The sequence below is a fragment of the Streptomyces spinoverrucosus genome (assembly GCF_015712165.1).
Taxonomy (GTDB): Bacteria; Actinomycetota; Actinomycetes; order Streptomycetales; family Streptomycetaceae; genus Streptomyces; species Streptomyces spinoverrucosus_A.
This window is the reverse complement of sequence record NZ_JADPZX010000001.1, coordinates 7,714,729-7,772,399: the sequence shown is the minus strand read 5'-3', so window position 1 is coordinate 7,772,399 and position 57,671 is coordinate 7,714,729. Positions and strand designations below refer to the sequence as shown.

Annotated in this window: 33 protein-coding genes and 3 pseudogenes (2 of these 36 only partly in view); 17 read left to right on the top strand and 19 right to left on the bottom strand. The window is 70.8% G+C overall.

Annotated features, from left to right (window positions below):
• Positions 1 to 325: the 5' end (the start) of an exonuclease SbcCD subunit D gene (locus I2W78_RS35230; protein WP_196464285.1), read on the bottom strand. The gene continues 839 nt to the left of window position 1, outside the view; only the first 325 of its 1,164 coding nucleotides appear in the window; its start codon is at positions 323 to 325; its stop codon lies off the left edge, out of view.
• Between the two features lie 312 nt (positions 326 to 637).
• Between I2W78_RS35230 and I2W78_RS35225 the strand changes: the two genes are divergently transcribed.
• From I2W78_RS35225 to I2W78_RS35200, 6 genes are all read left to right on the top strand, one after another.
• Positions 638 to 1,315 carry a ScbR family autoregulator-binding transcription factor gene (locus I2W78_RS35225; RefSeq protein WP_196464284.1) on the top strand — a complete coding sequence of 226 codons (678 nt, stop codon included), beginning with the start codon at positions 638 to 640 and terminating at the stop codon, positions 1,313 to 1,315.
• Between the two features lie 100 nt (positions 1,316 to 1,415).
• Positions 1,416 to 2,210: a thioesterase II family protein gene (locus tag I2W78_RS35220; protein ID WP_196464283.1), complete on the top strand. Its 795-nt coding sequence runs from the start codon at positions 1,416 to 1,418 to the stop codon at positions 2,208 to 2,210.
• A gap of 210 nt (positions 2,211 to 2,420) precedes the next feature.
• Positions 2,421 to 4,625, top strand: a complete 2,205-nt coding sequence (locus I2W78_RS35215) for a BTAD domain-containing putative transcriptional regulator (RefSeq protein WP_230885693.1) — start codon at positions 2,421 to 2,423, stop codon at positions 4,623 to 4,625.
• A 166-nt stretch (positions 4,626 to 4,791) separates the two neighbouring features.
• The gene (locus tag I2W78_RS35210) at positions 4,792 to 6,381 is read left to right on the top strand and encodes an aspartate aminotransferase family protein (RefSeq protein WP_196464830.1); all 1,590 of its coding nucleotides are present in this window, start codon (positions 4,792 to 4,794) and stop codon (positions 6,379 to 6,381) included.
• Between the two features lie 209 nt (positions 6,382 to 6,590).
• Entirely contained in the window at positions 6,591 to 20,447 is a 13,857-nt protein-coding gene (locus tag I2W78_RS35205; protein WP_445330158.1) for a type I polyketide synthase, read from the top strand.
• Positions 20,448 to 20,544: 97 nt separating this feature from the next.
• On the top strand, positions 20,545 to 21,165 hold the full coding sequence (locus I2W78_RS35200) for a TetR/AcrR family transcriptional regulator (RefSeq protein ID WP_307783924.1): 621 nt from the start codon (positions 20,545 to 20,547) through the stop codon (positions 21,163 to 21,165).
• Between the two features lie 233 nt (positions 21,166 to 21,398).
• Here I2W78_RS35200 and I2W78_RS35195 read toward each other — a convergent pair whose 3' ends face one another.
• The 9 genes and pseudogenes from I2W78_RS35195 to I2W78_RS35160 all read right to left on the bottom strand — a co-directional run bounded on the left by I2W78_RS35195 (position 21,399) and on the right by I2W78_RS35160 (position 30,619).
• Entirely contained in the window at positions 21,399 to 22,352 is a 954-nt protein-coding gene (locus I2W78_RS35195; protein ID WP_196464281.1) for a Gfo/Idh/MocA family protein, read from the bottom strand.
• A complete protein-coding gene (locus tag I2W78_RS35190) occupies positions 22,352 to 23,737 on the bottom strand; it encodes an NDP-hexose 2,3-dehydratase family protein (protein ID WP_307783923.1) in 1,386 nt (461 codons plus the stop codon). Before I2W78_RS35190 ends, I2W78_RS35195 begins: the two co-directional genes overlap by 1 nt.
• Positions 23,734 to 25,038, bottom strand: coding sequence for a lipopolysaccharide biosynthesis protein RfbH (gene rfbH, locus I2W78_RS35185; RefSeq protein ID WP_196464280.1), 1,305 nt, complete (start codon positions 25,036 to 25,038; stop codon positions 23,734 to 23,736). Before rfbH ends, I2W78_RS35190 begins: the two co-directional genes overlap by 4 nt.
• Positions 25,031 to 26,026, bottom strand: coding sequence for a dTDP-glucose 4,6-dehydratase (gene rfbB, locus I2W78_RS35180; protein ID WP_196464279.1), 996 nt, complete (start codon positions 26,024 to 26,026; stop codon positions 25,031 to 25,033). The genes rfbH and rfbB overlap by 8 nt, the downstream gene beginning before the upstream one ends.
• Positions 26,023 to 27,090, bottom strand: coding sequence for a glucose-1-phosphate thymidylyltransferase (locus I2W78_RS35175; RefSeq protein WP_196464278.1), 1,068 nt, complete (start codon positions 27,088 to 27,090; stop codon positions 26,023 to 26,025). The genes rfbB and I2W78_RS35175 overlap by 4 nt, the downstream gene beginning before the upstream one ends.
• Positions 27,087 to 27,701, bottom strand: a complete 615-nt coding sequence (locus tag I2W78_RS35170) for a dTDP-4-dehydrorhamnose 3,5-epimerase family protein (RefSeq protein ID WP_196464277.1) — start codon at positions 27,699 to 27,701, stop codon at positions 27,087 to 27,089. The genes I2W78_RS35175 and I2W78_RS35170 overlap by 4 nt, the downstream gene beginning before the upstream one ends.
• 30 nt (positions 27,702 to 27,731) lie before the next feature.
• On the bottom strand, positions 27,732 to 27,962 hold the full coding sequence (locus I2W78_RS41245) for a DegT/DnrJ/EryC1/StrS family aminotransferase (protein WP_307783998.1): 231 nt from the start codon (positions 27,960 to 27,962) through the stop codon (positions 27,732 to 27,734).
• A 140-nt stretch (positions 27,963 to 28,102) separates the two neighbouring features.
• A pseudogene (locus I2W78_RS35165) lies at positions 28,103 to 28,882 on the bottom strand (DegT/DnrJ/EryC1/StrS family aminotransferase); the annotation flags it as partial.
• A 309-nt stretch (positions 28,883 to 29,191) separates the two neighbouring features.
• Positions 29,192 to 30,619 (bottom strand): flavin monoamine oxidase family protein, encoded by a 1,428-nt coding sequence (locus tag I2W78_RS35160; protein ID WP_196464276.1) that lies wholly within the window; start codon positions 30,617 to 30,619, stop codon positions 29,192 to 29,194.
• A 272-nt stretch (positions 30,620 to 30,891) separates the two neighbouring features.
• On the opposite strand from I2W78_RS35160, the gene I2W78_RS35155 reads away from it, so the two are divergent.
• Positions 30,892 to 32,241, top strand: coding sequence for a nucleotide disphospho-sugar-binding domain-containing protein (locus I2W78_RS35155; protein WP_196464275.1), 1,350 nt, complete (start codon positions 30,892 to 30,894; stop codon positions 32,239 to 32,241).
• 167 nt (positions 32,242 to 32,408) lie between these two features.
• Positions 32,409 to 33,284, top strand: a complete 876-nt coding sequence (locus I2W78_RS35150; protein ID WP_196464274.1) for an NAD(P)-dependent oxidoreductase — start codon at positions 32,409 to 32,411, stop codon at positions 33,282 to 33,284.
• Positions 33,285 to 33,511: 227 nt separating this feature from the next.
• Here I2W78_RS35150 and I2W78_RS35145 read toward each other — a convergent pair whose 3' ends face one another.
• The 5 genes from I2W78_RS35145 to I2W78_RS35125 all read right to left on the bottom strand — a co-directional run bounded on the left by I2W78_RS35145 (position 33,512) and on the right by I2W78_RS35125 (position 37,437).
• Positions 33,512 to 33,742, bottom strand: a complete 231-nt coding sequence (locus tag I2W78_RS35145) for a ferredoxin (RefSeq protein ID WP_196464273.1) — start codon at positions 33,740 to 33,742, stop codon at positions 33,512 to 33,514.
• A gap of 25 nt (positions 33,743 to 33,767) precedes the next feature.
• Entirely contained in the window at positions 33,768 to 34,985 is a 1,218-nt protein-coding gene (locus I2W78_RS35140; protein WP_196464272.1) for a cytochrome P450 family protein, read from the bottom strand.
• 34 nt (positions 34,986 to 35,019) lie between these two features.
• Entirely contained in the window at positions 35,020 to 36,135 is a 1,116-nt protein-coding gene (locus I2W78_RS35135; protein WP_307783921.1) for an acyl-CoA dehydrogenase family protein, read from the bottom strand.
• A 253-nt stretch (positions 36,136 to 36,388) separates the two neighbouring features.
• A complete protein-coding gene (locus tag I2W78_RS35130; protein WP_196464270.1) occupies positions 36,389 to 36,805 on the bottom strand; it encodes a YybH family protein in 417 nt (138 codons plus the stop codon).
• Between the two features lie 254 nt (positions 36,806 to 37,059).
• Positions 37,060 to 37,437 (bottom strand): YybH family protein, encoded by a 378-nt coding sequence (locus I2W78_RS35125; protein ID WP_196464269.1) that lies wholly within the window; start codon positions 37,435 to 37,437, stop codon positions 37,060 to 37,062.
• Between the two features lie 255 nt (positions 37,438 to 37,692).
• On the opposite strand from I2W78_RS35125, the pseudogene I2W78_RS41885 reads away from it, so the two are divergent.
• The 6 genes and pseudogenes from I2W78_RS41885 to I2W78_RS35100 form a co-directional block, all read left to right on the top strand.
• Positions 37,693 to 40,709: pseudogene (locus tag I2W78_RS41885) on the top strand (type I polyketide synthase); the annotation flags it as partial.
• A gap of 288 nt (positions 40,710 to 40,997) precedes the next feature.
• Entirely contained in the window at positions 40,998 to 43,115 is a 2,118-nt protein-coding gene (locus I2W78_RS41880) for a type I polyketide synthase (protein WP_445330157.1), read from the top strand.
• A 44-nt stretch (positions 43,116 to 43,159) separates the two neighbouring features.
• Positions 43,160 to 49,635, top strand: a pseudogene (locus tag I2W78_RS35115) (type I polyketide synthase); the annotation flags it as partial.
• A complete protein-coding gene (locus I2W78_RS35110; RefSeq protein WP_196464268.1) occupies positions 49,632 to 50,165 on the top strand; it encodes a flavin reductase family protein in 534 nt (177 codons plus the stop codon). The pseudogene I2W78_RS35115 and the gene I2W78_RS35110, both read left to right, overlap by 4 nt.
• A gap of 11 nt (positions 50,166 to 50,176) precedes the next feature.
• Complete coding sequence (locus I2W78_RS35105) at positions 50,177 to 50,692, top strand: hypothetical protein (protein ID WP_196464267.1); 516 nt, start codon at positions 50,177 to 50,179, stop codon at positions 50,690 to 50,692.
• Positions 50,693 to 50,781: 89 nt separating this feature from the next.
• Positions 50,782 to 51,546, top strand: coding sequence for an SDR family NAD(P)-dependent oxidoreductase (locus I2W78_RS35100; RefSeq protein WP_196464266.1), 765 nt, complete (start codon positions 50,782 to 50,784; stop codon positions 51,544 to 51,546).
• A gap of 97 nt (positions 51,547 to 51,643) precedes the next feature.
• Here I2W78_RS35100 and I2W78_RS35095 read toward each other — a convergent pair whose 3' ends face one another.
• Positions 51,644 to 52,702 carry a ScbA/BarX family gamma-butyrolactone biosynthesis protein gene (locus tag I2W78_RS35095; protein ID WP_269066944.1) on the bottom strand — a complete coding sequence of 353 codons (1,059 nt, stop codon included), beginning with the start codon at positions 52,700 to 52,702 and terminating at the stop codon, positions 51,644 to 51,646.
• Between the two features lie 10 nt (positions 52,703 to 52,712).
• Between I2W78_RS35095 and I2W78_RS35090 the strand changes: the two genes are divergently transcribed.
• The 3 genes from I2W78_RS35090 to I2W78_RS35080 all read left to right on the top strand — a co-directional run bounded on the left by I2W78_RS35090 (position 52,713) and on the right by I2W78_RS35080 (position 55,691).
• Positions 52,713 to 53,381, top strand: a complete 669-nt coding sequence (locus tag I2W78_RS35090) for a ScbR family autoregulator-binding transcription factor (protein ID WP_196464264.1) — start codon at positions 52,713 to 52,715, stop codon at positions 53,379 to 53,381.
• A 143-nt stretch (positions 53,382 to 53,524) separates the two neighbouring features.
• Entirely contained in the window at positions 53,525 to 54,727 is a 1,203-nt protein-coding gene (locus I2W78_RS35085) for an IS701 family transposase (protein ID WP_307783919.1), read from the top strand.
• A 109-nt stretch (positions 54,728 to 54,836) separates the two neighbouring features.
• A complete protein-coding gene (locus I2W78_RS35080; RefSeq protein WP_196464263.1) occupies positions 54,837 to 55,691 on the top strand; it encodes an AfsR/SARP family transcriptional regulator in 855 nt (284 codons plus the stop codon).
• Positions 55,692 to 55,772: 81 nt separating this feature from the next.
• Here I2W78_RS35080 and I2W78_RS35075 read toward each other — a convergent pair whose 3' ends face one another.
• From I2W78_RS35075 to I2W78_RS35065, 3 genes are all read right to left on the bottom strand, one after another.
• Positions 55,773 to 56,399, bottom strand: coding sequence for a YigZ family protein (locus tag I2W78_RS35075; protein WP_196464262.1), 627 nt, complete (start codon positions 56,397 to 56,399; stop codon positions 55,773 to 55,775).
• A gap of 78 nt (positions 56,400 to 56,477) precedes the next feature.
• Positions 56,478 to 57,020 (bottom strand): SixA phosphatase family protein, encoded by a 543-nt coding sequence (locus I2W78_RS35070; protein ID WP_196464261.1) that lies wholly within the window; start codon positions 57,018 to 57,020, stop codon positions 56,478 to 56,480.
• Positions 57,017 to 57,671: the 3' portion of a hypothetical protein gene (locus tag I2W78_RS35065; protein ID WP_196464260.1), read on the bottom strand. 59 nt of this gene lie beyond the right edge of the window; only the last 655 of its 714 coding nucleotides appear in the window; its start codon lies beyond the right edge, outside the window; the stop codon is at positions 57,017 to 57,019. The genes I2W78_RS35070 and I2W78_RS35065 overlap by 4 nt, the downstream gene beginning before the upstream one ends.

Here is a 57,671-nt window from a genome sequence, read left to right as displayed (position 1 = left end):
ACGGCTCGGTGCGCAGATGGATGCCCGCCCGCCCGATCAGCCCGGCGCCGACCCCGAGACGGCGGGCCGAGTCGTGGTTCCCGGAGATCATCACCGTCGGCACCCCGAGGTCGGCGAGCCGGTGCAGGGCGTCGTCGAACAGCTCCACCGCGGCCAGCGGCGGCACTGCCCGGTCGTAGACGTCTCCCGACACGACCACCGCGTCGATGTCGCGCTCGCGCACGGTTGTGACGAGGTGGCCGATGAACTCGGCCTGGGCGCCAAGCATGCTCACCCGGTGGAACGCCCGGCCGAGGTGCCAGTCGGAAGTGTGCAGCAACCTCATGAGATCGCTCTGACCCGCACGTTTACCCCTACCACGCCACTAAGAACCGGCACGAACCAGCACAGGCTCGTCGTCAACGCCCACCACGCTAACGCCTGTCATCCCCTGAGCCATCACTGGCCTTGGACCAATCCCGGCAAAGGACAACAATTCACCACACCCCGACGGGTTGTCTCACCGGCGGCATAGGGACGGTCAACATCCAGTCAACTCGACACCAATCGAACTCCTGATATGAGCGCTCTCACAGGCGCCTGTGGCATCTTGGCGGACGCATGACTTGTCGCTCAACGTCCCCGATCGGAGCGCCACATGGCCCAGCAGTACCGTGCTCAGCGCACCCGTCAGGAACTGATCCGCGCCGCCGCGGAAGTCTTCGAGAGCGCGGGGTTCGCGGAAGCCTCGATCGCCTCGATCAGTTCCCGTGCAGGCGTGAGCAACGGTGCCTTGCACTTCCACTTCCCGAACAAGCGGGCACTGGGAGAGGCCGTCGAACAAGCCGCCGCTCAGACGTTGTTGCACATCACCGGGCCCGTGCCGCTGCGCCACCCCGCTCCGCTGCAGCTGGTCGTCGAGACCTCCCAGGCGCTGGCCCGGCAGTTCCTGGACGACCCGGTACTGCGGGCCGGGTTCTGTCTGGGCAGTGACGGGGCCTGGGAATGCGGTCTGAACCTGTGGGAGCAGTGGCACGACTGGGTCCAGCTGATGCTCACCGTCGCTCGCGACCGGGGCAGCCTGGCCGCGGACGTCGAGATCGAGGACACCGTGTCCGCCATCACCGCGGTCGTGGCCGGGCTCCAGGTGCTGGCCCGCAGGGACGCCAGATGGTGTTCCACCGGAACCGTCACGGCCTTCTGGCGGCTGGTCCTGCCCCAGCTGTCCCATGCCGGGGCGGACCAGCCGGGTCCTGACGGGACCGCCGCCGCGGCCTGGCCCACCGACTCCGCCTGCGATTCGTGGGAGATGGACGAGACCTGCGGCGCGGCATGACCGCCATGGTTGTGCGCCTTTTGTGCGTCCTTTGAACGTCGGCCCACACCATGGTGCCGAGGCACCACATCGGTGAGGAACGACGACAAGGAGATCCCGCGTGGGCAGCGAGTGGCTTCGCAGGTTCGCCCCGTCGGCCGCTGAGCAGCGCGCCGCCGACGATGCGCCGCAGTTGATCTGCTTTCCGCACGCCGGTGGTGCGGCCAGTGCCTACCTGCCGCTGGCCCGCGCACTCGGTCCGACCCTCGACGTACTGGCGGCCCAGTACCCAGGACGCCAGGACCGGCGGCGCGAACGGCCCGTCGAGGACCTGACACGCCTCGCCGACGCGCTCACCGAGCAGGTGCGACGGACGGCGACAGGGCCGTACGCCCTCTTCGGCCACAGCATGGGAGCCGTCCTCGCCTACGAGGTCGCCCGCAGGCTCGCCGACCATCGCTCCGCCGGGCCTGTAGCGCTGATCCTCTCCGGACGGGGTGCGCCCGGCCCGGTACCCCATCCCCACGACCGGCTGGCGACGGACGAGGAGATCCTGCGGGCCGTACGCCGGCTGGGCAGCTCGGCGGGGGCGGTGCTGGACGACCCGGAACTCAGGGAGCTGGCCATGCCGGCGCTCCGCGCGGACTACGCGGCGCTCGGCTCCTACGTGTGGACGCCGGGGCCGCAACTGACCGTGCCCGTCACCGTACTGGTCGGCGACAGCGACCCCGTGGTCGACGTCGCCCAGGCGGAGGCGTGGTCCCACTTCACCACGGCCTCGACCCGAACGCTGGTGTTCGCAGGCGGTCACTTCTTCCTCGACCAGCACCTGCCCCAAGTGGCCGAGGCCGTCGTCTCGGCGTTCGGCCTCGGCGCGCGTGACCAGGCTGCGCTCGGCGCAGACCTCGGACACTGACACCTATCACTGCGTCCGCCGTGCCCGGTTGCCTGAGGTACCGATGTCTTGTTCGAGGTTTGTGTGCGCTTGGACCACCGGGTTGCACGATGGTGGCTGGTTCTGGGCCGGTACGGAAGGCGCCATGGGAACGTCGCTCACGCGGCGCCGGGGCCGGCCGTAGTACGGAGAGCGACTGGGGGATCGATGCAGTTCCGTGTGCTGGGGCCGATGGAAATCCTTGACGACGACACCCCGCTCATACTGGGCGGGATCAAGCAGCGCGCCACACTCGGCTACCTGCTGCTGCATGCCAACAAGGTCGTGGCGACCAGCCAGCTGCTGAACGCGCTGTGGGGCATCGACGACGCCCCCGCCACCGCTCGCAAGATCCTGCAGAACGCCGTGTACGGCCTGCGGGGACTGCTCTCCTCCCGGCGCTCCGAGCCGCCGGGCGCCGACGCCCCGCAGGGCGGCACGATGCTGCTGACCCAGCCGCCCGGCTACGTGCTGCGCGTCGACCCCGAGCAGCTGGATCTGCACCGGTTCCACACCTGGGTCAGCCACGGGCGGGCCAGGCAGGCACAGGGTGCGCCGGAGGCGGCGGCGACGCTGCTGCGGGACGCCCTCAACCTGTGGCGCGGACCGGCTCTGGCCGACCTCGTGGAAGCCGGCATCGAATGGCCCGACCTGGTCGCTCTGCAGAACACCCGGCTCGACGTGATGGAGGACTACTTCGACGCGCAGCTGGCCTGCGGACGGCATCACGCGGTGCTCACGGAGCTGCAGATGATGGTGCAGGCCGAGCCGCTCAGGGAGCGGTCGTGCGGTCAGCTGATGCTGGCCCTGTACCGCTGCGGCCGGCAGGCCGACGCGCTCAGCCTCTACGGCCGGGTGCGGTCGGTGCTGGTGGAGGACCTGGGGCTGGAACCGGGCCATGGACTGCAAAGCCTTCAGCAGGCGATCCTGACCCAGGACCCCGCGCTCACGCCGGGCAGGCCGGGGACCGGCGTACCGACCGCCGGGGACCACGCCCGGGAGAACATTCGGTTGTCCGCGCCGACCCGCTCGGACGAGGTCGGCGGCACCGGCGCACAGCCGGAGACGCCGCAGCGCGCCGACGCCCCGGAGGCCGAACAGCGGGCGGCCGACGCCGCGCGGCACCGGGTCGGCGTCCTGTCGATCCGCACCCGGCTAGCCCCCTCCCCGGACCGACGTCACCAACACGACGTCGATGAACTCCTGGACGGGACCACGCTGGTGGTCAGGGAGGAGATCGAGCGGTTCGGCGGCACGGTCACCGCCTCCATCGGGTCGGTCACCCTGGCGCTGTTCGGCCTGCAGGGCGCCGGCGACGACGACGCGCACCGGGCGGTACTGGCCGCACTGGCCATCCGGGACGTCATCGGTGAGTGCGCCGAGGCGGGGGCGGCGCACCTCACCGTCCACGCCTCGGTCACGATGGGCGAGATACTGCTGCGCCACCACACGCAGGCTGCCGCGGCGACGGTGGTCGGCACGGTGCTCGACGAGTCGCAGGCGCTGCTGCGTGACGTACCGCCGGGAGAGGTGCGCGTCAGCGACGACGTACGCCGGGCCACCGAGCATGCCGTGTCCTACCGCGGCGGAGGCGCCTCGTTCCGCGGATGGCAGGTGCTCGAAGTCCACCAGGGGCACGGCGGCCGGGACGCGGAGGCCTCCGAGCCCGCCTACGAACTCGACGTGCTGCGGGGACTGGCCAAGCGCACCTGGCATCGTTCGGTGCCCCATCTGGTCACCGTGCTCGGCGATTCCGGGACCGGGAGGACCAGGCTGGTCGAGCGCTTCGGCGGCTGGCTCGCCGAGCAGCCCGCCGGCGCCGTCCTCCTGACCGGCCGTACCCCGGCGGCTCCCGACGACAGTCCCCTCAAGGCCCACGCCGAGATCCTCGCCGCGTACTGCGGTGTCGGCATCGGCGCCGGGCCCGCGGAGGCGCACGCCGCGATGGCCCGCGAGGTGCAGTCGTTGTTCCCGTCCGGACAACGGGCGGCGTGGGTGCTGTCCCGGCTCGGCACGCTGGTCGACGTCTTCGCGCTGCCGGGCACCGGCATGGGCGGTGATGCCACGCCGCAGGGCGAGGCGCTGGAGGCGTGGCGGGAATTCTTCCAGGAGGCGGCGCGGCGCCGACCGGTCGTCCTGTGCATCGACGATCTGCACCGAGCCGAGGAGAACGTGCTCGACGCCGTCGAGGAGCTCGCCGGGTCGACGAGGCTCGTGCCGCTGTTCGTGGTCGCGACCGCCGGACCGGAACTCCTGCTGCGGCGCCCTGGCTGGTCGGGGGGCAAGAGCCATGTCACCACCGTCACGCTGGAGGGCTCGGAGACGGCCCACGAGCGCCTGGTCGAACTCCTGTTGTCATCCGCACGCGACGTCCCGTCGCACAGCCTCCGCGGATAGTCGACAGGGCCGAGCCGGGCGGCGGCTTCCCGGCTCGGCCCGGCCGTCGCCCTTTCCACATCCGGGTAATCGGGCAGCCACGCACTCCACCGTTCCGCTGAGTTACTTCGCCATGACCGACAGCTGGAACAGGCCGGAACAGGATGGCGGGGTGACTAGGAGCGGGATGAATACTCAGACCACCACGGCCGAGCTCGCCGAGCCCAATCTGCGCCGGCTGCTTTCGACGGCCGGCCTGGATGTCGAATACACCCGGGCGGACGGGAACATCATCTATCGCCGGGGCGAGGACGGCGGCGAAATACCGGTGCTCGACTACGCGGGCGGTTACGGGTCGCTGATCTTCGGACACAACCACCCCGAGATCGTGGCGTGCGCGCGTGAGCTCCTGGACGAGGGGACAGCCGTGCACGCGCAGTTCTCCTCCCATCCGTACGCCAACCAGCTGGCCGCCGAACTGAACCGGATCATCCAACGCGAACTCGGCACCGACGAGCCCTACTACGCGACCTTCGCGAACAGCGGGGCGGAGGCCGTCGAGGCGGCGGTCAAGCACGCCGAGATGGACCGTGTGATGCGGCTGTCGAAGGTGCTGGCGGAGATCGAGGCGGGCGCCGAGAGCGTCCGCGCCGCGGTGAAGCAGGGCCTGGCGACCGTGCCGGACGAGGTCTACGCACGTCTGGCACTGTCCCGCGCGGGCTCGGACGAGGAAGGCCTGGAACTCGTCATCACCGAGATCACCCGCCGGAACGCGGCGGAAGCCGGTAAGGCGCCGGTGTTCGTGGCGCTGGAGGCGGGCTTCCACGGCAAATTGGTGGGCAGTGTGCAGCTGACGCACAACGAGGCCTATCGGAACCCCTTTACCGCGCTCGGCACGCGGACCAGGTTCCTGCCCAGGGACCGTCCGGATGTCCTGTGGCGCCTGCTGGAGGAGGAGCGGGGTGTTCTGCTGCGGCTCGCGCTCGAGGACGGCCGGGTGCGCCTCGTGGACGAAGACCACCATCCTTTCTGCGCCTTTCTGCTGGAGCCGATTCAGGGCGAGGGCGGGATTCATGTGCTGACCACCGAGTTCGCCCGTGCGATCCAGGAGTTCAGCCGGGCATCGGGCTGTCCCGTGGTGGTCGACGAGATCCAGAGCGGTACGGGCCGCACGGGCGCGTTGCTGGCCAGCTCGGCCATCGGGCTGCGCGGCGACTACTACGTGCTCGCCAAGTCCCTGGGCGGTGGCATCGCGAAGATGTCGGTGATGCTGGTGCGCGAGGACGTGTATCGCGAGGACTTCGAGCTCGTGCACAGCTCGACCTTCGCCAAGGACAGCTTCTCCTGCCACATCGCGCTCAAGGTGCTGGAACTGCTGGAGGCGGACGGCGGGCGGGCCTACCGTCAGGCCGCCGAGCGCGGTGCCGCCCTGCGAGCCATGCTCGACAGGGTGCGTTCGGAATTTCCCGATGTCGTCAAAGAGGTGCGGGGCCGCGGGCTGATGCTCGGTTTGGAGTTCCACGACCAGTCGGACTCCGAGGACCAGGTGTTCCGGAATGCCGCCCAGTCCCACATGTTCGGTTACGTGATCGCCGGGCACCTCCTGCACGGTCACCGGATCCGGACTTTCCCCACCGCGAGCGCCGTGAACACCCTGCGCTTCGAACCCTCCCTGCTGCTGACGGACGGGGAGATCGACCTCCTGGAGCGGGCTCTGACGGACGTGTGCGCCATTCTGCGAGAGCGCGCCTCACACCGGCTGGCCATTCCCGCCTGAGCCTCCGTCGTCCGGTCCGCACCCTGCGGACCGGACGACTGCGTGTTTCTCGTCTTCCCGTACCGAATTCCCATTGCTTCCCGCACCTGATTCCCTCTGCCCGGCGATTGCTGATTACTGAGGCGATTACTGCCGCATGGCCCGGCATTGGAGGAGCTGCCGTTCCATTGGCCCGGAGTGATCCAGTGATGAAAGGTCAGCCGAAGTCCATGATGAGTGAGCGCACTCAGGCATCAGTCGACGGTCGCGTCCAGCGGAGTGAGCCGGTGGCCGTCGTCGGGATCTCCTGCCGCCTTCCCGGGGCCGACGGGCCCACGGCCTTCTGGAAACTGCTGAGCGAGGGCACCTGCGCCATCGCCGAGGTGCCCCCCGGCCGGTGGGACGACGACGCGCCCGCGGCGGTGAGCCGCGGCGGATTCCTCAACGGGGTCGGCGACTTCGACGCCGCCTTCTTCTCCGTCTCGCCACGCGAGGCCGCTGCCATGGATCCCCAGCAGCGCCTTGTTCTGGAGCTGGCCTGGGAGGCTTTGGAGGACGCCGGCATCGTCCCGGCCTCGCTCCGCGGCAGCCGGACCGCCGTGTTCGTGGGCACCCTCCGTGACGACTACGCCAGCCTGCTGTATCAGCGTGGCACCGAGGCGCTCACCCAGCACACCATGACCGGGGTGAACCGCGGTGTGATCGCCAACCGCGTCTCGCACCTGCTGGGGCTGCGCGGCCCGAGCCTGACCGTGGACTCCGCCCAGTCCTCCTCACTCGTCGCCGTGCATCTGGCCTGCGAGAGTCTGCGCAGTGGCGAGTCCACCGCCGCCGTCGCCGCCGGTGTGAACCTCAACCTCCTCCCGGAGCACACCGTCACGGAGGCGCGCTTCGGCGCGCTGTCCCCCGACGGCGTGACCTACACCTTCGACGCGCGGGCCAACGGCTTCGTCCCCGGCGAGGGGGCCGGTGTCGTCGTCCTGAAGACGCTGCGGCAGGCCCGCGCCGACGGGGACCGGATCTACGGCGTCATCCGCGGCAGCGCGGTGAACAACGACGGCGCCACCGACGGCCTGACCGTCCCCAGCAGGCAGGCGCAGGAGCAGGTGCTGCGGTCCGCCCGCGAGCAGGCGGGCCTGGGACCGGAGGAGGTGCAGTACGTCGAACTGCACGGCACGGGTACGCCCGTGGGCGACCCCATCGAGGCCGCCGCACTCGGCGGCGCCCTGGGCGCCGAGCGCCCGGGAGGCGAGCCGCTGCGCGTCGGATCGGTCAAGACCAACATCGGTCACCTGGAAGGCGCGGCGGGCGTCGCCGGGTTGATCAAGGTGCTGCTCAGCCTGCACCACCGGCAGCTGCCGCCGAGCCTGAACTTCGCCGTGCCCCACCCCGACATCCCCCTGGAGGAGTTGGGGCTGGCCGTGCAGCGGGAGCTGACGCCATGGCCACACCCGAACCGGCCGTTGGTGGCGGGCGTCAGCTCATTCGGCATGGGTGGCACCAACTGCCATGTCGTGCTCACTGAGGGCCCGCGGCCCGCCGAAGCCGAGGACGCACCCTCCCGGTCGGCGCCGACCGCCCTGCCGTGGGTCGTCACCGGGGCCGGGCAGAGCGCCCTGCGGGCCCAGGCACAGCGCCTGCACGCCCACGCGGCCGCCCCGGACCAGCCGTCGGCGCTCGACACGGGCTGGTCCCTGGCCACCACTCGAACGGTCTTTCGCCACCGGGCCGTCGTCGTGGCCGCCGACGCACCAGGGCTCGTGGACGGCATCGAGGCACTGGCGGTCGGCCGCCCGGCGCCCGGCGTGGTGACGGGCGTGGCCGGACCCGGCCGGACGGCGTTCCTGTTCACCGGACAAGGAGCCCAACGTATCGGTATGGGGCAGGAGTTGTACGCGGCCTACCCGGCGTACGCCGCCGCGTTCGATGCCGTGGCCGCCGCGTTGGACCCCCATCTTGAGCGACCGCTGGCGGAGATCATCCGTACCGGGCACGGCCTGGACGAGACCGTGCACACCCAACCCGCCCTGTTCGCGGTGGAGGTGGCTGTCTACCGGCTGCTGGAGTCGTTCGGGCTGCGCCCCGACTTCGTCACCGGACACTCCATCGGCGAACTGGCCGCCGCCCATGTGGCCGGGGTGCTGGACCTGCACGACGCGGCGGCGCTCGTGGCGGCCAGGGCCCGGCTGATGCAGTCCGCTCCCCGCGGCGGCGTCATGGTCGCCGTGCGAGCGGCGGAGGACGAGGTCACGGCCCTGCTCGAAGGGCGCGCGCACCAGGTGGCCGTCGCCGCGGTCAACGCGCCGGACGCCACGGTGATCTCCGGCGACCCCGACGCGGTCGAGGCGGTCGCCGGGGAACTGGCGCGTCGGGGCCGCAGGACCCGGCGGCTGACCGTCAGCCATGCCTTCCACTCCCCGCACATGGAGGCGATCCTCGACGAGTTCCGCGAGGCGGCGGATCGGCTGACCTACCACGCGCCCGAGGTGCCCGTCGTCTCCACCTTGACGGGGCGGATCGCCACCGGCGAGGAGTTGCGCAGCGCCGGCTACTGGACCGACCAGCTGCGCGGGACGGTCCGATTCGCCGACGCGGTGCGGACGCTGACCGGGCACGGCGTGACAACGTTTGTCGAAGTGGGGCCCGACAGCGTCCTCGCCCCGCTCGCCGCGGAGACGAGCCAGACGCGGTCACCGCGGGAGGAGTCCGTCCCCGCGGTGTCGGCGGTGTCCGCGCTGCGCCCCGACCGCTCCGAGCCACAGACACTTCTGACCGCGTTGGCCACCGCGTTCGTGCGAGGTGCCGAGGTCGATTGGGCCGCCGTGTACCAGGGCCTCGGCACCCGACGGGTCCCGCTGCCCACGTACGCCTTCCAGCGCAAGCGGTACTGGCTGGACGGCCCGGTGCGTCAGCCCCGCCCCCTTTCCCCGGCGGCCCCGGCAGCGCCGGCCTCCGCGCAGGAGGACGGGACCGGCGGTCTGCCGTACGGCGACGGCGACGAGGCCGCCGATCCGCGCGGTAAGCTCGGCCGCCGCCTGGCCGGGCTCTCCGCCCCCGAGCGGCGGCGGGTGGTCACCGAACTCGTCAACGAACACATCGCCGCCGTCCTCGCGTACTCGGGCGACGAGCGCGCCGAGGCACACCTGCCCTTCCGGGAGCTGGGCTTCAGCTCGCTGATGACCACGGAGCTGCGCACCTCCCTGGCCTCGGCCACAGGGCTGGCGCTGCCCACCGGGCTGCTGTTCGACCACCCCACACCGCAGGCGCTGGCCGAGTTCATCCAGACCGAGCTGCTGGGCGGTGCCGGGGCGGACGAGGAGGGTGCCGCCCGGGCCGCCGAGGAAGGCGAGCCGATCGCCATCATCGGCATGGCCTGCCGCTACCCCGGCGGAGTCGCCACTCCGGAGGACCTCTGGCGGCTCGTGCGGGACGAAGTCGACGCCGTCTCCGCCTTCCCCGACAACCGCGGCTGGGACGAGGACCTGTACGACCCGGATCCCGCCCAGCAGGGCAAGAGCTCAGTGCGCAGGGGTGGTTTCCTGCACGACGCGGGCGACTTCGACGCCGCGTTCTTCGGGCTCTCGCCACGCGAGGCGCTCGGCATGGATCCGCAGCAGCGGCTGCTGCTGGAGACCGCTTGGGAAGCCGTCGAGCGGGCCGGGGTGCGCCCCGGCACGCTGCGCGGCAGCCGCACCGGCGTTTTCGTGGGCGCGACGTCACTGGAGTACGGCCCGCGCCTGCAGGACGCGCCGCCGAGCGTGCAGGGCAACCTGCTGACCGGCAGCACGGCCAGCGTCATGTCGGGCCGTATCGCCTACCAGCTCGGGCTGCTCGGACCCGCCGTCACCACCGACACGGCCTGCTCGTCCTCGTTGGTCGCGCTGCACCTGGCGATCCGTTCCCTGCGGTGCGGGGAGACCAGCCTCGCACTGGTCGGCGGCGCGGCCGTGATGTCCTCGCCGGGCATGTTCGTGGAGTTCTCCAGGCAACGGGGACTGGCGTCCGACGGGCGCTGCAAGTCGTTCGCCGCGGCGGCCGACGGTACCGGCTGGGGCGAGGGCGTGGGCATGCTGCTGGTCGAGCGGCTGTCCGACGCTCGCCGCAACGGCCGTCGGGTTCTGGCGGTGATCCGCGGCTCCGCCGTCAACCAGGACGGTGCCAGCAACGGCCTGACCGCGCCGAGCGGCCTCGCCCAGCAGCGCGTCATCCGCCAAGCCCTGGCCGACGCCCGGCTGACGACCGCGGACGTGGACGCGGTGGAGGCGCACGGGACCGGCACCACACTCGGCGACCCGATCGAGGCGGAGGCGCTTCTCGCCACGTACGGCAGCGGCCGGCAGGGGCATGAGCCGGTGTACCTGGGCTCGCTGAAGTCCAACATCGGCCATGCCCAGGCGGCGGCCGGCGTGGGTGGGCTGATCAAGATGGTGCAGGCCATGCGTCACGGCGTCCTGCCCAGGACCCTGCACGTCGACGAGCCCACACCGCACGTGGACTGGTCCGCCGGCGCGGTGGAGCTGTTGACCGAGGCTCGGGCGTGGCCCGGTCACGGGACGGTCCGGCGCGCCGCTGTCTCCTCGTTCGGCATCAGCGGCACCAACGCTCACGTCGTCCTCGAATTCGATCCCGCCACCGGCGCGGAACCGAACGGCCTCGGCCCCGCCACCGGGAGGCAGCCGGACGACACTCCTCCGCCACAGGACGTGCCGGACGTTCCGGCGCCGTGGCTGCTGTACGCCCGCGACGAACGGGCCCTGCGCGGTCAGGCGGCCAAACTGCGCGCGCATCTGGACGAAGACGCCGACACGGGATCGGTCGGCTGGACCCTGGCCGCCACCCGGACGGCGTTCGAGGCACGGGCGGCGATCTTCGGGGACAGTGTCGCGGACCGGCTCGACGCGCTCGACGCACTGGCCGAGGGCACCGCCGCCGGACGTCCGGACGTGGTCACGGGCACCGCCACGACGGGCCGTACCGCCTTCCTCTTCACCGGCCAGGGCGCGCAGCGCCTGGGCATGGGCCGGGAACTGTACGCGGCGCACCCGGTGTTCGCGACGGCGCTCGACGAGGTGCTCGCCGCGTTCGACGGCCGTCTGGAGCGTCCGCTGCGGGACGTGCTGTTCGCCGAGGAGGGCAGCACGGACGCGGCGCTGCTGGACGAGACGAGCTACACCCAACCCGCGCTCTTCGCGGTGGAGGTCGCGCTGTTCCGGATGCTCACGCATCACGGGATGACTCCGGACATCCTGGCCGGGCACTCCATCGGCGAACTGGCCGCGGCTCATGCCGCCGGAGTGCTCTCGCTGCGTGACGCCGCGATCCTGGTGGCCGCGCGGGCGCGCCTGATGCAGGCCGCCCCGCCCGGCGGTGCCATGGTCTCCGTCCAGGCCACCGAGGAAGAGGTGCTGGCCTCGCTGGTCGGCCGGGACCGGGAGATGAGCATTGCCGCTGTCAACGGCCCCCGTTCGGTGGTCGTCTCCGGTGATGCCTCGGCGGTCGAGGAAGTCGCCGCCACCTGGCGGGCCCGGGGACGCAGAACCACCGCGCTCAAGGTGAGTCACGCCTTCCACTCGCCCCACATGGACGCCGTCCTGGCGGAGTTCCACGAGATCGCCGCCGGGCTGGAGTTCCGTCCGCCCGGGATACCGATCGTCTCCACGGTGACCGGTGAGTCGGCCACGGCCGAGCAGCTCATGTCGCCCGGCTACTGGAGCGGACAGATCCGGTCGACCGTACGGTTCCTGGACGCCGCCCGGGAGCTGTTGCGCCAGGGCGTCACGGTCTTCGTCGAGACCGGCCCCGACGCCGTCCTGAGCGCGTTGGTGCGAAGCGCCGCCGAGGACGCCCCGGTCACCGCCGTACCGCTGATGCGCCCGGGCCACCCGGAAGCCCTCGGCGTGGCGCTCGGCCTCGCGCGCGCCCACGTCGCCGGAGCCCCGCTGGAGGGAGCGACCTTCTTCCCCGGCGCGGCCCCGGCGGACCTGCCCACGTACGCCTTCCAGCGGGAGCGGTTCTGGCTCGCCCCGCAGCCGCCCGCCGATGCGCGCAGTCTGGGCCTGGACCCGGCCGGACATCCGCTGCTGAGCACGTCCCTCGACCTCGCGGAGCGCGAGGACGCCGTCCTGGCCGGCCGTATCTCCCTGGGTGGCCAACCCTGGTTGGCCGACCACGCCATCGCCGGCACCGTGCTGCTGCCCGCCACCGCGTTCCTCGAACTCGCCATGGCCGCGGGGGACCACCTGGGAGTGCCACACATCGAGGACCTGACGTTGGAGGCGCCCTTGCCGCTGGACCGGGGCGAGGCCACGCGCGTGCAGGTGAGCGTGGCCGCTCCGGACGCCGACGGGCGGCGCGCCTTCACCGTCCACGCCGGTCCGGACTCCGGCGACGCACCCGCGCGACACTGGACCCGGCACGCCTCCGGCACGCTGACGCGTCAGCAGCCGGAACCTGGCGAAGGGCCGGCGCAGTGGCCGCCCGCCGACGCCGTGCCCGAACCGCTCGACGACGTCTACGCCAGGCTCGCCGCACTCGGCTACGACTACGGTCCGGCGTTCCGGGGCCTGGTGGCGGTCTGGCGCGACGAGCGGGACGTCTACGCCGAGGTACGACTACCCGCAGACCCGGCCGACGGAGCCGACCGCTTCGGCCTGCACCCGGCGCTGCTGGACGCCGTACTGCACCCGCTGGTGCTGCACGCCGCGTCCGACGACCCGTCCGGCCGCATCCGGCTGCCCTTCGCGTGGTCGGGTGTCGCGCTGCACGCCACCGGTGCCACGACGCTGCGGGCACGGATCCGCCCGCAGGGCACCGACACCGTGAGTCTGCTGCTCGCCGATGCCACCGGCGCGCCCGTCGCCGAGGTGGACTCCCTCACACTGCGGCCCATCGCCACGGACCGGCTGAGCGTGCCCACGCGTACCGCGGGTTCCCTGTACGAGCTCCACTGGCCGGTCGTCGAGGTGGCGGCCGAGCGGCCACGGCCGACCTGGGTGTCGGCCGATGAGGGACTCGCCGCTGTGGAGCCGGCCGAGGTGGTCGTCGCCCGGGTGCCGGGCGGAGCCGGCACGGGACGCGAGGCCGTGCGGCGCACCCTGGGCCTGCTGCAGGAGTTCCTGGCGGACGAGCGGTTCGCCGATGCGCGGCTGGCCGTGGTGACCTCCGGGGCGGTGGGCGTACTGCCCGGCGAGGACGTCACCGACCTTGCCGCAGCCCCGGTGTGGGGGCTGGTCCGCTCGGCGCAGTCGGAGCACCCGGACCGTCTGGTGCTGATCGACCTCGATCCGGCCGACCCGGGCCCGGCCGAGAAACCGTTGGCCGCCGCCCTCGCCTCCGGTGAGCCGCAGACGGCCGTCCGGGCCGGGCGATTGAGGGTGCCGCGGCTCACCGCCACCACCGGCGCGGACGCCGAGCCACGTCGGCTCGGCGGTGACGGCACGGTTCTGATCACCGGTGGCACCGGAGGCCTCGGCGCGCTGTTCGCGCGCCATCTGGTCGCCGAGCACGGGGTGCGGAATCTGCTGCTCACCAGCCGCCGAGGACCGGACGCCCCCGGAGCCCGGGAACTCGCCGCGGAACTGGGCGAGGCCGGCGCCTCCGTGCGGCTGGCGGCCGCCGACGTGGCCGACCGGGCGGCGCTCGCCGCGCTGCTGGCGTCGGTTCCGCAGGACCGTCCGCTGACCGCGATCGTGCACACCGCCGGTGTACTGGACGACGCGACCGCCCTGTCCCTCACTCCGGAGCAGTTCGAGACCGTACTGGCGCCCAAGGCGGACGGCGCCCGGCACCTGCACGAACTGACCAGGGGCATGGATCTGGAGGCCTTCGTCCTCTTCTCCTCGGTCTCCGGGCTCACCGGTACCGCCGGACAGGCCAACTACGCGGCGGCCAACAGCTACCTGGACGCGCTGGCGCACCACCGCCGCGCCCATGGCCTGCCCGCGGTCTCGCTGGCCTGGGGCCTGTGGGACGCCCGCCACGGCATGGGCGGCACGCTCACCGAGGCCGACATCGCCCGCTGGGAGCGGGCCGGCCTGCCGCCGCTGACCCCGGAGGCGGGACTGGCCCTGTTCGACGCCGCACTGTCCACCGACACTCCGCTGCTGGCACCCGTGCCGCTGCGGCTGGACCGTATCGCCGCCGGCGAGCCGCACGCCCTCTTCCGCGACCTGCTGCCGGTTCGGCCACGCCGCACCACGCGGAGTCGCCCGGACGGTGCGGCCGGACCGGACTGGGCGCGGCAGATCGCCGCCCTGCCGGAGGACAGGCGGCAGGAGGCGGTGCTCGACCTGGTGCGGACCAAGGTCGCCGCCGTGCTCGGCCACTCCGGACCCTCCGCAGTCGCCGCCGACCGTTCCTTCAGTGACCTCGGCTTCGACTCGATGGCCGGTGTGGAGCTGCGCAACCAGCTCTCCGCGGCCACCGGACTCCGGCTGCCCACCACCCTGGTCTTCGACCACCCGGCGCCGGACGCCGTGGCCGCGCATCTGCTGGCCGGCGCCGTGACTGCCAAGGCATCGGCGGTCGGCGGACGGACCCGGGCGACGGGCACGTCCGACGAGCCGATCGCCATCGTGGGGATGGCCTGCCGTTACCCGGGCGGGGTGGCGTCGCCGCAGGACCTGTGGCGGCTGGTCGCCGACGGGGCGGACGCAATCAGCGAGTTCCCGGTCAACCGCGGCTGGGACGTGGACGGTCTGTACGACCCGGATCCGGAGAAGCCGGGCACGAGTTACACCCGGCACGGCGGCTTTCTGCACGAGGCCGACCTGTTCGACCCGGAGTTCTTCGGTATGTCGCCCCGGGAGGCGACGGCCACCGACCCGCAGCAGCGGCTGCTGCTGGAGACCGCCTGGGAGACCTTCGAGAGCGCCGGCATCGACCCGGCCACCGTACGCGGCAGCGCCACCGGCGTCTTCACCGGAGCGATGTACGACGACTACGCGGCCCGCGTGGCCGCCGCGCCGGGCGAGTTCGAGGGCTTTTTGCTGGCGGGCAACCTGTCCAGCGTGCTGTCCGGCCGGGTCGCCTACACCTACGGCCTGCAGGGTCCGGCGGTGACGGTGGACACCGCGTGCTCGTCGTCGCTGGTGGCCCTGCATCTGGCGGTGAACGCGCTGCGCGGCGGGGAGTGCGACCTGGCGCTGGCCGGCGGCGTGACCGTGATGGCGCAGCCGACGACGTTCGTGGAGTTCTCGCGGCAGCGGGGCCTGTCCGCCGACGGCCGGTGCAAGGCGTTCGCGGCGTCGGCGGACGGCACCGGCTGGTCGGAGGGTGTGGGGCTGCTGCTGGTGGAACGGCTCTCCGATGCGCGGCGCAACGGCCACCGGGTGCTGGCCCTGGTCCGGGGTACGGCGATCAACCAGGACGGCGCCAGCAACGGGCTGACGGCCCCCAACGGGCCCTCGCAGGAGCGGGTGATCCGCCAGGCCCTGACGGCCGCCGGACTCGGCGCCGCGGACGTGGACGCCGTCGAGGCGCACGGCACCGGCACCACCTTGGGCGATCCGATCGAGGCGCAGGCGCTGCTGAACACCTACGGGCAGGAGCACACGTCCGAACGTCCATTGTGGCTGGGCTCGTTGAAGTCGAACATCGGGCACGCGCAGGCCGCGGCCGGGGTCGGCGGCATCATCAAGATGGTGCAGGCGATGGAGCACGGTGTGCTGCCCAGGACACTGCACGCCGACGAGCCGTCGCGGCACATCGACTGGGAGTCGGGCGCGGTGACGCTGCTGACCGAGGCCCGGCCCTGGCCGGAGACCGGCCGGCCGCGCCGCGCGGGTGTCTCCTCGTTCGGCATCAGCGGCACCAACGCCCATGTGATCATCGAGCGGATGCCGGACCCGGCGGCCGGGGAACGGACCAAGGCTGGGCAGGGAACTCCGACCGCCGAACCGACTGCGGCCGGGGAACGGGCCGCGGCCGAGGACCCCGCCGTGACGCGGGAACGGCCCGCCTCCGAGGCGCAGGTCGTGCCCTGGATCGTGTCCGGCCGCACCGAGGACGCGGTGCGCCGCCAGGCCGCGCGGCTCCTCGTGCATGTCACCGAGCACCCCGAGGCGACACCCGCCGACATCGGCTACTCGCTGGCCACCGACCGCGCGGTGCTCGACCACAGCGCGGCCGTCGTCGCCACCGGCCGGGACGCACTCCTGGACGGGCTGCGGGCGCTGGCCGACGGCGGCTCCTCCCCCGCCGTCGTGTCCGGCCGCCGGGCCCGGCCGGGCCGTACCGCCTTCCTCTTCACCGGCCAGGGCAGCCAGCGCCTCGGCATGGGTCGCGAACTGTACGCCGCGTCACCGGTGTTCGCCCGTGCCCTGGACGAGGCGTGCCACCACCTCGACAAGTCCCTGGCCCGGCCGCTCAAGGAGGTGCTGTTCGCGGCGGAGGGCTCGGTCGAGTCGGCACTGCTGGACCAGACGGTCTTCACCCAGGCCGCGCTGTTCGCGATCGAGGTGGCGCTGTTCCGGTGGTTCGAGCACCACGGCGTGACGCCCGACGTCCTACTCGGTCACTCCGTCGGCGAGGTCGCCGCCGCGCACGTGGCGGGCGTGCTGGACCTGGCGGACGCGGCGAGGCTCGTCGCCGAACGCGGCCGGCTGATGCAGTCCGCGCCGGCGGGTGGCGCGATGGCCTCGATCGAGGCGAGCGAGCAGGAGGTACGGCAGGCCCTCGACGCCCGCGGCGAGGACGGGGTGCTCGTCGTCGCCGCGGTCAACGGGCCGCGGGCCGTCGTGGTAGCCGGGGACGCGTCCGCGGTGGAGGCGTTCGCGTGGTCCTGGCAGCAGCGCGGCGTCCGGGCCACCCGACTGACGGTCAGTCACGCCTTCCACTCCCCCCACATGGACCCGGTGCTCGCGCAGTTCCGCGCCGTGGCCGAGGGACTGGACTTCCGGGCGCCGCGCATCCCGATCGTCTCCAACGTGACCGGCGACCTGGCCACGGACGAGGACCTGACGTCGCCCGACTACTGGGTGCGGCACATCCGTGAGGCGGTCCGCTTCCACGACGGTGTACGCAGCCTTCAGGCCCAGGGGGTGACGCGCTTCCTGGAGCTGGGGCCGGACCGCACCCTGACCACACTGGTGCGCGGCTCGCTCACCGAGGAGTCCGGAGCTCTGGCCTGGGCGCTGCGCCGCAATCGGCCGGAGCCCGAGACCGCGATGGCCGCGCTCGCCTCGCTGCGGATGGCGGACGCCCCCGTCGACTGGGCCGCCGCCCTCCCCGGCGCCCGTACGGTGCCGCTGCCCACGTACGCCTTCGCGCGCCGGCGCTACTGGCTGGACGCTCCGGCCCCGGACGCCGACGCCTCCGGGCTCGGCCTGCGGGCGGTGGAACACCCGCTGATCGGGGCGGCCGTGGGCGTGGCGGGCCGGGACGAGTTCCTGTTCACCGGCCGGCTCTCGGTCCGCAGCCTGCCGTGGCTCGCCGACCACGCCGTCGGCGGGGTCGTGCTGATGCCCGCGACGGGGCTGCTGGAGCTGGCCGCATGCGCGGGCGAGCAACTCGGCGCCGGGCTGGTCGATGACCTCACCCTGGCCGCGCCCCTGGTCCTTTCCGAGCATGCCGCCGTCCGGCTGCAGCTGACGGTGGGCGAGGCCGACGACACCGGACGACGGTCGGTGGAGATCCACTCGCGTACTGACACGGACGAGGAGGACGGGGCATGGACGGTACATGCTCACGGCTTCCTCGCCGCCGCGGACGGCACGCCGGCGCCCGTGGACCGGGGCCTGGTCGTATGGCCTCCGGTGGGGGCGCGCGAGCTGCCGCTGGACGGGGTGTACGAGCGTCTGGCGGAGCAGGGCTACGCGTACGGCGCGGTGTTCCAAGGCCTGCGCCGGATCTGGCGGGGCGAAGGCGAGGGCGAGCTGTTCGCCGAGGTGATGCTGCCCGACGGGGCGCGGGAGCAGGCGGGGCGCTATCTGCTGCACCCCGCGCTGCTCGACGCCGCGCTGCATCCCCTGCTGCCCGGGGTGGCGGAGGAGACCGGGCCGGCGCGGCTGCCGTTCGCCTGGTCGGGTGTGCGGGTGCACGCCGCCGGGGCCACGGCACTGCGGGTGCGGCTGAGCCTGTCGGACGCCGGGGCCGACACGCTGCAGGCGTCGCTGATGGTGGCGGACGGCGCGGGCGTGCCGGTGGCGTCGGTGGAGTCCCTTTCGCTGCGGCCGTGGTCGCGGGACTCGCTGCGGGCGGCGGCGGACACCGGGCCGGACGGGCTCTTCCCGATGACGTGGTCGCCGGTGGCGCCCGTGGAGTCGGTGGACACCTCCGGATGGGCGGCCGTCGGTCCGTCACCGGTCGCCTCGGCGCCGTCGTACGCGACTCTGGAGGAGGTGGCGAGGGCCGGCGCGGACACCGTGCTGTGGTCCCTTGCGGGGTACGGCGCCGACGGCGTCGCGAGCGGGGAGGGCATCGCCGGCCTCGCGCGGGTCGAGCTGGCCCGGGTTCTGGAGCGCGTGCATGCCTTCCTCGCCGATGAGCGTCTGGCCGATGCGCGGCTGGTGCTGGTCACCCGGGGTGCCGTGGCGGCGGCTCCCGCCGAGGACATCACCGACCTGGTGCACGCCGGCGTGTGGGGCCTGATCCGGGCCGCGCAGACCGAGAACCCCGGCCGTGTCGTCCTCGTCGACGTCGACACCCAGGACGCGCCCGGGCTGCCCGCCGCCGTCGCTACGGGCGAGGAGCAGCTGGCCCTGCGCGGCGGTACGGCGTGGGTGCCCCGCCTCGACCGGGCCCGCGCCCAGGAGGCGTACGCCTCGCCCCGCTGGGACGAGGGGACCGTGCTGGTCACAGGCGCCACCGGCACGCTGGGCGGTGTGCTGGCCCGGCATCTGGTCGCCGAGCACGGCGCGCGGCGTCTGCTCCTGCTCAGCCGCCGAGGCGAGGCCGCTCCGGGCGCCGCCGAACTGGCGGCCGAACTGAGGCAGTTGGGCGCCGAGGTCACGTTCGCCGCCTGCGACGCGGCCGACCGTGCGGCGCTGGCCGGTGTGCTGGCGACGGTGCCGGACGAGTTCCCGGTGACCGCCGTGGTGCACACCGCCGGCGTACTGGACGACACCGTCTTCGCCGAACTGACCGCGGAACGGCTGGACGCGGTGGCACGGCCCAAGATCGACGCGGCGTGGAACCTGCACGAGCTGACCCGCGAACTGCCGCTGACGGCGTTCGTGCTGTACTCGTCGGTCGCCGGGCTGATCGGGACCGCGGGGCAGGCCAACTACGCGGCCGGCAACACCTTCCTGGACGCGCTGGCGCACCACCGCCGCGCCCAGGGCCTGCCGGCGACATCGCTGGCGTGGGGCCTGTGGGAGCGGACCAGCACGATCAGCGGCGGACTGAGCGAGACGGACCGGCGTCGGCTGGCCCGGCTGGGACTGCTTCCGCTGCCCTCCGAGGAGGCGATGAGGCTCTTCGACACGGCCCTCACCGGCGACCAGCCGGTGCTGGCGGTGACGGGCCTGGACCGTACGGCGCTGCGCCGTGGGACGGGACCGGTGCCGCCCGTGCTGCGCGGCCTCGCGGCGGTCCCGCCGAGCCGCAGGACACCGGCCGCGACGCAGGACCCCGGTGCGTCGCTGGTGGGGCAGCTGGCCGCTCTGGGCTCGGCCGAACGCCTGGCGGCCCTGGTGGAGCTGGTGCGCGGACAGGCCGCGACCGTCCTCGGACACCCCGACCCGGGTGCCGTGCACGCGGAACGCGCCTTCCAGGACCTGGGCTTCGACTCCCTGACCGCGGTGGAACTGCGCAACCAGCTCAGCCGGGTCACGGGACTGCGGCTCCCCGGCAGCCTCGTCTTCGACCACCCCAACCCCACCGCTCTTTCCCACCATCTGGCGCGGCTGATCGAGGCCGAGACGGGCCCGGCGACGGACCCGGTCCTCGACGGCCTGGAGCGGATGCGGGACGAGATCGGGTCCCTGCCGGACACCGGCACCCGCGACGAAGTCGCGGCCCGCCTACGGGAGTTGTTGCGCCTGGTGGAGGGCATGGGTGCGGACACGGGCGAACGGGGCGCGGCGGGGGCGGATCTGGAGTCGGCGAGTGACGAGGAGTTGTTCGCGCTGATCGACGATCTCGACTGACCTATCGGCCGTGGGGCCGTCCGTCCGGTCCAGGGCGGACGGCCCTCCCTTCTCGGAAGCACTCTAAAATGAGCGCTCTATCTGGTAGTCTCGCGGCGTGAAGAAGACGCCAACGAAGGGCAGGAAGCAGTCGCCGGACGCCTCCGAGCCGACGCTCGGCACCCGCGAGCGCATCGTCCAAGCGGCGTCTCGACTCATGCAGCGGCAAGGTTACGACGGCACGGGCATCAAGCAGGTCGCGCAGGAGGCCGAGGCCACCATGGGCTCGGTGTACCACTTCTTCCCCGGCGGGAAGCAGGAGCTGGCGCTGGCCGCGATCGACCACGGCGACCGGGCGTTCGCCGCGGACCTGCGCGCCGCGCTGGACAGCGACGACGATCCCGCCCAGGTCATCGCCACGTTCACCGCCGACCTCGCCGAGCGGCTGAGCGAATCGGACTGGATCGACGGGTGTCCCATCACGACCACCGCGCTGGGCACGGCCGGCCGTCTGCCGGACATCCAGTCGGCGGCGGCGGGGGCTTTCGCACGGTGGCGGGAGTTGGTCGCGGACCGGCTCCGCGCGTCCGGGATCGACGACGCGACGGCCGAGGAACTGGCGCACACGGTGATCAGCACCCTGGAAGGCGCGGAGCTGGCGGCACAGGTGTCCCGGAGCAAGGAGCCGCTGGAAATCGCCGGCCGGCACTTGGCCCTGCTCATCTCCGCCCACCGCTAGATCGCGCCCGCAACGTCAGGGCGGCGACAGCCGCGGTCGAGCCGGCACAGGCATTCGCCGCGCCGGACACGTCCGTTGATCTGGTCGATCCGCTCCGGGCCTGCCCATCCGCGACGGCGCGAGCAACGGCTCGATCACCGCCCACGACTCATCGGTCAGCTCATCGACACGGCCACGGCGCCGAACGCTCGCCCGCGTCATCAAGAGCGTCCGGCGCCCGCTCCGAGCGCCTGTCAGTGGCGGGCCGCCAGCTCGTCCAGGAGTTCCGCCTGACGCAGCCCGTCCGCACAGGGTGCCGCGCCGCCGCGGACGGCCGCGGCGAAGGCCAGGACGGCATTCGCCACCTGGTCCTCGGGGGCGAGCCGCACCTCCTCCACCTCCCCGCCACGCTCGATACGCAGCACCGGCGTGTGGTCCGCGTTCGGCGTGAAGGCCCGTTCCACGACGAGCCGGCCCTCACTGCCCCAGAACTCGTAGAAGTTCCGGTACCCGTGGTCCAGGCCGTAGGCGAGGTGCACGGCGACTCCGTCGGGCCCGGACAGCAGTGCACTGGCGGCCGTGTCCACCTCGTCGCCCGGGCCCCGCCCGGACACCACACCTATGACCCGCAGCTCGTGACCGAGCATCAGCAGCGCCGCGCGTACGGGATAAACACCCGTGTCCCACAGGGCGCCGCCGCCCAGCTCGGCCTGGTAACGGATGTCGGAAGGCGGGCGTCGGGGGACGGCGAAGGCCGCCTGGAACTGGTGCGGTCGGCCGATCACGCCCGACCGCACCAGCTTCCTCGCCTCCTCGTGCTGGGAGTGATGCACGAACAGCACGTTCTCCATCAGGGCGAGCCCGCGGGAGCGCGCCAGTTCGTGCAGCTCGGCCGTCTCTTCGCCGCGCAGGGCGAGGGGCTTCTCCGCGAGCACGTGCTTGCCGGCGAGGAGTGCCGCCCGCGTCCACTCGGCGTGCAAGGCGGCGGGCAGCGCCACGTAGACGGCCTCGGTCTCGTCGTCCTCGAGCGCGGCCGCGTAGCCGTGCAGCGGGCGGCAGCCGTAGGCGCGGGCCACCGATCGGGCCTTCGCCTCGTCGCGGCTGGCCACGGCGGTCACCGTGGTGCGGGGACAGGCCGCGAACGCCGGCAGCATACGGCGTCTGGCGATGTCCGCGGCCCCCAGCACGGCGATGCGCACGGGCTCCATCAGAGCGTCACCGCACCGGTGTTGAGTGCGGCCAGCAGCGTGCGGGCCTGCACGTTGACATAGTGACCGTGCTGTACCAGGGAGGCGAGCTGGCCGGGCGTGACCCAGGCGTATCCGGGCGGCGGGACATCCAGGTCATCGGTCCCTTCCGCCTCCACGAACAGATAGCGGCTCTCCGCGTTCAGGAAGCGTCCGCCCTCCTCCGAGTGCACCGCCTCGTACGGGATGCGGGAGGGGTCCGCGCTGAGCACGAGGTCGAGGAAGGGAGGACGGTCGCGCCCCGTGTCGTCCGCGTGGTTGCCGGGCGTGCACTGCACGGTCGGTGCCAGTTCGATCGTGTCGAGGAAGCCGCCCTCGAGCTTGGCCTGGACCAGCAGATGCGGTACGCCCGCGAACCGCCGCGTCACGAACGCCGTCACCCCGAGTCCACATGGCTCGAACAGGGGCTGGCTCCAGCCGCGCACCTCCCGGTTGCCGGCCTCCACCGAGACGGCCACGACTTTGAAGTAGCGTCCCTTCACGTGCTCGATCACCGTGTCGCCGCGCACCCAGTCGGCGACGTTCGCGAGCGGTATCCGCTCGATCCGCACCTCATGGGCGGAGCGCTCCGCGGTGATCCACGACCGCACCTGTATGTCGGAACGCAGCGAGCCCGCCTCGGCGTATCGGGTGGGGGCGCACGCCAGGACCGTGCGGGCGTCCATGTTGACCAGGTTGTCCCGCCGCAGGAGTTCGCCGATCTGCCCCAGGGTCAGCCAGCAGAAGTCCTCGTCGAGCGGCACGTCCTCCTCCACCTCGACGATCATGTTGCGGTTGGACTTGCGGAAGAACCAGGAGCCGTGCTCCGACTGCAGCACATCGGCCAGTACCTGGCCGCGGCCGGGCCGTACGAAGTAGTCGATGTACTTCACGTCCGCGCCGCGGTGGACCTTGGTGTAGTTGCTGCGGGTGGCCTGGACCGTCGGGGACATCTGGAGCAAATTGCGGTTCCCCGGTTCCATCTTCGCCTGCATGAGGCAGTGCAGCACTCCGTCGAACTCCCGGACCAGGATCCCCAGAATGCCCACTTCGGCCTGGTTGATGATCGGCTGCTGCCAGTGGGGGGTGGGTCCCGTCGGGGTGGTCACCGACAGGCCCTCGACGGTGAAGAACTTGCCGCTGCGATGGGCCAGGTTTCCGGTTGCGTGCTGGAACGACCAGCCGTCGAGCTGTGCGAAGGGGATGCGGTCCACCTGGAACCGGTGGGCCTGGCGACGCCGTCGAAGCCAGTCGGCGAAGTCGGCGGTGCTCATCTGGGCCCCCGCGTCCCTGGCCCGCACGGAGCGGGCGAACCGCTCGTGCAGTCCGGCGTCCTCGCGGGGTCGCAGTGCGGTGGTCGGGCTCACCTGCGGCCTCCCACGAACTCCCGCACGGTGCCGATCACGTAGTCGAGCATCTCGTCGGTCAGCCCCGGATACACGCCGATCCAGAAGGTCTGCTCGGTGATGACGTCCGAGTTGGCCAGGTCGCCGACGACCCGGTGCGCACGGTCCAGGTAGGCGGGGTGCCGGGTGAGGTTCCCCGCGAACAGGCGCCGCGTGCCGATCTTCCGTTCCTCCAGGTGACCGACCAACTCCGCGCGGCTGAAGGGCGCCTCGGCGTCCACAGTGATCACAAACCCGAACCAGCTGGGGTCGCTGCCGGGGGTGGGCTCGGGAAGCAGCAGATGGGGCAGGCCGTCCAGGCCCTCCCGCAGCCGCCGCCAGTTGCGCTTGCGCGCCTCGATGAACCCGTCGAGCTTGTCCAGCTGGGTCATGCCCAGGGCGGCCTGGAGATCGGTCGCCTTCAGGTTGTAACCGACGTGGGAGAAGATGTACTTGTGGTCGTAGCCCTCGGGGAGGGTGCCCATTTGGTACTGGAAGCGCTTGAGGCAGGTGTTGTTCTTGCCCGGCTCGCACCAGCAGTCCCGCCCCCAGTCGCGCAGCGACTCCACGATGCGGGCGATCTTGAGATCCGAGGTCAGTACGCAGCCGCCTTCGCCCATGGTGAGGTGGTGCGCGGGATAGAAGCTGACGGTGGTGACATCGCCGAAGGTGCCGGTGAGCTGTCCCTGGTAGGTGGACCCCACCCCGTCGCAGTTGTCCTCGACGAAGAAGAGCCCGTGCTCCTGCGCGAGTTGCGCGATCTCCGCGGCCTCGAACGGGTTGCCGAGCGCATGGGCGATCATGATCGCGCGGGTCTTCGGGCCGATGGCCTCGGCCACCCGGTCCGCGGTGGTGTTGTACGTCCCCAGCTCCACGTCGACGAAGACCGGCACCATGCCGTTCTGCACGATCGGGTTGACGGTGGTGGGGAAGCCCGCCGCCACGGTGATCACCTCGTCGCCCGGCCGCAGACGGCGGTCCCCGAGCAGATGCGAGGTGTAGGCGGACAGCGCCAGCAGGTTGGCGGAGGAACCGGAGTTCGTCAGGTGCGCTTTGCGGCGCCGCAGCCGGCGGGCGAAGGCCGACTCGAAGGTGCGGGAACTGGGTCCCGCCGCGATACGCAGCTCCAGTGCCGCCTCGACCAGGGCCGCCCGGTCCTCGGCGTCCAGGACGGCGCCCGAGGGCCAGATCTCGGTGACGCCGGGAATGAATGCCTTGTCCCCTTCGAGATCCAGGTGGTACTTGCGGACCTCGTCCAGGATCAGGGACTTGTGCTCACTCATCTGTCGCTCCTTCGGCACGCGCCTGCTCCTTGGACGCCTTCCACCAGTGCACGTTGTCGCGGTACCAGGCGACGGTGTCGGCCAGGCCCTCTTCGAAATCGATCCGCGGGGCGTATCCCAGTTCCTCGCGGATCTTGGTCTCGTCGAGTGAGTAGCGCAGATCGTGACCCTTGCGATCCGCGACATGGCGGATGGCGGAGTGATCCGCTCCGCACAGCTTCAGCAACCGCTCCGTAACAGCGAGGTTGGTCTGCTCGTTGCCGCCACCCACGTTGTAGATCTCACCTGCCCGGCCGCCGGTCAGCACGAGCTGGATGGCGCGGGAGTGGTCGTCCACGTGCAGCCATTCCCGAACGTTGGAGCCGTCCCCGTACAGCGGGACCTGCGTGCCCTCCAGCAGATTGGTGATGAAGAGCGGGATGAGCTTCTCCGGGTGCTGGTACGGGCCGAAGTTGTTCGAGCAGCGGGTGATCGACACGTTCAGTGCGTGCGTACGCCAGTACGCACGGGCGATCAGATCGCTCGCCGCTTTGGACGCGGCATAGGGGGAGTTGGGGAGCAGGGGCCACTCCTCGGTCCAGGACCCCTTCTCGATGGACCCGTACACCTCGTCGGTGGACACGTGCACCACGCGGGCCACGCCCGCGGCCAGACAGGCATCCAGGAGGATCTGGGTCCCCAGGACGTTGGTCCTGACGAAGGCGTCCGCCGACGCCAGGGAACGGTCGACGTGCGACTCGGCGGCGAAGTGCACCACCGCGTCGTGGCCGGGCAACAGGTCGTGCAGCAGCGCACGGTCGCAGACGTCCCCCTGGACGAGGTCCAGACGCGGATGGCCGACCGGGATGTTGTCGCGGTTGCCGGCATAGGTGAGCTTGTCCAGAACAGTGACGCGGGCCTGCTCGTACCCGGCATAGCCACCGGCCAGCATGGTCCTGACGTAGTGCGATCCGATGAAACCGGCGCCGCCGGTGACCAGGACCCTCATGCCGCCACCTCCACGCGGGTGTGGTCGCCGACCACGAGACGATGGTGTGCCTGCGCGTGATCGCTGGGACCGACCGAGGCCGAGCGGCCGATGAGCGAGCCGTGCAGGCCGGGCACCTGGGTGATGGACGCGCCGGTCATGACGATGGAGTCCGCCAGTTGGGTGGCGCGCAGGACGCAGTCGTCGGCTATGGACACGTCCGGTCCGATCCTGCTGTCCTCCACCACACTGCCGGCGCCGATGACCACCGGACCGACGATACGTGAGCGCAGCACCCGGGCCCCCGCCTCGATGACGACTGGTCCGATGATCTCGCTGGTGCCGTCCACCTCGCCGTCGATGCGAGCGGTCAGCTCGCCCAGCAGACGACGGTTGCACTCCAGCACGTCGTCGGCCTGTCCGGTGTCCTTCCAGTAGCCGTCGTACTCCCCGGCCCGGACGTCGAAACCGTGACTGACCAGCCACTGGATGGCATCGGTGATCTCGAGTTCGCCGCGCGCGCTGGGGTCGATGGCCGCGACGGCCCGGTGGATGGCGGCGGTGAAGAAGTACACGCCGATCAGCGCGAGATCGCTCCGCGGCTGTTGGGGCTTTTCCGTCAGCGCCATCACAGAGCCGTCAGGTGCCAGTTCCGCCACCCCGAACGCGCGGGGGTCGGGGACCTTGGAGACCACGACCTGGGCGTCCGGGCGGCGCGTGCGGAACTGCTCGGCGATGCCCCCGATGCCCTGCGGCAGCATGTTGTCCCCCAGGTACATGACGAAGTCGTCGTCGCCGAGGAAGGGGCGGGCCAGGGCGACGCAGTGGGCCAGGCCCAGTGGCCGTTCCTGGTGGACGTAGGTGATACGGGCACCGAAGCGTGACCCGTCACCGAGGACTTCCGCGATCTGCGGCGCCCAGTCACCGACGATGACGGCGATCTCGGTCACGCCGAGGGCGACGATGTTCTCCAGGGCGTATTCCAGGACGGGCTTGTTGACGATCGGGATGAGTTGTTTGGGCATCGAATAGCTGAAGGGGCGCAGGCGTGTACCCGCCCCGCCCGACAGCACCAGGGCCTTCATGACAGCGCCTTCCTCGCGGCAGTGGTGTGTGCGCACCTGGTCGCCTCCTGCCACGTGGCGAGCATGCCCGCGGATCGTGCCGCGCGGAGGCCGGGTGCTGTCGCGTCCTTACGGGAGATCAGCGGCGGCTCGGTGAAACCCCACGGCAGGGCGAGATCGGGATCCAGGGGATCGATGTCGATCTGAGTGCCGGGCACGTACTCGCTGGACAGGACGTAGCAGATGCAGGTGTCGTCGGTGAGACTCAGAAATCCATGGCCGACGCCCTCGGGAATGTAGACCGAACGACCCGACCCCGCTTCGAGGACGTTGACCTCGTAAGCGCCGAAGGCCGGAGACCCGACCCGAAGATCCACGATGATGTCTCGCAGTGCGCCGCGGACGCAGGTGACGTATTTCGCCTGCCCCGGCGGGATGGTCACACCGTGGATTCCGCGCAGCGTATTGCGACGCGATGCCGAGTAGTTGACTTGCCGTGGCACGAATGGATGGCCGAGGACGGTTTCCAGGAGATCGGCTCTCAGGCCTTCGAAGAAACTGCCCCGCTCATCGGTGTGCTGGTCGGGGGTGACGACATACGCCCCGGGGACCGCGGTTTCGGCGATACGCACGGACAGGGTCCTCTCCTCGTCGGCCTCCGGTCAGGCCCGCGCTTCGGCCGTGCGGTGTTCGACGGCCTTGCGGAACTCGTCGGCGACCGTTCGCACTTCCGCGTCGTCGAGGCCCTGGTGCAGCGGGAGCAGCAGGGTGGAGTCGGAGGCCGTGTCGGTGCCGGGAAGTACCACGCCGTCACCGCCGTACGCGGGCACCTTGTGCAGCGGCGGGTAACGGAAGGTGGTGTAGACCCCCTTCTCCAGGAGGTCCGCGGCCACTCGGTCACGGATCGCCGGGTCCAGCTGGACCCAGTAGAAGTAGTAGGAGGTCGAGTGACCGGCCGGCAGCGCGGGGGCAGCCGGACTCCCTCGACATCGGCGAGCAGCTGGTCGTACCGCTCGGCGATCGCCCGGCGGCGTTCGATGAACTCGGGCAGCCGGCGCAGCTGCACGCTGCCGATCGCCGCCGTGAGGTCGTTGCCGATGATCCGGCGGCCGAAGTCCCGTACGTTCAGCTCCCACCACCGTGCGGAGACCCTGGCGGCGGAGAACCCGCTGGACTGTTCGAGACCGTGGTAGGCGAGCCGACGTGCCGTACGGGCCAGTTCCGGGTCGCGTACGTACAGCATGCCGCCGTCGCCCGTGACGAGGACCTTCATGGAGTCGAAGCTCCACATGGCCACGTCGCCGAAGGTGCCGCACTTCTTTCCGTCCGCGCTCGAGGCGACGGCGCACGCCGCGTCCTCGATCAGCCGTACGCCACGCGCACGACACAGGTCGGCGATGGCGGCGATGTCGCCCGGGTAGCCGCCGTAGTGCAGCAGGAGGACCGCCTTCGTCCGCGGCGTGAGGGCCCGTTCGACGTGCGCGACGGTGGGGTTGAGCGTGTGCGGGTCCACGTCGCAGAAGACCGGGCGGGCGCCGGAGGCGGCCACGGCGTTGCCGGCGGCGACGAAGCTCACCGAGGGGAGGACCACGTCGTCGCCGGCGCGCAGCCCGAGCAGTTCGGTGCTCAGGAACAACCCCGCGGTGGCCGAGTTGATGAAGATCGTGTGTTCCGCGGCCACGCCCAGATGCTCGGCGAAACGGGCCTCGAACTCCTTTGTCCGGGGGCCGTGACCGAGCCAATTGCTCTCGAACACCTCTGAGATCGCGCCGAGTTCCTCCGCTCCCAGGCTGGGCTGGAAGACATTAATCATCGTGATGCTCCGATCGGCGTATTCGGGGGTGGGCCAGCGCGGGGCGATGACGGTTCGACGGAAAAGAGGGCCGCCGGGACCGCACCCAGAAACCTACAGGCCTCGCCGAAAGGGGCAGTAACGCGCCGGTAATCATTCATTCCCCGGGGACGGAGAATCGGGAATTGACCTTTTCTCGGGTCGAGTCGGTGTCCGGTTGATTCAAATCGGGACCGCCGAGGGGTCCGGGAAACACAGCCGGACCTTCGGCGGCCCCTTTCCGGGCGCGGCAGCCCGTCAGCCGAGCAGCCCCGTCACCCGCGCGGGCCGTCAGCCGAGCAGCGTGGTGACCTGGCGGGCCGCCAGCAGCCCCGACTCGATCGCGCCGTCGATGAAGGCGCCGTGCCAGCCGCTGGCGATGTCGCCGCCGGCGAAGACGACGCGCTGGTGCGGCTGCTGGACGGCGGGAAGCTGCCGCAGCAGTTGGCCGGGCCGGCGCATCCCCCAGGCACCGCGCGAGTAGGGGTCACGCCCCCAGTCCTTCACGCGGTAGTCCACCAGTTTCGCCTTGGGCAGGAACGCCCGCAGGGCGGCCTCGACCTGCGCCCGGTCGGACACGTTCAGGGAAGGCCCGCTGAAGCCGATCACCAGTCGGCTGCCGTCGGGGAGTTGCTGCTGCGGCACGATCTGCAGCAGGGCCGCGCGCTCGTCGCCCTGCGCGTAGACCGCGTCGGTGTCGCCGCTGACGCGCATCCATATCTTGGTGCCGTGTGGAACGCCGATCCCCTCCGTCGTGGCGTCCGCGTGCGCCTGGGGCAGCCCCGGCTCGAAGGTGATCGTCTTCCACATGTTGGTGGGGATCGCCACCACGACGACCGGCGCCAGGTAACGCCTGGCGCCCGCCACCTCGACGGTGACCATCCGGGACTGCTGGACGATCCTGGTCACGGGGGAGTTGAGCCGCACCAAGGCCTTCGACTCGTCGAGCATCGCCTGGAGCAGCGCGGTCATGCCCTGGGCGGGTTTGAGGCTCGTGGTCAGCTCGGGGCGACCTGCGGCGAGCCGCTCCCACTGGGCCATGCTGGTGAGCGCTCCGCGGGTGCTCGGTCCGCCCGAGTAGAGAACGGCGCTTCCGTTGAGCCACTGGTAGCGCACGGGGTCGAGGCCGAGTTGGCCGATCCTGTCGGCCATCGACAGCTTGTCCACCTCTTCGAGCAGGTCACGGCGGTACAGCGGCTCCGCGGGGCGCTCGAAGTACTGCTCCGACCCCTCGTACAGGCGCAGGTTGAGGGCGCTCAGCTCGGCACTGGCGGCCGCCGGGTCGACCTCCTCGTAGCCGTTGGCTGTCGGCATGACCATGCGCGTGGCCGCCACGTCCTGGACCGTGGTGAGGCCGTAGCGCCTGAACTCGTTCAGCACATGGTGGTGCTCGGGCCCGAGCCAGCCCCCGCCGATCTCGACGCGCTCGCCGGCGAAGGTGCCCGTCCAGATGCGCCCGCCGATCCGGTTCCGGGCCTCCAGGACCACCGTTCGCATCCCGGCGGCACTGAGCTCACGGGCGACGGTGCCGCCCGCATAGCCCGCTCCGACGATGATCACGTCCACCGGGGCTTCGTCGGCATACGCGGACTTCGCTCCGCCGGCCGCCAGCGGCACACCCAGTGCCATGGCCCCGGCGGCCTTGAGCAGAGACCTTCTGCCCGGACCGGGACCGCGCACCGGCCGCGCGTCGCTGTGTGTAGTGCGCTCGGAACTCATGTGTGACACTCCTCGAGAGCGGGAAGGACGGTTCGGATGAGCCGGCGCGATCAGCGGCCCGGCGAATACCTTTCCTATCTGTCCCGGCGTAATCCCCGAGTAATCACCGGGTCTTACCGAATGCCGGAAAACACCGATTGCGCGGAATCGGGAATTCGCATTACTCCGGGATTACCGGCCGGTGCAGAGCGCCCGGTTAGCTTCGGCGCACACCTGTGTCTCTCACAAGCCGTTCGTTCGGCGTGGATCAGAAGGTCTAGGGGCAGCTGCTGATGCGCATCATGTTCACGATCTGGCCGGGCACGGCCCACCTGTATCCGCTCACTCCACTGGCCTGGGCGCTGCAGAGCGCCGGGCACGAGGTATGCGTGGCCGCGCATCCCAGCATGGCCGACGGCATCGCATCCGTCGGACTCACGCCGGTGCTGCTCGGCGACGAAGGGCTCATGCCCGCGCCGTGGGACGGGGAGAACGCCAAGGACCGCGATGTCGAGGGAGAACTCGACCGGCTCACCGAGGCTTTGGAACTGGCCCCCGAGGACCGCTACCCGTGGGAGAGCCTGCGTACCTTCCTCTTCCCGGTGATGTGGGACTTCCACCCCATGGGCGAGGCCCCGCCGGACAGCTACCCGTGGATCGGGCGGCTGGTGGACGCCGCCCGTGACTGGCGGCCCGACCTGGTCCTCTGGGACCCTTGCTGGCCCTCGTCCGCTGTGGCGGCCCGGGCCGCCGGCGCCGCGCATGCCCGCCTGCTCTGGGGGCTCGACTACTGGGGCTGGACCGTGGACCGGTTCGCCGAGCGCCGGCGCGTGCTCGGATCGGCCCTCGGCACGAATCCGATGGAGGACTCGGTTCAGGCCATCGCCGCGCGCTATGGCTTCGAGGTCGACGAGGAACTGCTGCTCGGCCAGTGGACGGTGGACCCGACGCCGTCGGGAATGCGCCTGCGGACACGGACACGCACCCTGCCGATGCAGTGGATTCCCTACACGGGCGCGGCTCCGCTTCCGACGTGGCTGCAGGCCCCGCCGGAACGCCCCAGGGTGGCCATCTCCCTCGGCATGTCGATGCGTGCCTTCTTCGAGGAGAGCAGGCCCCGGGTCGAAGCCCTGCTGGAGACCGTAGCCGGCATGGACGTCGACGTGGTCGCCACGCTCAACAAGGAGCAACTGCGCGACATTCCGGTGCCGGACAACGTCCGCACCATCGACTATCTGCCCCTCACCCAGCTCCTGCCGTCGAGTTCGGTCTTCATCCACCACGGCGGTACGGGTTCCTTCAACGCCGCGGCGGCCATGGGGGTGCCGCAGCTGATCACCTCCGACCTCAACGACTTCACGACCGTCGACGACGACGGCAACAAGAAGACCTTCACCACGCAGCACATGGACGTACCGCCCACGTCCGCCTACCTGGTCGAGAGCGGTGCCGGGCTGACGCTGAATCACCAGGAGCTGAGCGGGGCGGAGATGCGCGAGCGGCTGGAGCGGGTCCTGCACGATCCGGCCTTCCAGCGAGGAGCCGCCGCGATGAAGGAGGACATCGTCGCGGCACCGAGCCCGACGGAGATCATTCCGATCCTCGAGCGGCTCACCGAGATCCACAAGCCCAAGGGGAAGTGACGAGCCGTCAGCCCACGGCCCGCGCATCCAACTCTCGTGCAGTCACCTCTAGTTAGAGCGTTCCACTCAGTTTGTGTGCTACGTTCTGGGCACGGGCTAAATGGAGCGCTCGTTTTAGTCATCCTCGTTTCAGTCATCTTCGCCGCAGACCCGGAGGTCCATCTCTCATGACCGGCAAGCAGTCCGTCACCGTCATCGGACTCGGCCCCATGGGCCAGGCCATGGTGAACGCCTTCCTCGACAAGGGGCACCAGGTCACCGTCTGGAACCGCACCGCCTCCCGAGCCGACGCGCTGGTCGCCCGCGGTGCGGTCCTGGCCAAGAGCCCCGAGGAGGCCATCAAGGCCAACGAACTGATCATCCTGAGCCTGACCGACTACGAGGCCATGTACTCCGTGCTGGACACGGCTCAGGACTCGCTCGCCGGCCGGGTCCTCGTCAACCTCAGCTCGGACACCCCTGGCAAGACCCGGGCCGGCGCCCACTGGGTGACCGAACGCGGCGGAATCCACATCACTGGTGGCGTCACCGTCCCGCCGTCGGGCATCGGCGACCCGGAGTCCTCGACGTACTACAGCGGTCCGCGTGAGCCCTTCGAGCAGCACAAGTCCACCCTCGAGGCGCTGACCAGCACCGACTACCGGGGCGAGGACCCGGGTCTGGCCGCGCTGGTGTACCAGATCGGCATGGCCATGTTCTGGACGTCGATGCTGGGCTACTGGCAGGCCATCGCCATCGGCGAGGCCAACGGCCTCAAGGCCACGGACGTGCTGCCCAGCGCGGAGGAGACCATGACGGCCATGCCGGGCTTCCTCTCCTTCTACGCGCAGCGCATCGACGCCGGGAACCACGAGGGCGACGTCGACCGTCTCGCCATGGGTCTGGCGAGTGTGGAACACGTTCTGCACACCATCGAGGACGCGGGCGTCGACACCACGCTCCAGGCGGCGGTCGTCGAGCTGTTCCGCCGAGGCGTCAAGGCCGGACACGCGGCCGACAGCTTCTCCAGCCTGCTCGAGCTGATGAAGAAGAAGCCTTCCTGAGCCAAGTCGGCGGTTGGACCGGCCGGAACAGTCCCGAACACAGGACCGGGCACGCTCGTCACACGGGCGGGCCCGGTCCTGTTCTCGCTCGGCACCCCGGTGCGCTCCGGTTCCGTCGCGGCGCAAGTCCCGTACGTCGCATGAGAAAACGTCCGCTCGACGAGCCGTGAGGGCTCTTCGAGCGGACGTTTCGGACAGTCTCCCGCTCCTCGGCGGCCGGGACGTGTTCAGGCGTCGCCGTCGGACTGGGATTCGGCCGAGGCCAGCCGGATGGCCTCGGTGGGGCAGACATCGAGCACGCTGCTCGCCGCCTCGATGGCCTCCGGCTCCACCAACTCGGTCTTCAGCGCCACGGCGTAGCCTTCGGCACTCACCCGGAACAGCTGCGGGTGCATGGCCTCGCAGGTGCCGGCCCCGGTGCACACCGCCGTGTCGATGGACAGGATCTTCTTGCTCATGGGCACCTCCCCTTCTCGATACGGCTCACAGGGCGACGGGAAGCGACGGCAGACTGCGCAGCAGCCAGTTCTCCTCGAAGCGGATCTCCTCGCGGGGAACGGACAGCCTCAGGTTCGGGAAACGCTCGATCAGGGCGGGGACGGCGACGGAGGTCTCCAGGCGGGCCAGGGCCGCCCCCATGCAGTTGTGCAGACCGTGACCCAGGGCCAGGTGGCGCGGCCCTTCACGGGTGATGTCCAGCCGCCGGGGGTCCCGGTACTTCTCCGGGTCGTAGTTGGCCGACTGCAGGCCGGCGACCACGGGGGTGCCGGCGGGGACGGGAACTCCGCCCAGCTCCAGGTCCTCCTTCGCCAGACGGAACAGGCCCACGCAGAACGCGCCGTCGTAGCGCAGGAACTCCTCCACCGCCGTGGCGGTGTGCTCGGGGTGCTCCGCGAGCAGCCTGCGCTGATCCGGGTGGTCGAGCAGGCCGAGCACGGCGGAACCGATCAGGTTCCTGGTGGTGTCGATCCCGGCCATGATCATCAGAGCGACCATGGACACGAGTTCGTCCTCGGTCAGCCGGTCCTCACCGTCGCGCGCCTGGATGAAGACGGACGTCAGGTCGTCGCCCGGGTTGCGCCGCTTCTCGACGATCAGCTCACGGCCGTAGATGACGATCTCCTCGAACGCGGCCGCGACCTCGGCCTCGTTGTCGGGGTTCGACGGATCGGCGTGGAAGGCCCGCTCGATGGCGTGCAGCATGTCCTGGAAGCGGTCCAGCGGGAACCCGAGGATCTCGCCCGTGACATCGGCGGGGATCTTGCTCGCGTAGTCCATCACATCGGGGTTCTCGGACTGTTCGAGGCGGTCCAGCGCCGTGTTCACGATGCGCTCCACCGGCTCTTTCCAGGTGGCCGCGCGGCGCGGTGTGAACGCGCCCATGGCGAGCTTGCGGACCCGGGTGTGGTCGGGCGGGTCGAGTACCGTGAGAATGCGTCCGATCAGGGTGTCGGCGCCGAATATCATCCCCGACTTCTTGAACTCCTCGCTTCCCCAGGCAACCCCGTCGTTGCTGAACCGCTGGTCGCTGAGCAGTGCCTTCACGTCGTCGTACCGGGACACGAAGACCATCGGTACATCGCCGACGGGGAAGCGGAACCGGTGGATGGGATCGTGGACCCGCAGCCAGTCGTACACCGTGTACGGGTCCTGGTAATAGGTGGAGTCGAACAGCACAGGGGCCTGCTGCGCCGTGGTCATGGCGGTCCTCCGAAGCGTCGTCGGATCAGATCGGTCAGATGTAGTCGGTGCCGGGGTCGAGGCCGAGCAGGACGCGGCCATGCGCCTCCAGGGAGCTGACCGGCGTGAGGAGTCCGTGCAGGGCCAGCGCCTCGATGTCGCGGAAGGCCCGCTGGAAGGGGTTGCTGCGCAGGATGGTGGACGCGGAGCTGATGCCGTAGAGCGTCTCCACCGCTTCCTTGGTCGCCTGCACCACGTAGCCGACCTGTCCGCGAACGGTCGCCTTCTCCAGGACCGTCATCTTCTCGCCCCGGTCCGCTCGGTCCTGCATGACCCGGAGCCAGTCCCGGGAGAGCGCCTCACAGGACGCGACCTTGTTCACCGCGTGGGCAAGCTGGATCTGCGTGTGCGGGTGTTCGCGCTGCTCGGTCCAGTTCGTGTACGTGATGGCCTTGCCGGGCAGCCGTTCGACGAACAGTTCCAGCGCCGCCTTGGCGATGCCAAGGTAGACCGGTGCGCACGTCGCCAGCACATAGCTGGTCAGGTTGTAGTTACGGCCCTTCACATCGGCGTTCCAACGATCGCGGGTCGAGGCGTCGAACACAGCGCCGTCCACCACACGGTGGGCGGGTACGAAGACGTCCTTCACCGTCGAGGTCGCGCTGCCCGTGCCGCCGGCGCCGAACACGTCCCAGTCATCGGCGACGGTGATGTCCTCGATCGGAACCAGGGCGAACAGTTCCTCGTGCCGGCCGTCGGGGTGCTCGACGAGCGCCGCGTGCACGTTCCACTGCGCCCCGCGCACGCCCGTGTTGAACCGCCAGCTGCCGTTGAGGATGTAGCCGCCCTCCGTGGGGACAAGCGTGCCCGAGGGGGTGAAGCCGCCGGAGATCCGGACGGAACCGTTCGCGAACACCTCCTCCTGGGCTCGATCCGGGTACAGCGTGGCGATCCAGGCCGTGGACACCCACACCATCGAGACCCAGCCCGTCGAGCCGCAGCCCCGGGCGATCTCGGCGAGAACCGCCGCCTGCTGCTCCACCGGCAGGTCGAGGCCGCCGAAGCGTTCGGGCACCGCGGTGCGGAATACCCCCGCCTTCTCGAGAATGTCGATGTTCTCGTCGACGATCCACCGGGCAATCTCGGTGTCTCCGGCATTCTTGCGCAGCACGGGAACTGCGTCCCTGACCGCGTCAAGAACTTCGATGGCGCGAGTGTCGAGCTGAGCCATTCTTCCTCCGACGTAGTATCCGCTGAACCATGCGCGAGGATTCGGCGGTCCAGTGACCGTGTGCCACAGTAAGGAGGCCGCTCAATTCACCACCCACTTGTCGGCAATGAAGTGTTCATCGGCCGGAAAGACACGTCCCCCCGCGCCGGTTCGAAGGGATCGGCGCGGGGGGACGTGTGGTGGAGTACTCGGCCTATTCCGGCAGCAGCCCCCCGGTCACCGGCCGGTCGATGGCCATGAGCCAACGGCCGTCCGCGCCACGGCGGAGGACGTCCGTGCAGTCGCCCTCGAGGTGCATGGGCTTGCCGTCGGCGTCCGTGCCGTCGATGGTGAACCGGACGCCGATCAGAGCCACGTCACCGGCCACGTAGGAATGCGTGACCTCCGCCTGGAGGACGGGCTTCGTCGCGAGGAACTCCTTGAAGAACGCCAGTCGGGCGGCGCCGGTCAGCGGCTGGCCCGAGAAGTTGGAGATCGAGTCCTCGCGGTACAGCTTGTCGAACAGCTCGCCGTCGCCCGAGTTGAACACCTGAAGAAAGATCTCGTTCTGCAGGTCGGTGTCGTCGGTGAGGTCCGGGTTGTCGAAATCGATGTCGACGGTGATGGCCATGGAAGGAGAACCCCCAGGTCGTGGCAGCAGAGGCTGAGTGCGGTGAGCGAAAGGTGGCCGTCCGCGGGCGCCGGCCGCACGGCCGGCCGCATCCGGATGCCGTCCGCTCGGTGCCCGTGCGGACGAGCGTCTGTGCCCGGGCGGGCTAGCGGCGGCCTGCGAGCCGCCGCACCCGTGCGCGGGCCGTCGTACGGTTGTGCGGTCGTATCCAGGCCGTCGTACGCGTCCCGTCCGTGCTCGGTCGGGCGTACGGCTCACTTACCGCCGTACGGATCGTCGACGGCGTAGCGCCAGTTGCCGTCCGCGCCGAGGCGTAGGACATCGGCGCCGACGCCGGACAGCCGCTCCGGGTTGCCGTCGGCGTCCGTGGTGTCGATGGTCCAGTCGACGATCAGCAGGGCGGTGTCGCCCGTGACGAAGGACTGCCGCGGTACGGCCGTCATCCTGGGGCCGTGGGAGAGGAACTCCCTGACCGCGTCGACCCGGGCCTGTCCGGTGAGGGGAACACCCGGTTCCCAGACGGCGACGGCCTCGTCGGTGTACATCGCGTTGACCGCGTCCGCGTCCCCCGCGTTGAACGCCTCCACGTACAGCGCCGTGTGTTTCTCCACTTCATTCGTGAGCTGCGCCATAAGGACGACTACCCCTTTCCCGCCCGGAAACCGTTGTGGATTATTGTGACGGACTTTTGACGGACCTTCGCAGAGTAATGAGGCGTCAGCAACCAGCCACTCATCGGGAAGTAACGTCACAGCCATCAACCCGGCGGAAATCGGCCGATTACCAGGACATTCCCCGGGATTCCTTACGCTCGGCGAACCGTCCGGCTTTTCTTTGATTCGAACTTCACGGGCCACGAACACATCACACTGGGGGAGCTGAGAACCATGGCGGACGAGGAGAAACTCCGCGACTACCTCAAGCGAGCCATCGCCGATGCCCGTGACGCACGCAATCAGCTGCGCGAGATCGAGGAAAGACAGCGCGAGCCGATAGCGATCGTCGGGATGGCGTGCCGGTTCCCGGGGGGCGTGGCCTCGCCCGAGGACTTGTGGCGGCTGGTGGCCGACGGCGTGGACGCGGTCACTCCGTTTCCCGACAACCGGGGCTGGGACCTGGAACGGCTGTACGACCCGGACCCGGAGCACGTCGGGACCAGTTACGGCCGCGAGGGCGGCTTCCTGCACGACGCCGACCTCTTCGACGCGGCGTTCTTCGAGATGTCACCGCGTGAGGCGCTGACCACGGACCCGCAGCAGCGACTGCTTCTGCAGACGGCGTGGGAGGCCTTCGAACGGGCCGGCGTGGACCCCAGTGCGCTGCGCGGCAGCCGCACAGGGGTGTTCACGGGCGTGATGTACAACGACTACGGCTCGCGTCCCGGCCTGCCCACGGAGAACGCCGAGGGCTATCTCTTCAGTGGCAGTGCGGGCAGCATCGCCTCGGGCCGGCTCTCGTACACGTACGGCCTGGAAGGGCCCGCCGTCACCGTCGACACGGCGTGCTCCTCCTCGCTGGTCGCCCTGCACCTGGCGGCCGGGGCGCTGCGCCGCGGGGAGTGCGACCTGGCGCTGGCCGGCGGTGCGACCGTCATGTCGACGCCGGTGGCGTTCGTGGAGTTCTCCCGTCTGCGGGGGCTGGCGGCGGACGGGCGGGTGAAGTCGTTCGCCGCGGCCGCGGACGGCACCGCCTGGTCGGAAGGCGTGGGACTACTCCTGCTCGAACGACTCTCCGACGCCCGCCGCAACGGCCACCGCGTCCTCGCCCTCGTCCGCGGCTCCGCCGTCAACCAGGACGGCGCCAGCAACGGCCTGACCGCACCCAACGGTCCCTCCCAGGAACGCGTCATCCGCCAGGCACTCACCGACGCAGGCCTCACCGAAACCGACATCGACGCCGTCGAGGCCCACGGCACCGGCACCCGCCTCGGCGACCCCATCGAAGCCCAAGCCCTCCTGAACACCTACGGCCAACGACGCCCCAAGGACCAACCCCTCTACCTCGGCTCCCTGAAATCCAACATCGGACATGCACAGGCCGCGGCCGGGGTGGGCGGTGTCATCAAGATGGTCGAGGCGATGCGGCGCGGGGTGCTGCCCCGGTCCCTGCACATCGACGAGCCCACCCCCATGGTCGACTGGTCCACCGGAGCCGTCGAACTCCTGACCCGACAGCACGACTGGCCGGTAACCGGCCATGCCCGCCGTGCCGGTGTCTCATCCTTCGGCTTCGGCGGGACGAACGCGCACGTGATCCTGGAGCAGGCACCGGAAGAGACCGAGCCCACTACTACACAGCAGAAGCAGCCCCCTCCGCCCTGCCGTGGCTGCTGTCGGCCAAGACCGAACCCGCCCTTCGCGCCCAGGCCCAACGCCTCCTCACCCACCTCCACAACCACCCCACCCAATCCCCCCTCGACCTCGCCCACTCCCTGGCCACCACCCGCACCACCCACCACCACCGAGCCGTCATCACCGCCACCACCACCGACGACCTCCATACGGGACTCCAAGCCCTCACCACCCAAACCCCACACCCCCACCTCACCCAAGCCACCCCCACCCACGGCAAAACAGCCTTCCTGTTCACAGGACAGGGAGCCCAACGCATCGGCATGGGACGCCAGCTCTACGACACCTACCCCGCCTTCGCCACCGCCTTCGACAAAGTCACCGCCGCCCTCGACCCCCACCTCCCCCAACCCCTCACCCACACCATCACCACCGGACACCACCTCCACGACACAGCCCACACCCAACCCGCCCTCTTCGCCATCGAAGTCGCCCTCCACCACCTCCTCACCACCTGGGGCATCCACCCCCACTACCTCACCGGCCACTCCATCGGCGAAATCACCGCCGCCCACCTCGCCGGCATCCTCGACCTCAACGACGCCGCCACCCTCGTCACCACCCGAGCCCGCCTCATGCAAACCACCCCACAAGGCGGCACCATGATCGCCATCCAAGCCACCGAAGACACCATCACCCCCCACCTCACCCCCCACCTCAGCATCGCCGCCATCAACGCACCACAATCCACCGTCATCGCCGGAGACACAGCAGCCGCACACCAACTCGCCCAACACATGCGAGAACAAGGCCACAAAACCACCGAACTCACCGTCAGCCACGCATTCCACTCCCCCCACATGGACCCCATCCTCAACGAACTCCGCCACACCGCCGAACAACTCACCTACCGCGAACCCCACACACCCCTCATCTCCACACTCACCGGCCACACCACCACCCCCGACCAACTACAAAACCCCGACTACTGGGTGCAGCAAATGCGCGGCACCGTCCGCTTCCTGGACGCCGTTCGCACTCTGGAGGCCGAGGGGGTCACCACCTTCCTCGAAGTGGGCCCCGACAGCGTCTGTGCCCCGTTGGCCGCCGCCGGCCTGCGCGAGCCGGACGGCAAGGTGACCGTGTCGACGCTGCGCAAGGGACGTCCGGAGGTGCGGACCCTGCTGGACGCGGTCGCGGCCGTCCACGTCCGGGGAACGGACGTGGACTGGCCGACGTACTTCGCGGACACGTCCGCACGCACCGTCGAGCTGCCCACGTACGCCTTCCAGCAGGAGCGTTACTGGCTGGAGCCGGTGACCGGCAGCTCGCACGGGGCGGCGGGCGGCGGCCACCCGCTGCTGGGGTCCCCCATGGGCCTCGCCGACTCCTCCGAGGCGGTCTTCACCAGCTCGATCTCGCTGCGCACCCATCCCTCGCTCGCGCGGCACACCGTGCGGGGTGTGCCCGTGCTGTCGGCGGCGGTCCTGGTGGAGATGGCGGTCCACGCCGGTGCGGAGATCGGCTGCACCGACCTGGCCGAACTGCGGCTGGAGGCACCGCTCGCGCTGCCCGCCGAGGGCGCCGTGCGGATACAGGTGAGGGCGGGCGCGTACGCCGAGGACGGGCAGCGCCTGGTGGCGGTGTACGCCCGCCCCGACACGACCGCCGACGCCCCCTGGACCCTCCTCGCGCACGGTCGCTGTCTCAGCGACGACTTGGCGGGAGCCGAATCCGGCGCCGAAGCGGGTGCCGAATCCGGCGCGGGCGACAGCTCGGCCGGGGCCGCGGCCGCCGGTGTCGAGGTGGGCCTTGTGGAGGAGTTGGCGCAGGAGGCCGCCCGATACGCCGTTCATCCCGCGCTGTTGGAGGACGTGCTCGGCCCCCGGTCCACCGTGGCCATGGACGGCAGTGTGGCGGTGCCCGGCATCTGGCGCGGGGTGCGAGTCCACGCCACCGGGGCCACCGCCGTACACGCCCGGATCACCGAACTCGACGAGCGGACCATCGCGCTGCGGCTCACCGACGCGCGGGGGCAACTGGTCGCCACGGTCGACGCGATCGAGTTCCGGGACATTCCCGCCGACCGGTTCCGCGCGGCACCGGGCGCGGGCACCGACGGACTCTTCGCCGTCGAGTGGCGTCCGGCGGCCCCGGCGACCGGTGCGCGAGGGTTGCGCTGGGGGGTGCTGCGTACGGCGGGTCCCAGGTCGTGGGCCCCGTTCGGCGACGACATCGTGGAGGAGTACGGGGAGTACGCGGACGTTGCCGCCGCCGCTGCCACCGCCCCGGATGGCCGGGTCGACGCGGTCGTGCTGCCCTGGCCGTCCGGCGCCCCCAGCGAGGCCGACGCCTCCCCGCTCGGCGATATGACGCGGGCCCTGGACGTTCTGCGCGGCTGGCTGGCCGACGACAGGCTGGTGGGGACTCCGCTGGTCGTGCTGACGCGGGGCGCGGTCGCGGCGCTCGACGCGGATGTGCCGGATCCCGCGAGCGCGGCCCTGTGGGGCCTGGTGCGGTCAGTGCAGTCGGAGGCTCCGGACCGGATCGTCCTCGTGGACACCGAGAGGGAGGCGTCCACCGCGTCGCTGTCGGCGGCCCTGGCCACTGGTGAGCCGCAGGCGGCCCTGCGCGGGGGTGAGGTGCTGCTGCCCCGGCTGCGGCGTCTCCCGGCCGCGTCGGGGCACCTGGCCAGGCCGGCCTGGGACCCGGTGGGTACCGTCCTGATCACCGGTGGAACGGGAACGCTGGGCAGCTTGGTCGCCCGGCATCTGGCGGAGAGCCACGGGGTGCGGCACCTGCTCCTGGTCGGCCGGCGCGGGGAACAGGCCGACGGGGCCGCCGAGTTGGCCGCTGACCTCAAGGAGCTGGGGGCCGAGGTCACGATCGCCGCCTGCGACGTCACCGACCGGGCCGCTCTCGCCGAGCTGCTGGCGGACATCCCCGCCGACCATCCGCTGACCGGGGTGGTGCATGCTGCGGGCGTCCTCGACAACAGTCTGTTCGAGTCGATGACGCCGGACCGTCTGGGCGCGGTACTGCGCCCGAAGGCCGAGGGCGCCTGGCACCTGCACGAGTTGACGCGGGGGGCGGACCTCGCCGCGTTCGTCCTGTTCTCCTCCACCGTGGGGGTCTTCGGCGGGCCAGGGCAGGCCAACTACGCGGCGGCCAGTGCCTTCCTGGACGGCCTCGCCCATCACCGGCGGGCACAGGGCCTCCCGGCCGTCGCCGTGGCGTGGGGCATCTGGGAGTCGGGTGGGATCAACGCCCAATTGGCGCAGGCGGACCTCGACCGGTTCGTGCGCGGTGGATTCCGCCCCATGACGCAGGCGGAGGGGCTGGCGCTGTTCGACCGGGCGCTCGCCGCGGAGACCGCCGCACCGGTGGCCACGCCGCTGAGTTCCGCCGAACCGCGTGCCGACGGCCAGGTCCCGCCGCTGTTGCGCACGCTCGTGCGCGGCGGTCCGGCCCGGCGCACGGCACGGTCAACGGCGGACTCCGCACCGTCGCCCGCCGAGTGGCTCACGGGGGCGACGGCAGAGGAGCGCGAGGAGTGGGCACTCTCCCTGGTCCGCACCGAAGTGGCCGCGGTCCTCGGGCACGCGTCCGCCGAGGCCGTGGCGGCCGAGCGCTCCTTCCAGGAGCTGGGCTTCGACTCGATGACCGCGGTGGAGTTGCGCAACCGGCTGGGCGCGGCATCCGGAGTACGGCTCCCGGCGACCATGGTCTTCGACCACCCCACTCCCACCGCACTCGCCGCCGCGCTGCTGGAGCGCGTGGTGCCGGAGGGTGGTACGAGCCGAACCGTCCTGGCCGAACTCGACAAGCTGGAAGCCCTGCTGGTCACCGCACCCGAGGCCGATGAGGAACGCGCCGAGCTCGCCGCGCGTCTGCAGGCGCTCGCGGCCAAGCTGACCCCGGTGGCGGCCGGCTCCGGGACCGCCGAGGCCCTCGAAACCGCCTCAGCCGACGAACTGTTCCGTTTCATCGACTCCCAGCTCGGCCGATCCGCCGACTGACCGTGTCGGCCGAAACCTGTGCTTCGAGGAGAAATCGATCCCGTATGTCCAATGAAGACAAGCTTGTCGAGTACCTCAGGCGGGTCACCGCCGATCTGCACAAGGCTCAGCAGCGGATCGCCGAACTCCAGGCCGCGAGCGGCGAACCCGTGGCGATCGTCGGGATGGCCTGCCGCTTCCCGGGTGGCGTGGCCTCGCCCGAGGATCTGTGGCAGCTGGTGGCCGAGGGCGGGGACGGCATCTCCACGTTTCCGACGGATCGCGGCTGGGACCTCGACCGGCTCTACGACCCGGATCCGAACACGCCCGGCACCTCCTACACCCGCGAGGGCGGCTTCCTGCATGACGCGCCGGTGTTCGACGCCGGCTTCTTCGGCATCTCGCCGCGCGAGGCGCTGGCGATGGATCCCCAGCAGCGGTTGCTGCTCGAGACCGCGTGGGAGACCTTCGAGCACGCACGGATCGACCCCGCCGCCCTGCGGGGCAGCCGCACCGGTGTCTTCGCCGGTGTGGTGGAGCAGAGCTACCTGGGCCTGGAAGGGCCGGAGGAGTTCGAGGGGTACCTGCTGACCAGCAAGCTCAGCAGCGTCGCCTCCGGCCGTGTCGCGTACTCCTTCGGTTTCGAGGGCCCGGCGATCTCGGTCGACACGGCGTGCTCCTCCTCGCTGGTCGCCCTGCACCTGGCGGCCGGGGCGCTGCGCCGCGGGGAGTGCGACCTGGCGCTGGCCGGCGGAGTGACGGTGACGGCCACTCCGAGCGGCTTCGTCGACTTCTCCCGGCAGAACGGGCTGGCGGCTGACGGGCGGGTGAAGTCGTTCGCCGCGGCCGCGGACGGCACCGCCTGGTCGGAAGGCGTGGGACTACTCCTGCTCGAACGACTCTCCGACGCCCGCCGCAACGGCCACCGCGTCCTCGCCCTCGTCCGCGGCTCCGCCGTCAACCAGGACGGCGCCAGCAACGGCCTGACCGCACCCAACGGTCCCTCCCAGGAACGCGTCATCCGCCAGGCACTCACCGACGCAGGCCTCACCGAAACCGACATCGACGCCGTCGAGGCCCACGGCACCGGCACCCGCCTCGGCGACCCCATCGAAGCCCAAGCCCTCCTGAACACCTACGGCCAACGACGCTCCAAGGACCAACCCCTCTACCTCGGCTCCCTGAAATCCAACATCGGGCACACCGTCGCCGCGGCCGGCGTGGGCGGTGTCATCAAGATGGTCGAGGCGATGCGGCGCGGGGTGCTGCCCCGGTCCCTGCACATCGACGAGCCCACCCCCATGGTCGACTGGTCCACCGGAGCCGTCGAACTGCTCACCCGGCAACGTGAGTGGCCGTCGAAGCAGGAGCCGCGCCGAGCCGCGGTGTCCGCGTTCGGTGTGAGCGGGACGAACGCGCACGTGATCCTGGAGCAGGCACCGGAAGAGACCGAGCCCACCACTACAGAGCAGAAGCAGTCCCTCCCGGCCCTGCCGTGGCTGCTGTCGGCCAAGACCGAACCCGCCCTTCGCGCCCAGGCCCAACGCCTCCTCACCCACCTCCACAACCACCCCACCCAATCCCCCCTCGACCTCGCCCACTCCCTGGCCACCACCCGCACCACCCACCACCACCGAGCCGTCATCACCGCCACCACCACCGACGACCTCCACACGGGACTCCAAGCCCTCACCACCCAAACCCCACACCCCCACCTCACCCAAGCCACCCCCACCCACGGCAAAACAGCCTTCCTGTTCACAGGACAGGGAGCCCAACGCATCGGCATGGGACGCCAGCTCTACGACACCTACCCCGCCTTCGCCACCGCCTTCGACAAAGTCACCGCCGCCCTCGACCCCCACCTCCCCCAACCCCTCACCCACACCATCACCACCGGACACCACCTCCACGACACAGCCCACACCCAACCCGCCCTCTTCGCCATCGAAGTCGCCCTCCACCACCTCCTCACCACCTGGGGCATCCACCCCCACTACCTCACCGGCCACTCCATCGGCGAAATCACCGCCGCCCACCTCGCCGGCATCCTCGACCTCAACGACGCCGCCACCCTCGTCACCACCCGAGCCCGCCTCATGCAAACCGCCCCACAAGGCGGCACCATGATCGCCATCCAAGCCACCGAAGACACCATCACCCCCACCTCACCCCCCACCTCAGCATCGCCGCCATCAACGCACCACAATCCACCGTCATCGCCGGAGACACAGCAGCCGCACACCAACTCGCCCAACACATGCGAGAACAAGGCCACAAAACCACCGAACTCACCGTCAGCCACGCATTCCACTCCCCCCACATGGACCCCATCCTCAACGAACTCCGCCACACCGCCGAACAACTCACCTACCGCGAACCCCACACCCCCCTCATCTCCACACTCACCGGCCACACCACCACCCCCGACCAACTACAAAACCCCGACTACTGGGTGCAGCAAATGCGCGGCACCGTCCGCTTCGCCGACAGTGTGCGCAGCCTTGCCGAGCAGGGTGTGACGGCGTTCGTCGAGATCGGCCCCGATCAGGTTCTGGCCACCCTCGTCGAGGAGACACTCGACAGCCCCGACGCCCTGGCGGTTGCCACGCTGCGACGTGACCGGCCGGAGGCGGAAACTCTGATCCACGGCCTCGGCCGACTGCACAACCACGGTGTGAACGTGGACTGGCCGGCGTTCTTCGCCGGCACCGGAGCTCACCATGTCGACCTGCCCTTCTACGCCTTCCAGCGCGAGCGTTACTGGGTCGAGTCCTCCTCCGGCGAGGGCGGCGACCCGGCGCGTTACGGACTGTCCTCGGGCGGGCATCCGCTACTGGGCGCGGCAGTCGCGGTGGCCGGCTCGGACGAGGCGCTGTTCACCAGCCGCATCTCGCTGCGCACGCACACCTGGCTGGCGGACCATGTGGTCGCCGGCTCGGCCGTCCTGCCCTCCGCCGCGCTGGTGGAGCTGGCGGTCCGTGCCGGGGACGAGGTCGGCTGCACCGACCTGGACGAGCTGGTGACGACGGCCCCTGTGGTGGTTCCGGAGCGCGGCGGGGTCCAGATCCAGGTCGCCGTGGGTGCGCCCGACGACTCTGGCCGACGGTCCGTCACGATCCACGCGCGCCCGGACGACGGCGATCCGCCGTGGGAGCGGCACGCGCACGGCTGGTTGAGTGTACGGGCTCCCGGGCGCCCAGCCGGTCTCGACGAGTGGCCGCCCGCGGACGCGGACGCCGTCGACCCGGAAGACGTCTACGCACGCCTGACGGCGGCGGGAGCCCAGTACGGTCCGGCGTTCCGGGCGCTGACCGGCGCATGGCGGCGCGGCGACGACGTCTTCGCCGAGCTGAGCCTGGACGAGCAGACCCGCGCGGACGCCGGGGAGTACCTGCTGCACCCCGCCCTGCTCGACGCCGCCCTCCATACGGCGCTGTCCGTCGGCTCTCGCCAGGAGCCCGGCCGTGGGGTCCGAGCCCCAGCTGTGTGGCGGGGCGTTCGGCTGCACGCGCGCGGTGCCTCTGCTCTACGCGTGCGCCTGACCCTCGCCGACGACGGCATGCTGTCGGTCCGCCTGGCCGACCGGAAGGGGCTGCCCGTCGCCACGATCGACGCCGTACAGACCCGGACGCTGGACGGCAGCGACGTCACCGACGCCGCGACGCGGCCCGGAGACAGCCTGTTCCGGATCGACTGGACGCAGCTGCCGACCACCCCCGGGGAACCGGCGCGGTGGGCAGCGCTGGAGAACGAGGTGCCTGGTCTGCGGTCGTTCGCCACGGTTGACGAGGTGGCGGCGGCGGTCGCCTCCGGCGTACCCGTCGACGCGGTACTGGTGCACACGGGTCCGCCCGCCACCGCCGACCTCGCCGCTGCGGCGCACGAGGCCACGCGCCGAGTCCTGGGCCTCGCCCAGCGGTGGCTCGCGGACGACCGACTGGTCGACACGCCGCTCGTGGTGGTCACGCGGAGCGCCGTGGCCGCCGCTCCGGGTGAGCCGGTCGATCCCGGTGCGGCCGCGGTGTGGGGGCTGCTGCGCTCCGCCCAGTCGGAGGCGCCCGGCAGGATCCTGCTCGTGGACACGGACACCGAGCTGACCGCGCCGGACCGAGACCTGGTGCTCGGCTGCGGCGAGCCTCAACTGGCCGTCAGAGCGAGCAGGTTGTACGTCCCCCGCCTCCAACGCCCGGCCCGGGCCGACGCGGCTCGCGCGCCACGCTGGAACAGCGGCGGCACCGTGCTCATCACGGGCGGCACCGGATCGCTCGGCGCCCTGGTCGCCCGGCACCTGGTCCGGGGCCACGGTGTCCAACACCTGCTGCTGGCCAGCCGCAGGGGCGGACAGGCCGAGGGGGCCGCCGAACTCGCCGCCGAACTGAAGGAGCTGGGCGCCGAAGTCACGATCGCCGCGTGCGACGTCGCCGACCATGAGGAACTGGCCGGGCTGTTGGCGCGGATACCGTCGGAGCATCCGCTGACCGCCGTCGTGCACACGGCCGGCGTCCTGGACGACGGGGTCATCGGCGCCCAGACCCCACAGAGGCTGGCCGCTGTGCTGCGTCCGAAGGCGGAGGCGGCCTGGCACCTGCACGAGCTGACCCGTGACGCGGACCTGTCGGCGTTCGTCCTGTTCTCCTCGATCGCGGGCGTGGTGGGCGGCCCGGGCCAGTCCACCTACGCGGCCGCCAACTCCTTCCTGGACGGCCTGGCCCAGCACCGCAGCGCGCTCGGTCTCCCGGCGACGTCGATCGCCTGGGGCCTGTGGTCGCAGGACGGCGGCATGTCGGGCGGGCTCAGCCGGACCGACCTCAACCGCATCGCGCGCAGCGGCTTCCGGCCTGTCACGGCGGTCACCGGCACCGCTCTGCTGGACCGCGCCGTCAGCCTCGGTACCCCGGCCCTGGTCGCCACACCCGTGGACGTCGCCGCCGTGCGGGACATGGAGGAGGTTCCGGCCGTGCTGCGCGGCCTGGTCCGTACTCCGCCGCGCCGTGCGGTGCGGGACACCGACGCCGCCGTGGAGCCGCTCACCGAACGGCTGGCCACGCTGTCCGCCGCCGGCCGGCGCCGGCTCGTGACCGAGGCCGTCCTGGCCGAGGTCGCGGGTGTGCTCGGCCACGCCGACCCCGGCGCCGTCGCGCAGGACCTGTCCTTCCTCAAGCTGGGCTTCGACTCCCTGACCGCGGTGGAACTGCGCAACCGGCTGGGCGCACTCGCCGGTGTCCGTCTCCCCGCCACGCTGGTGTTCGACCACCCCACGCCGGCCGCCCTGGCCGGGCATCTGCTCGAGCTTCTCACCGGGCCCACGGACGATGCGGTGACCGAGACGGCCCTCCCCGATTTCGCCACCGAGGTACGACTGGCGGAGGACATCCGGCCCGCGACCGACGTCGTCACCGTGGTCGACGACCCCCGGCACGTGCTGCTGACCGGAGCGAGTGGTTTCCTCGGCGCCTTCCTGCTGCGCGACCTGATGCGCACGACACGGGCGACGGTGCACTGTCTGGTGCGCGGTGAGGACGAGGCTCGGGCACTCGCCCGGCTGCGGGAGAACCTGGAGCGCTACGGTGTCCTGGACCAGGTGGACGCCGAGCGTCTCTCGGTGATCGTGGGCGATCTGGCCCTCCCACGGCTCGGCCTGTCCGAGAGCGACTTCGATCGGCTGGCGAAGACGGTCGACGTCGTCTACCACAATGGCGCCCGGGTGCACTGGCTGCACTCGTACGCGACGCTCAAGGCGGCCAACGTCCTGGGTACGGAGGAGATACTCAGGCTGGCGGCACGTCACCGCACCGTGCCCGTCCACTACGTGTCCACCGTCGGGGTCTTCAACGGCACGGCCGCCAAGGGCGTTCCGTTGCGGGTGAGCGATCCGACCGGGCCCGCCGAGCAGTTGCCGAGCGGCTATCTGCAGAGCAAGTGGGTCGCCGAGCGGATCATCGGTCTCGCACGGGACCGGGGGCTGCCGGTGTCCGTCTACCGCGTGGACGTCATCTCCGGCGACCAGCTCAACGGTGCCTGCCAGACCAGCGATTTCGTATGGCTGAGCATCAAGGGCCTGCTGCAGGCGGGCGCGGTCCCGGCGCATGTCGGCGGTCGTTTTCATCTGCTGCCGGTGGACTACGTCAGTGCGGCGATCCTGCATATGTCGGGCCGCGCCGCGGCCACGGGCGGCACCTTCCATCTGTTCAATCCGAGTTCGATCAGCCTGCGCGAGTGTGTCCACCATCTGCGTACGTTCGGCTACTCGCTGGACGAACTGGAATGGGACACGTGGCGGGCACGCGTGCACGAGGATCCGGCCAATGCGATGGCGCCGCTGCTGCACGCCTTCGAGATGATGACAGCCGACACCGACTCGTTCTATCCGCCGATGGACACCACGGAGACCGAGGCGGTTCTGGACGGCAGCGGCATCGTGTGTCCGCCGTTGACCCGAGAACTCTTCGAGAAATACGTCCGCTTCTTCGTGGAGACGGGTCACTTCCCCGAGAGCCCCGACTATTCCCGCACCAGTCTCCCGAAGGGTTCGGCATGAGTTCTGTATCCGCACACGAGACCGTCGACCGAATCCCGATGACGACATCCGCGCTGCGCGAGACGTTGTCGCGATTCGCGACCGGCGTCATCGTCCTCAGTGTCGGCGGCGAGAACATCCACGGAATGACGGCAAACGCCTTCAGTTCTGTTTCCCTCGAGCCGGCCAAGGTGCTGTGCTGTGTGTCCCACAGCGCCGTGATGCACAAGTCGATCATGTCGGCCCAGCGTTTCGGCATATCGGTGCTGGGCGCCGAACAGGAGCACCTGGCACGGCACTTCGCCGACAAGAACAGGCCGCTGGGTCACGAGCAGTTCACCGGGTTCGACTGGACGCCCGGTCCGGTCACGCAGTCCCCCCTGCTGAAGGGTGCCATCGCCTGGCTGGAATGCGAGCTCGCCGAGTACCACGACTCCGGCGACCACTCCATCTTCATCGGCGACGTGGTCAATGCCTCCAGTTCGCAGGGCACCGCCGGACTGCTGTTCTTCAAGGGCGGGTTCCAGCAGATCCGAGCGGTCAACGAGTGAGGCCGGTCGTCATGGCCATGGGGTTCGACACGGAAGAGGCGGGAGCAGTCACAGGGTCCTGGGAGGACGTGGTCGGCCGCAGATTCGTCGAAGCGCTGAACGAGGGCCTGGTGAGGGAGGCGGCACGGCGTCATCGGGCGGCACGGCCGTCCCGGGGTCCGGCAAGGGTTCCGGACCTCTTCGAGGCCCGGGTGGTGGCCTCGTTCGACGCCGCGCTGCAGACCGCGCTCGCCCCGGAGGAACGCGACGACATCATTCTCGGGGCTGCCCTGCGGCTGCGGGCACGACAGGTCCTGACGAGGGCCGCGTCCGCCGCCGCCCAGTCCGAGGAGGTGCCTCAACTGCCCGCCGCGGGCCCGCTTTCCCCGGAACACGACATGCTCGTTGTCACCCTCCTCATGGAGTGCGCGATGCTCGCGGCACTGGATGGCCCGGCGGCCCCGGCCGCCGCCGACCGGACGGCCGGACTTGTCAGGGCCCTGGGGCGTTCGGCCCGTACGTCGCGCACTCCGGCGAGATCGACATGACCTGCCCGCGCAGCCGCCCGCCGGCAGAACCATCTGAGCCAACGGGCGGGAAATGGGCCATGCTTGAGCCGGTCTGGGAGACTACCCACATGGGAAATGATCTTCTTTACGGGAAATCCATCCTCATCACCGGGGCGAGCAGCGGTATCGGTGCGGCAGCGGCGCGGGTGTTCTGCGAGGAGGGCGCGTCCGTCGTGCTGGTCGCTCGCCGGGAGGACCGCCTGACCGCGCTGGTCGAGGCGCTACGGGACAAGGGGGCGAAGGCGGACTACGTCGTCGCCGATGTCACGGACCCCGCTGACGCCGCCCGAGCGGTGCGGTTCACCGTCGACACTCACGGTCGGCTGGACGGCGCGTTCAACAACGCGGGCATCGGAGGGGACCGCACTCCTTTGCATCTGATGCCGGACGACGTCTACGACAGCATCATGGACACCAATGTCCGTGGCGTCTTCAACTGCCTGCGGTACGAGATAGCGGCGATGCTGGAGCACGGCGGCGGCAACATAGTCAACAACAGCAGCGTGGGAGGGTTGGTGGCCATCCCGACCGCCGCGCCCTACATCGCCTCCAAACACGCGGTCGTCGGTCTCACACGGGCCGCCGCCGACGAGTACGCCAAGCAGAACATCCGTGTGAACGCGATCGCCCCGGGCTCCACGCGCACCGAGATCACCGCCGACTGGTTCGGGCGGAACCCCGGCCTGGAGGACATGGTCAACTCCGTGACGCCCCAGGGACGTACAGCGGAGCCGGAGGAGGTCGCGGCTGCGGCGGCATGGCTGCTCAGCGACCGCTGTCCCTTCCTCACGGGCACCGTCATGCCGGTGGACGGTGGATTCATCAACCAGTGAGAGGGCTGCCTCGCCGAGTGGTGAGCAGCGGGTGCCGGACAGGTATGGCCGCCTGTGCGGCACCCGCCGTGCGCCGTCCGCGAAGGACGGCGGCGTTCTACGGAGCCAGGCCCTGGAAGTCCACCGAGAAGGCGTGCTCGCCGCCCTGGGTACCGATGACTTGGGCCGCGAGCCGACGCGGGTGCGCGGTCGGCAGTCTCACCGCCGATATCCAGCACGGCTGGTCGAACTCGACGTAGCGCGCGAAGCTGGTGCGGACGCGGGTGGCGACGAAGGAGGTCGGGGCCAGCATGGCCCGCGCCGCCTGGTCGGCGGCCTCGACGAGGACCAGCCCGGGCACGTGATCGACCGGGTGGTCGAAGAGGAGCCGATGCCCCACGTCGGTGCGCAGTTGCCAGCGATTCGGCGACGCGGTGGGTGCCAGCAGTACGTCCGCCTCGCTGTCCCGGTCCACGAGTTCGGGCTCCACGGGAGCGGGGAGCGGCCAGCTGCCCCAGTCGACCGTCAGGTACTCACCTCGTAGTCGCCGGTAGGCCCGCGGCGAGATCCAGGCGAACTCGGTATCCGCCTGGACCACCGGGGAGCCGTCGTGCAGAACGTCGATGCCCATGCGCAGCGAGCCGGCGGATCGTTTGCCCTGGACGCGGGAGACGATCACCTCGACGTCCAGTGTCAGCGCCCGCCCAGCCGGTGGCCGGAACTCCGGGCTGATCAGGAAGTCCAACCTGCGGAGCACGGTCTGGTGCTCCAGCGGCACATCGCACTCGGCGTGGGCGACGACCAAGCCGCTCTGCCGGATGGTCTGGGTCAGTATGCGTGGGTCGTACGGCAGGTTCGCCGGTGCGGGAGGCCACTCGACCCGCAGTGCGAACCGGTCGTCGTCGATCCGCCACCAGTCGGTGACCAGCACGGATTCGGGGTTCCTCAGGTGGGTGTAGCCGAGTAACGAAGGCGCCGAAGAGGCGCGGGTGTCGGGTCGGTTGACGGCATGCGGTGTGACGGTCGCTCCGGGCAAGGCCTCCCCCTTGGTCCAGCCGAGGTGCTCATCATGTGAAAGCACGCTTAAAGTACCGGCTACCCGTCCGGTTTCGCGGGGCGTTCGACTGTGACTTAAAACACTGGCAAAGAAGTTCAAGCATTTACCAAAACGTGCCATGGAGGCGTGAGTGGCCAGGCAGGAGCGCGCGATCCGCACGCGCAGAATGATCCTTGAGACGGCCGCCCAGATGTTCAACGATCTGGGGTACGAGGCAAGCACCATCGGTGAGTTGATCGACCGCGTCCACATCACGCGCGGTGGCCTGTACTTCCACTTCACCTCCAAGGAGGAGCTGGCACGTGCCGTACTCGCGGAGGCCGTCACCTTCGAAGGTCTGACGCCACAGGCACTGAAGCTGCAGGAGTGCGCCGACCTGACGCTGCTGTTGGCCGTCCGCGTCCCCAGAGAGCCCCTGCTGAGATCCTCGATCAGCCTGGCCGTCGACCCCAAGGCGCGCGCCATGTTCGGAACGCGCTGGCCCGACTGGGTCTCCGTGGTGGCCGACCTGCTTCATGAGGCCCAGCAGCGCGGCGAGTTGCTCTGCCACGTCGACCCGGCCGTCACCGCACGGCTCCTGGTCGGGGCATGGACCGGTGTCGCGCTCGTCAGCGAGACACTGCCCGACCGTGACCTCCCCGAGGAGATCGCCCATCTGCTCGCACTGATGCTCCCCAACATCGCGATCCCCGGCGTACTGGCGAAGCTCGACACCTCACCGCGCCGTGCGGAGCACCTTCTGGAGCAGGTGCGCGCCGCACCCGGGGGCGCGGTGGAACCCGACACGGCCACGCGCTGACACCGGGACCGCCGCCGTGCGTCCGGCGGTCCGGAAATCTCTTGCGCGCGGGAACCGGACGGCTAACCTCTTTCGTTGCATCAGGCCGGGGGTGTGCCGAGCAACGCACCCGATCCGCGCGACCGTGACCATAGGGGGACCCAGTGAGCTCGAGCCTGTCCAAACGCGCCCGCGAACCGGAGACATCAGCCCACCGGTCGCTCCTGGGGGAACTCAGTCCGCAACTGTTCGACTCGCTGCCGCGCACCGGCCAGCGGATGAGGGCGCAGTGGTACGTCCGCGGCCTCCTCGAAGGCCCCGGGCGCAAGACCCTGCGCAGTATCGCCACCCAGTTCGAGGGAGCCGCGGCACCGCAGCGAGTGCATCACTTCATCAGCGAGTCGCCATGGGAGTGGATGCCGGTACGACGGGCTCTGGCGAGCTATGTGCGGCAGGCCATGGCGCCGGAGGCCTGGGTCTTCCGGCCGACGGTGATCCCGAAGGCCGGCCAGCACTCGATCGGAGTCGATCAGCACTACCTGCCGCAGCTGGGACGGACGGTCAACGGCCAGTACGCCGTGGGAGGATGGCTGGCTTCCCGTCATGCGGCGGTGCCGGTCGACTGGCGCCTGCTGCTGTCCGGCCGCTGGCTGCGGGATCCGCTCCGTGAACGCGTCGGGATAACCGGCACGGTCACGACGGAGACGCTCGAGGAGTGCGTACGCGAGATGGTGTACGCCTTCGTCGGCCCCGGCGGCGTCGGGCGCGCTCCGGTCGTCGTGGACGCCGACGGCGTGGACACCATGGCCCTGGCCCGGCACTTCTCCTCGGCCGGTCTGCCTTTTGTGCTCCGTGTCCAACCATCGGAGCAACTGCGTCTGGACCAGGCCGAGTTGCCCAAGTTCGGCGATCAGGAACGCGGCGCCGCCGAACTGGCGACCTCGATGAGCCGCATGCGCCAGCCGGTGAACACGGAGGACAGTCGCACCACAGCGGTCGCCCTGCCCGTCATCGCTCCACCGCCCGGCTCACGCCTCGGCATGACGCTGGTCGCGGAGTGGTCCGGCGCCACCCCCCGGCCCCAAAAGCTGTGGCTGACCAGCGCCGACCCCAAGTCACTGCCGTCCGTGCTGCGACTCACCCGCCTGCCGGACGTCGTCGAGCGCGACTTCACGGACGTATCGAACCATGTCGGGATGCGTGACTTCGCGGGCCGCTCCTTCCCCGGCTGGCACCGCCACGTCACCCTGGCCTCCGTCGCCCATCTGGTAGCGGTCCTGGCGGGCAGGCGAGGCAACCGTGGCGGACGGGGCTGCCTCGAACGGCGGGCGGGAACCCAGAACACCAACCTACCGTCCGGTAATTGACACTCTCGGCTTCGCGTGTGCGGGGCGGCAGCGCTTTCACACCTAACGTGTGAGCCACAGACCAAGCACCCGGACGAGCGCCGACGGCGCCGGAACAGGAGCGTGCACAATGCGGTTCAACCTCATCGGTCCCTTCCAGATAGCCACCGATGACGGCAGAACCCTCGCTCCGCAGGCACCGAAGATCTGTCAGATGCTCGCCGTCCTGGCGTTTCAGCCAGGCGAGGCCGTGGCGGTGGAAACGTTGGTCAGGGAGCTTTGGGGGGAGTCCCCGCCGACGAGTGCGACCAAGATCCTTCAGACGCACGTCTATCACGCCCGCCGCATGCTCGCCCGAGCCCAGGAGAACTCGCCCAAGAGGCGGTTGCTGCTCACCCAGGCGCCCGGCTACCGCCTCGACCTCGCCGACGACGAAGTCGACGCGTCCCCGTTCGAGCGTTGGGTGCGGCAGGCCCAGTGGGAGCTCGCCGAGGGTTCACCCGAGCGGGCGGCGGAGCACCTCACACAGGCGCAGCGGCTGTGGCGGGGGCCCGTGCTGAGCAACGTTCCGGCCGGGGACGTGCTCGCCGGCCGGATCGCCCACCTGGAAGAGCTGAGGATCCGCGCCCTGGAATTAAGGGTGGAGACCGAGAACCGGCTGGGCCGTTACCGCGAGTTCCTTCCGGAACTGCGGACCTTGGTCAACGATCACCCCTTGCACGAATGGTTCCACGGCCAGCTGATCTCGGCCCTGCACCGGGCCGGCCGCCGCGGTGAGGCGCTGCAGGCCTATCAGAACCTCTACTCCATCCTCAGGCGTGAACTCGGCCTGGAGCCCTCGCCGGAGCTCCAGCGGCTGCAGGCCGAGATTCTGAACTCGAGCGCCAGGGACGCGCCCCTGGATCTGCGCCGCCATCTGCCACAGCAGGCCAACACCCGCGACCGGTCCCGGCGCGAGCGGGACGGCCTGCATCACGTGGCCTGAACGACCTGCCCAGCCAGCACCAGCCCCCCAGGCGTGAAAAGACGTCTGAGCGCTCTCCCTGCCTGTGCCGACGGCCCCGAACTAGACGTCCCCGTACGCCTCCCCGCCCAGCTCCAACCCCGCAGTCCCCGCCGTCACGTCCGCGAGCCATGCCCGAAAGGCGTCCACGTCGGCGTCCGGCAGCCCGATCTCGATCGTGACCGCCTCCGCGTAGCGCACGTCCCGCACCTCGCGCCCGGTGGCGCGCAGGTCGTTGTGCACCTTGCCCGCGCGCTGGTGGTCGACGGTCACCGTGGCCAGCCGGAAGCGGCGCCTGGTGAGGGTACCGAGGGCGTCGAGAGCCTCGCCGACCGCTCCGCCGTACGCCCGGATGAGCCCGCCCGCGCCGAGCTTGACCCCGCCGTAGTAGCGGGTGACGACGGCGACGACATACCGCATGTCGCGGCGCAGCAGCATCTGGAGCATGGGGACGCCGGCGGTGCCGCCCGGTTCGCCGTCGTCGCTCGCCTTCTGGATCGCGGCGTCGGCGCCGATGACGTACGCCCAGCAGTTGTGCGTGGCGTCGGCGTGCTCCTTGCGCACGGCCGCGACGAAGTCCTGGGCCTCCTGCTCGGTGGCGGCCGGGGCGAGGGCGCACAGGAAGCGCGAGCGGTTGACCTCGGTTTCGTGCACGCCCACGCGGGCGACCGTGCGGTACTCGTCCTGCATCCGGCCAGCCTATGCGCTGCGCGCGCGTGCCCCGCGCCGGACGAAGCCGCTCTCCCAGCCGCTCCCCCGGAGCCCGCCCTACTTCTTCTTTCCCCGGGGCACCAGCACGTCCGTCAGCAGCGCCGCGCCGGTCCGCAGTGCGTCCCAGCCGCTCCCGTACCAGGCCAGCACGGCGATCGCCGAGGTGGGGAACTTCGCCCGTACCCGGTCCAGCGTGTCACCGAGGCCGTCCCCGGCGAGCGCCAGGACCAGCTCCTCCAGGCCCGGGTTGTGTCCGACGAGGAGCAGTGTCTGGATCTCGGGTGCCACCTCGTGCACGGCGGCCAGCAGGTCGGGCACGTCGGCCGCGTACAGCCGTGGGTCGTGCCGTACCGGCGGCGGGGTGCCCCACTGGGCGGACGCCAGTTGCCAGGTCTGGCGGGCGCGTACGGCGGTGGAGCACAGGGCGAAATCCGGCAGGCAGTCGGCCTCGGCGAGCGCGCGGCCGGCGGCCGGTGCGTCCCGGCGGCCCCGGGGCGCGAGCGGGCGCTCGTGATCGGCGACGTCGGGCGGCCGGGCGGACTTGGCGTGCCGCAGCACGACCAGGCGGCGCAGCGGGCCCGCTCCCGCGCGCGCGATCATGCCCGGGCTCCCAGGTCGCGCGTCAGATCGAGACCGAGCAGCCGGTCCGCGTAGGCGTACGTCTCGAAGCGGGCGCCGTGCGGCAGGTCCGGTGCGCTCTCCACCCGGCGCAGGACGCGCAGCACCGAGGGCACGTCCAGGTCGTCCTCCCAGGCGGTACGGAGTCGGCCGCGCACCTCTTCGGGGACCGGCCGCGACGGATGTCGCGCCCAGTCGGCGACGGCCCGCCGCCAGCGGGTGAGCGTGTCGCGGGCCTCGTCCAGGGTCGTGTCGTCGAGCTGCGCGGGATCGCTGCGGCGCCGGGACAGCAGCGCCAGCCGCAGTACGGCGGGATCGTCACCCAGCGGCATCCCGCGCCCCTCCGCCACGGGAGCCACCGCGACGCGCACCCCGTCCGGCTTCGCCCCGCCCTCCTCCACCACATGGATGACCTGCTGCTCGCCGAGCCCGGCCCCCATGTCCTCGAAGGGCCGGATGCCGAGGGCTGCGGCGGCCACCCGCAGTTCCGCCCGGTACCGGTCGCCGGACAGGACGCCCAGGACCGGCGTACCGCCCAGTTCCAGGGCGCGGACCAGCACGTCGGCGACCAGCAGGACGCGCAGGGCGGTGGGGTCGAGGGCGGGCGCGTGGGCCTCGACACAGGTCAGTCCC

Bases quoted from the DNA above. Each gene is read 5' to 3' on its own strand.
- I2W78_RS35225 (WP_196464284.1), top strand. From the start codon at position 638: ATGGCCCAGCAGTACCGTGCTCAGCGCACCCGTCAGGAACTGATCCGC.
- I2W78_RS35215 (WP_230885693.1), top strand. From the start codon at position 2,421: ATGGAAATCCTTGACGACGACACCCCGCTCATACTGGGCGGGATCAAG.
- I2W78_RS35210 (WP_196464830.1), top strand. From the start codon at position 4,792: ATGAATACTCAGACCACCACGGCCGAGCTCGCCGAGCCCAATCTGCGC.
- I2W78_RS35205 (WP_445330158.1), top strand. From the start codon at position 6,591: ATGATGAGTGAGCGCACTCAGGCATCAGTCGACGGTCGCGTCCAGCGG.
- I2W78_RS35195 (WP_196464281.1), bottom strand. From the start codon at position 22,352: ATGGAGCCCGTGCGCATCGCCGTGCTGGGGGCCGCGGACATCGCCAGA.
- rfbH (WP_196464280.1), bottom strand. From the start codon at position 25,038: ATGAGTGAGCACAAGTCCCTGATCCTGGACGAGGTCCGCAAGTACCAC.
- rfbB (WP_196464279.1), bottom strand. From the start codon at position 26,026: ATGAGGGTCCTGGTCACCGGCGGCGCCGGTTTCATCGGATCGCACTAC.
- I2W78_RS35175 (WP_196464278.1), bottom strand. From the start codon at position 27,090: ATGAAGGCCCTGGTGCTGTCGGGCGGGGCGGGTACACGCCTGCGCCCC.
- I2W78_RS35160 (WP_196464276.1), bottom strand. From the start codon at position 30,619: ATGAGTTCCGAGCGCACTACACACAGCGACGCGCGGCCGGTGCGCGGT.
- I2W78_RS35155 (WP_196464275.1), top strand. From the start codon at position 30,892: ATGCGCATCATGTTCACGATCTGGCCGGGCACGGCCCACCTGTATCCG.
- I2W78_RS35150 (WP_196464274.1), top strand. From the start codon at position 32,409: ATGACCGGCAAGCAGTCCGTCACCGTCATCGGACTCGGCCCCATGGGC.
- I2W78_RS35145 (WP_196464273.1), bottom strand. From the start codon at position 33,742: ATGAGCAAGAAGATCCTGTCCATCGACACGGCGGTGTGCACCGGGGCC.
- I2W78_RS35140 (WP_196464272.1), bottom strand. From the start codon at position 34,985: ATGACCACGGCGCAGCAGGCCCCTGTGCTGTTCGACTCCACCTATTAC.
- I2W78_RS35130 (WP_196464270.1), bottom strand. From the start codon at position 36,805: ATGGCCATCACCGTCGACATCGATTTCGACAACCCGGACCTCACCGAC.
- I2W78_RS35125 (WP_196464269.1), bottom strand. From the start codon at position 37,437: ATGGCGCAGCTCACGAATGAAGTGGAGAAACACACGGCGCTGTACGTG.
- I2W78_RS41880 (WP_445330157.1), top strand. From the start codon at position 40,998: ATGGACGGCAGTGTGGCGGTGCCCGGCATCTGGCGCGGGGTGCGAGTC.
- I2W78_RS35110 (WP_196464268.1), top strand. From the start codon at position 49,632: ATGAGTTCTGTATCCGCACACGAGACCGTCGACCGAATCCCGATGACG.
- I2W78_RS35105 (WP_196464267.1), top strand. From the start codon at position 50,177: ATGGCCATGGGGTTCGACACGGAAGAGGCGGGAGCAGTCACAGGGTCC.
- I2W78_RS35100 (WP_196464266.1), top strand. From the start codon at position 50,782: ATGGGAAATGATCTTCTTTACGGGAAATCCATCCTCATCACCGGGGCG.
- I2W78_RS35095 (WP_269066944.1), bottom strand. From the start codon at position 52,702: ATGGCACGTTTTGGTAAATGCTTGAACTTCTTTGCCAGTGTTTTAAGT.
- I2W78_RS35080 (WP_196464263.1), top strand. From the start codon at position 54,837: ATGCGGTTCAACCTCATCGGTCCCTTCCAGATAGCCACCGATGACGGC.
- I2W78_RS35075 (WP_196464262.1), bottom strand. From the start codon at position 56,399: ATGCAGGACGAGTACCGCACGGTCGCCCGCGTGGGCGTGCACGAAACC.
- I2W78_RS35070 (WP_196464261.1), bottom strand. From the start codon at position 57,020: ATGATCGCGCGCGCGGGAGCGGGCCCGCTGCGCCGCCTGGTCGTGCTG.